Genomic DNA, 57,671 nt, shown 5'->3' with positions numbered 1-57,671 from the left:
GATGGCACAGGCCGCGATCAGCGCGATCGCTGCGAACACGACGATGATGCGGTTGAGGATGGCGAGACCGCGATCGATCGCCGCCGCAAGGCCTGTCCCTGCGGCAGCGTTCGCCCGGTCGTCACGATCCGGAAGCGGACCGTGGCTCATGCGCCGACGTCGGAGGCGAGCTTGAGCAGCTTGGCGGCCGTCGCGGTCTTGGCGCCGTAGTCCTTCCACGCGGTGTCGCGGGCGATGTCGCGCCATTTGCCGACGGTGGCGGCATCGAGCGCACTGACCTTGGCACCGGCCTTCTCGTAGACCTTGGCGACCTCGACGTCGTCGTCCTGCGCGCCCTTGCGGCCGAAGGCTTCGAGCTCGGTGCCGACCGCGAGCAGGACGTCCTGCTGGTTCTTCGGCAGCTTGTCGAAGATCACCTTCGACATCATCAGCGGCTCGAGCATGAACCAGTAGGAGGCGCCCGCACCCGAGGTCAGCGACTTCGCGACCTCTTCGAGCCGGAACGAGATCAGGCTGGTCGAGGAGGTGATGCCGGCATCGCAGGCGCCGGTCTGCATCGCCGCGTAGATTTCGTTCGACGGCACCGAGAGCACCGAGGCGCCGGCGGTCTGGAGCACCATGTCCATCTCGCGCGAGCCGCCGCGCACCTTCATGCCCTTGGCATCTTCAGGGGCGACGATCGGCTTGGAGCGGCTGGCGACGCCGCCGGCCTGCCACACCCAGGTGAGCAGGATGATGCCCTTGTCGGCGAGGAAGTCGGTCAGTGCCTTGCCGACCGGCTCCTTCTTCCAGCGCAGGCCCTGGTCGTAGGTGGTCACGAGGCCCGGCATCAGGCCGATATTGGTCTCCGGTAGTTCGCCACCGGCGTAGGGCATCGGATAGAGGCTGATGTCGAGCGCGCCCTTGCGCATCGCGGAGAATTGCGCGTTGGTCTTGATCAGCGAGGAGTTCGGATAGATTTCCGCGGCGATGTCGCCTTTGCTGCGCTTGGCGACTTCAGCCGCGAACATGCGGCAGAGCCGGTCGCGGAAGTCGCCCTTGTCGATGGTCCCTCCCGGGAATTGATGCGAGATCTTCAGCGTGGTCGCGGCATGCGCGGTACCAGTGCCGAAGCGAAGAATGGCGGGTGCGGCGACGGCGGTCGCGATCAGATGACGGCGCGTGAGCATGGTGTATCCCCTTGGACGGTCTTTGGCCGGTTCTTGTTCGGTGTGAGGTGGGCTGGGTCTTTGAGACCGGGGCTTAGGTCCATCCTAGCCGGTCTCTCACCCAATATTCTCTCATCTGATAGTTCGAGACCGAATGCCGGGGCAAGGGCCGGCCTTGCTGCAGTGCACACTGAGCGTCCGCGCAGCAGACCCGCAGAAATTTTGTCAGTGGGCGCGTAACAACGCCGCCGGGCAATCCGTCGAGATCAGATAGCGGCGTCCGTCGCTGACAAACACCATCTCGAAGGGAAATCACTCATGACCATTCGCACCCGCATCGTGCTCGGCGTCTCGGCTGCCGCTCTGTCGCTTGGCCTCGCGTTGTCGCCGGCCGCTTTTGCCCAGGACAAGATGGGCAAGGACGACGGCATGATGAAGAAGGACACGATGTCCAAGGACGGCATGAAGAAGGACACCATGTCCAAGGACGACGGCATGAAGAAGGACCACATGTCGAAGGACGGGATGAAGAAAGACGACGGGATGATGAAGAAGAACTGATCTTCCACCGTCGCCGCGGCGTCTGCGAAGGCAGACGCGCACGCTTCAAAGTCCGAGGGCGGTCACATCGACCGCCCCGGTGATGGTTTAGTTCAACTTGAGTTGAACGCGACTCGAGTTGAAGTGACTCGAGTTGAAAGTGACTCGAGTTGAAACTGACTTGCGAACGTTACTTCCGCTTGGCCTTTCGGGCAGCGTAGCGGGCGTCGCGCTTGGCCTTTTGCTCGGCCTCGACTTCAGCTTGCCTGGCGATCGCTTCTTCCGCTTCGCGGGCGATACGCGCGGCTTCGGCGGCTGCAGCTTCTTCCGCAATGCGCTTCTGCTCGGCCTTCTCGGCTTCGCGCGCGGTCTTTGCCTCGGCGCGCTTGGCCGCGAGTGCCTCGCGCTCAGCACGACGTGCTGCCACCGCCGGGTCATCCAACCCGGGCTGCGACTTGAATTTGTTCAAAAGATTTTTGCGCGCGTCCTGCGCCGCCTTTTGCCGGTCTGCGAAGCCGGGTTCCCTGAATCCACTCATCGACGAGCCTTGTCTTCCTCGCTTCCGATCTTACATCATTGCCTGTTGGTACGTCGGCTGGGCATAGCGGGCGCCACGCGACGCAGAAGCGTGTACATCGGCGCGCGTCGCGAAGCCACCCATAATCGCAGCCGATCAGGTAGACGAAAAATCGCCACCACCGACGATCTCTCGTAGCCCCGAAAAACTGCCGAATTGTGATGTCCTTCATAGAGGACCACACGGAGCGGCGCCTAGCGTCCGCCCGGTACGAGACGGAGCACGGGCATGATGACCTCAAGACTGAGCCCGAAGGCGCTCGCAATCGCCGTCGCGGTGGTCGCCCTGGCCGGCGTCGCACTGTTGCTCGCCCGCCCGAAGCCGATCGAAAGCGCCGTCCTCGGCGCGGATTGGGAATGCACCCAGACCGCGTTCTTGCTGACGACCTGCGCACCGCGGGCCACCCCGGCGGTAGAAACCTCGCGCAAGGATGCGATCCGGCAGACCCGGGGCTGAACGATCGACCGGGATGTGACGCGACGTCGCAGAGGTGGTAAAGCCGGCTCACCCCCTGCGATCGGCCAGTCATGTCCAAGTCCGAATCCAAGCCCGAACCGGGCAAAAAGCCCAAATCCCTCGCAAAACCTCAATCCGGCGACAACCGTCGTGGCGCGATTGCCGGATTGATCATCGCGCTCGTGATCCTGGGTGTCGGCTGGTGGCTCGCCCGCGATCTCACCGCGGCCAGCAAGATGCAGGACTGCCTGATGTCGGGGCGGACCAACTGCAATGTGATCGAGCCGGCGCGCTAGAACGGTTCCAGCCGCCCCCCTTGGGCCGAAAATTGCCGTGATCTTAATCATTTGTAACGGGACTTAGCCGACCAAAGCAGGTCAGTTATGCCCGCCGGCATCAGCCAGGCGCGAGGCGAATCGTCTATCGCGCTAGGCACCACGGCAATCGCGAGAGTAGGGGGTCAAGCACGCATGAGTGCGTCCAGCCGCATGAAGATCATTATTCCCTTGGTTTCGGCCTTGTCCGTTGTCGCGCTTTCGGCGCAGGCACAGGAGTCATTGCCGCCAAGACCCCAGGCCCAGACGCCGGCGGGGCCTGGCGCCGGCGCGCCGCCCCAGAACAATCAGAACATGCGCAAGGGCCCCCCGCCACAGCAGGCGGCCCGGCCCGCGCAACAGCCCGGCGGCCAGCCCCACGCCGGCGGCCCCGGTCCCGGCCCGCACGGAGCAGGCGGCCCGCCGCCCGGACGCAATTACGCCAGGGGCCCCGCACCGGAGCGCGACTGGGGCGGACACGCCTATCGCGGCAATCGCGCCTGGGACGGCGGGCGCTGGCGCCATGAGGTCCGCAACGGCCGCTCCGGCTGGTGGTGGGACGTCGGCGGCGTCTGGTACTATTATCCGCAGCGGATGGCCGGCCCGCCGGCCTACATCTCCGAGGATTACTTCGACGACATGCCGGTGGCCTATGCCCCGGCGCCGCCTCCCGTCGCCTACGAACCACCACCGCCCCCGCCGCCGGCTGATCCCGGCGCGAGCGCGCTTGGCGGCGCCATCGTCGGCGGCGTGCTGGGCGGCCTGATCTCGGGCAACGCCTCGGGCGCGGCCGCGGGTGCCGTGATCGGCGGCGCCACCGGCGCGATCGCCGGCGCCACGGCTGCCTCGCGGCCCGGCTATTATTTCGCCCAGGGCAATTGCTACTACCGCTATCCGAGCGGTCAGTATGTGCAGGCCGATCCTCGCGCCTGTTACTGAGGCTCCAGGCAAGGTCTGAAACAAGGAGGCGGGCGCAGGCCCGCCTCTTTTTGTCTGGCCAACGTATTGTTTGCTGAAGCGATACTGATCGCTTCGCGCGTCACACCAGCCAGTTGAAGAACGCGATCGCGGCCCAGACCAGGCCTGCGATCCAGGCCAACATCACGATACCGATGGTGGCAAGAAACGTGGCGCCGAACAGGTCGGGCCTTGCGCGTCGCGTCGGGACGTGAGCCTCGGCTGCTGCTTCCTGTGTCATGACAGACCACCCATGCCCTCTCGCGGCGGTGCGAGCGGTTGAAGCGATGTTTAGCCGAGACGTCGCGGACAGGCTGTGACGCAGTTCACAGATGCGTCTTGGGGGGCCGGGCGACGAGAAAACCACCCCGCATTCATACGGACGAAATTGCCATCGGTCCGTCCATATCGGTCGGTTAGATTCGCCCTCATGTGTCCCAAGTACGACCCACAGCACGAAGCCGAGGCGGCGATGAAGCGGGCCGCGGCGTCCGCCGACGGCGCCGACCGGCAGAGGCTGATCCAACTGGCTCTGGCCTGGCATCAGCTCGCCCGCGATCGGCGCGACGAGCAGACGGACTAATCGCATCCCCGGCGCGATCTCGCGTCAATGGTCGGCCGAGGTCGGGACGCTGGTTGGCCTGCATGAGAAAGCCCCGTGCTCGGGGGGACAAGCACGGGGCCCTTCAAAGCCGACCGGGGCTGGCGGGTCGGCACCACTCCATTTCGTTGCAGCCAACGTGCTGGTCGTGATCTCGTTCCGCGGCGCTGCGCATTTCGTCGCGCCGCGGTGCGCTGCGACCGACGCTGCGCGGCTGGGAACATCCGCTCCCCGCCAACGTTGGCCGGTTATGACCGACCCCGAATTGCGCGCACAGTCTTTCGAGATCGCATGGAAATATCTCGACCAATCCGGCCTGCTCACCGGTGAGCGCCAGGATTCAGCCCGCTTCATCCTGAACAGGATCGATCGCCTGATGCTGCGCGGCGAGCGGCGCAGGCTGCTGCTGTCGAACGCCGCGATCGACGCGTACCGGTTGCGGCCGGTTCTCGTGACCCTGGATGCATGAACGAACCGGGCGAGTGAAACGCGGCATTAATGAATGCACGCGGCTGATTTTTGCGATGACGATTCGTGCTTTTGGAACGAAGCGGAGTCGGATCATGAACAAAAGAAATGCCGCTTAGGCGTCGGCTGATTTGGTGCTGCGCCTGACTCAATCGATCGCCAGGCAGTGCTCCAAATGTGGCTCCGAGTCCGCCTTCTGGCGGCTTGGACGCGCCCAGGCCTGAATAGCGAAGGCGAGTTGATGCTGACTGGCCGCCGCGTCCGCAATGGAAGCCCGCGCCACCTCGATGCGCCGTGTGATCACGCTGGAGTTCACGACGCCTGCGTCGATTGCCAAATACGACATCGCGATCACGGCAACCGCAGATGCGATAGCCATTCTCGTCCACTCGGTTGGCAGCATCAAATTCCCTATCGGGCGCACGTCGCCCGGCGCATACATAGGGTTCGTCCGTCCGGTTCAAAGACCGGGGCGAGGGTACCCACGTATTCGTGAAGTAAGAGGATTGGTAACTGTGCGTTCGTCACGTCGATCAAGCGGCGCCGAAATTCCGGCAGCGGGAGTCGAAATCGTTCTCGGGATCGACGAGAACGGTGAGGCTCCTGAAGACGTCTCCGCTGGGCGGGGGGGGGGCCGATACCGCAAACGGCTCTAGCGATCCAGTGATGAATGGCGATCCCAGCAGAACCGACACACCGACCTCGATCAATCGCTTAGGCTGGCTCACCAGCCTAAAGAGAGCAATTGCAATCTAAGTGGAATATCCGACACTGGCTCACCAATCAGTCGATGCCAGGAGATCAACATCTACTTGGTCCCGGTGAACCGTCACGGCCGCTACCGAGCCGAACTAGCTGATGGCAGTGTGCTCTGCCTACGCAGGCAACCCTTCTTAGACGCGGCGCGGACGCTGATCTTGGCTGGCTTCACCCCCGATTCGGTGCTGACAGGCTGGCGAAGGGGCGCCACCACGTGGGCCCTTAGAGCCAGGCTTGGAGAAGCCGCCAAGCTGACGGTGGACGAGACCAAGGCCTGCTTCGCTCGTTGGAAGGCCTTTTCTTCGTCGGCGGTCTGCCCACCGGTGCGTTTTTCCGGGGGGGCCGCTGCATACCTAGCCGCGGATGCTGCAAACTCTCCTGTGGGACCGCCGAGCGATGCGGACCGGCCAAACATAAGACGACGCCCCCCCACGGATAATGCGAGGGCGCTTTCGGTAACTGAGAGAGCAGCTGCGGGTTTTAATAGTGCCGGAACTCTTTCGACTAAAAGTCGCGAGGAGGAGCCTGCCTGCCTGGCCGAAGAAAGGGGCCCCAAGCGCTGATGGATCCTGCGTTCATCGGTGACAGGCGCTGGCCGTTTGCCTGAAGTGCACGAAGGCAGCTTCTCGAAAACTGATGACCGCGGGATTGCGATAGCAACCCCCGTCCGTCGGGACATGGTCCGCGAGGCTGCAAAGGGCCTGTTGCGGGACACCATGCGCAAACTAAGCGCGACGTGAAGGACGTCACGCAGGAGCAGGCTCCGGTTCGCACCGACCTGCAGGATAGCTGCCAGCTGACGGATCGGTTGTGCAGCGTTCCCGCGCCAACAAGCAGGCGTAAAGGCTGACAGCATGACCCCAGCCTCCCTCTATTGAGGTTGCCTTGATCCGTCTATGTCTCGAGAAGACTCGTCCGAAAGTTTACCGAAACGCATAGCTTCGCTCGCTAGGCGAAGCTATGCCCACTCCAAGAACTGAACCGAAGTTTACGGAGCTAAGATCGCATTGATCGCTGCCAGCCTAGCATTCCTACCTTCGCCAGAAGCGGCGACTTCCAAGAGCGATGACATCATACAGATTTTCGCGTTCCGCACGCGGCCATCCTATGCGGCCACAGCGCGAGGCCCAAAATCGGGTGGGCGCAAACGACGTGACCGTTGCCGGTCTCGCGCCAACGGGTTGGCAATTGAGGGGAGGAGCCATCGTTTTCCCCAATGTGGCGTGATCAGACTTTCAAGATGCGTCTTGGAGGACGGTCGTTCAAACTACAATCGATAGCGACGAACTCCATGAATCAATTTTGTGACCTTTTGCGCTCTGAGGTAAATGCTTCGATGTCGTGCAGGTATCGGTCAATCATTTCGTTGAACCGTTCTGGATCTTCACGTTCGAAGCGCTCTATGGCGTCTGCGGAGCGCCTAAACAGGCTGTCAAATGCCGTTCGAACCAAATCGAGAGGCGGCTGCTTTCCGCGAAGGCTTATCTCCGCAATAAAATCCGTTTCTCTGAGGTATCGGGCGTGATCAGACGGCCTTTGCGTCCACCAGACGAAAGCAATAACCCATGCTTTCTCAAGTTCCGTGTCATTCATGGCCTCGAATTTGCGGCCGCGGCTCGCGTAGTCGGCGATGCTGTCGGCGTGCTGGCTTAGCATGAAAGACTCGAGGTTCTTGTCGAACGCATCTTTAGGATCGTTCATTTGCGCTCCAGACATTCACCGCAATACTGCATATATTGGTGATAAGTATTGAGAGGGTTAGAAACATTGTGCCGGCCTTAGCTAATCAAAAACACGAATTGCTTGCTAGAGCGCTTGCTGCAGGCAGGAGCCAGGCGGACGCGTATCGAGAAGCTGGGTATGTCTACAAAGCCGCGAACGCGAGTAGACTTTGCAGGCGCGCCGACATTTCAGCGCGCGTGCAAGAGCTAATTGCTGACCGCGTGGCTAGGGAGGGACAAGCGCGACAGATCGGAATCCAACGCGCGGGCCTTTCTGAGGAATGGATAATCGCTCGCTTGATGCACGTGGTCGATCTCTCCATCCGCGGCTTACCAAAATACGACTCGAACGGTGTTCCCACCGGTTTGTACAAGCCAGATTTGAAAGCGGCTATTAGCGGCATCAAGCTCGCTGCCCACATTGGCGGCCTCTTGGCTCAGAAATTTGAGGTAGGCCGACCAGACGTAATTGGACAAATGACTGATACGGAATTGGAAGTTGCGTTGCTTGGCGAATGCAGAGCCCTAGGTCTGTCGGAAAGATCCTTGGCAGAAATTCGGAAAGCGATAGAACGCGATTGATACGATGTGGCGATGGTGCCCAGCGACAGCTGGAGGTCGAACGCCTTTGTTTAATTTTCGTCGATGAAAGCCTGCAGCCCCGACGAGACATCGATGTCCGTGTCGATGGCGTTGAGGGATGGCATCGGCGACATCGAAGGTCGCAGCCCCTGGACCAGCGCTTAATGGCATTAAACGCGACGAAATGCCGCTGCAGGACCGCCAACCGCTTGAGGATCTGAGGATGCACCGCTCGCGCATAGCGATCGACCTGAAGGCCCGGACCGGCTTCGATTGCCGGTCCTCGATCGCTCAGATCGAGCAGGACATTGCGGGCCGTTGAAGATGCGTTGGCCCGGCCGTCCTCACGGCCGCCAGGCGAGCGGTCCGCCCGGGCTCGAGGGCACAGGAGGCCTCCGGCCGGGTCACGCGGCCCGCGTGAATAGCGCTGGGGCCGTAGTCGGACCATGTCGTGCCGCCTCTCAGGCGCGGTTCTGGAGAGGGCGACGAGGCCGGCGAGCCCTCTGAGCACCTGCGCAATGCCCGCGTGATCGATCGCATGAACGAGGCCCGGAAGTCGGCCTGGCGGCCGCGGTAGATTAGGGTGCGGACTCATAAAGTCGGTTGCTGCGAGTCGGCCACCTGATGTCTGCTTCTCCCCCGACAGCGGCGCGGGAGCGGACATCGCGGCACTCCGCCCTCGGGCCCAAGAGCGGCCGGTCCTCGATTTCTTGCGAACAGGTCAAATCGATCGGCTGCGTAGCCACCCCGAGGAAGCTTCCACGATCGCGACCTGCGTCGTTGCCGGGAACTGCAACCTGTGATACACAAGCCAATTCATTTTGTCCTTACTTGCAAGTGATTGTGCGGGCGGAGGGAGCATCCGCCGGAGTGCTCACAATGCCGAAAGGGCTTAGCCGTAAGACGCTCGGGATTGCCGCCGCATTCGTCGCCACCGCCGTGGCCGGCTTTTTTGCCATACGCTGGTTGAGCAGCGCGCCCACGGAGTTTCAGCACCGCAAGGATATCGAGGTCGCGTGGGGCGATGCGATCGGGCAGTTCAAGATCGAGCCCGTGTTCCCCCCGGAGGAGGACGTCGCGGTCGGCGACGTACTGGCTTACGTCGTCGACGACAAGATTCGTGATCCCAAATCGATTGATAAGCGGACGCCCTCCGTCAAACGATCGGTGAAGATCGCGCATGTCGATGTCAAAGAAGAACTAGAAAAGACCTATGCCGAGTTGGCCGCGTTCCCTGCGGCGCCGCTCAGGCCTCCGGTTAACGAAAGACCGGGAGCTATTCAGGACCAATCGCCGCGATCCGTGGGCCGTTTGTTTGCGAAAGGCCTGGTGCTGGAAAGCGATCTGCCCCGTGCGGCCTTCGCCCGGCTCAAGGGTTCATTCAGCGCCACTGCCGGGGGTGCGCTCATGGCCAACGGTCAGGCGCAAGCGAGCTACGGCGGCAGCAGTCAGGGCACCGAAGAGTTCAAGCTGAGCGAAGTCAGCACCTACGGAATGCCCAGTTCTCGTGCACTGAGGAAGCTTCACGAGTATTGCAAAAAGGATGGCATGAAGGACGACTGCAGCGAGGCGACCTACCGCCAATATCTTTGGCCGATTTTGGGCGATCGCATTTATGTCAAAAACCTCGACCAGAGCGGAAAAGACGTTTATGCCGTCGATATTCGGCTGGTGATCGTGAACCGCGTGTATTTAGCGCGCTCCATCGTGCATCGCAGGCTGATCGGCGGCTCGGAAATAGGCGGCTTTTTCGCTGGCTTGTTGTCAGGTGGAAAAGGGAGATCGGATCCAGCGCCTCAGGAGCAGCTACCGCCGCAGAACGCATCCACAGCACCAACAGACGAAACGCTACGAAAGCGAATCGAGAGCCTAGAGAAGCAAGTGTCAGGCATGCAATACGGTGGCGGGCTTTCGGCGCAACGGTCTGGGAGCGACGAGTCGGAATTCGATACAGGACCACTGGACCGGCCGGTCGCTTTTGGGTTCCGGTACGTCATGTACGATCCATCCAAATGATAACAATCGGACATCGGTGAATCCATGACGATCATCATTGGCCGCATCTGCTTGCTTTTGCTGCTCCTTGCGCCGAGTCTGCTGTCCGCGCAGACACGGCAATCCGGCGAGTTCGTAGTATTTATTCACGCCGGCGGCGGCAGTATCAACGATCAGGACCTGAGAGAGATCGGAGCGCTGCTAGTCAAAAAGGGCTATGTGGTTCGTGCGCCGGACCGCGAGCGTACCGTAAAAGGGGGACCCGGAGTGGACTATTTTTCCAGTTTCGCCCGCGAGGCCGCGCAGGACGTCGCGGATACCGTCAACGAGCATCTGCTGGCCATGAGACTGCTGCCGGATGAGAAGCAGAGACTAAGGCCGCGCCTGCAACTGCGCCCAAACAATCTGCCAGTTTATCTCGAGGTGTGGCTGCCCTGATACTTAACAGTAGGGGGCGCGCGTCTACGAAAATCCGGCAGGCGTGAAGCGCGGCTGATGACTGAGGATCTTTTCGACTTCACTGATCTCCTCAGCGATTGCGCCTTCAGTAACAACCGATTCCAAGATCACTGGTACTCGTGCTAGAGGAGCTGCAAAGAGTTCGTAGGCGCGTTTTGCAGCGTACGACATGGCAAAATGTTTGCCCCTGCTATTGAGTTCGCTCAAATGAGCTTGCGCCAAGCGGTCCCCAAATTCGGTAAGAATATCCGCGGCAACAGTCATCGTGGAGTCCACCTGTCTCGCGTGTGCAATGTCCAAGCACAGCCGAGCTTCCGGCAGCTCAACAAAGAACTTGCGCAGCTCCTGAGCAGTACGCCCAGTTGGCCTACGGGAATCCAAGTTTTCTATGCAGAGACGCTTGCCTAGCCTTTGCCATAGAGACAGTTCCCGCATGGTGTCGGGGTGAACTATCACGTTCAGGCCTCGATCCGCTACCGTCGCTAGCTTTGCTACTGTGCTGCGCTCATCAGTAAAATTGGTTGGTGCGTGAAAGCTCACGTACCGATACCGGGTGTTCAGGCGCTGCATTAGGAGCGGTATTGCTTCAAGCAATTTGGGTAGCTCGACGTCGCGGAGCGCAGATAGTTCAACAGCATCTGCACGCGTCGGCTCTAGCAATTCTAACCCGCGCGCGAAGTCGCCAAGCGCTAAAGCCCCAGTTGAGAAGCCTACGATCATCAGAAAATTCCGTACTTCTTCACGGTTTCAGTAATGTCGACGTTGGACTCAAAGAGCAGCTTTAACAGACCGCGATCGAACGTATGCGCCACTTCTCGGGCGTCAAGAAACACCCGGTTCTCGTACGCTTGGTCCGGAGTCAGCTCTTCAAGCACTTCTCTCTTTTCCTTGTCGTTGAGCAACGATAGAAACTGATCGTAAGTACCAAAGATGTCATCGCTGAGCGAAGGTGCGTAGCGTTCAACGGCTATCGCAAGTGATTCAAGTGGCTGCCGCTCTGTCCAGTCCCGCAGATGGCTGACAAGTTTCTGGACGGTCAGCTCCTGTTCCCCTGATTCGGGCGTTTCCAATGCCCACGAGACGCACATTAAAAACCCCGATACAAACAATAGCTTCCGAGACATCCGCAGCTTGATGTTTCGCAGGGCCCATTTCTCTCCTGCTCGCACCCTAAATTTGTTGGCGTAGTCAACCGCCATAGTTCGCCAGAAGCGAACAACGTCATTCAGTAGGAAACGAGGAATTTTCTTCCCTTGTACGTTTGCCGCAACGAAATTTGCATCCTCTTCGACATATCTGGCCAGGACGCCCTTGATGATCCGGTCGCGAACTTGTGCGCTCTCGGGCGAGCCAATCGCCTGGGACTCGAGTAGGAGCAGCAAGCGACGCGTCATATTCTTGTTAGTGTCCTCGTCACCACCGATCGCGTGGATCAGCTCGTGACTGAAGACTAGGCCCCCGAATACTCCAGTTGGTCCCGGATCTTTAAACTCAGCCTTTTTCAACCTTGACCTTAGCTCGTGGACTAAGTTCAAGTGGCGCGAATCAGCACGAGCGTCGATCATAATAGCCCAATCTAGATCGCTCTCGACCGTGAACTCGCCTCTGGCTAGTGAGCCGAAGACAGTGAGACTGCCTTCGTCTGTTGGTAACAGATCGCCTACTATCGTTGCGAGGTCGAGGGCTCTTTCATTGCTAAACTTTTGAGCGGCCGCGATGTTAGACCAGCGCCCTCCGTCACTACCCCTGAGGCGATTAAGAGCAGAGCTTAGCTTCTGAGACGTTGTTGTTGTCGTGGTAGACTCGTTCATCCAGGTGGCTTTCGAGCATTTTGAAGTGTAGTCGGAGTAGAACAGACGAAGCTGCAAGAGAAGTGAATTCGGGACCGCCCACTAGCATCCCAGTAACCGGTTTGTCGGCGTTGTGCCTGCTCGGGGTCACAGAGGCTGCATCGTGTACCCGGAGAGTTTGGGGCCTCAACGCCGGGGTGACCGACAGCTGAGCCCAAACGCCGCCTGAAGGCCAGAGCAGCTGATCGCACATTCAAGGATTCGTCTTGCTGGCCGGAGTTCTGGCTGTGGCATTGACCAGCGCGTGGCATTGCTTTAGGAATGCCACACGAGAGGGGCCGATGCCGGTATATGGATATTGTCGCGTTTCCACAACGGAGCAGGCAAACGGGGGCTTATCTCTCGATACTCAACGTCAGCAGATCACCGGCTACGCAATGATGAAGGGCTGGTCCGTCGGGGAATTCTTCGTTGAAAGTGGCGTGTCAGGATCAGTGCCTCTCGCGGAGCGAGCAGCAGGCCGGCAGCTTCTCGAACGCCTTCAGCCGGGAGACGTCGTGATTGCGGCGAAGCTTGATAGAGCTTTTAGATCTGCTGCGGACGCGCTTGGCACGCTCGAACAGCTGAAAGATGAAAAGATTTCGCTACATATGATCGATCTTGGTGGAGATGTCACCGGGAACGGCATCAGCAAACTCGTCTTCACTATTTTGTCGGCCGTAGCTGAAAACGAGCGGGACCGTATTCGCGAGCGGGTTCGCGACGTTAAACGACACAGGGCGTCTCAGTACCTCTTCAATGGAGGTAAAAGGCCATTCGGCTTCGCGATCGAAGGTGAGGGTAGGTACCGGCGCTTGGTTCCTGATCCGAACGAGCAGGCCGCGCTCGCTCGTGGAAGAACACTCAAAGCGCAGGGGAAAAGCTTACGCGAGATCGCCCAGGTCTGGGTTGCTGAATATGGTCTGCCGGCACTCGATGCCAAAAGCGTAAAACGAATCATCGAGCGCGCGGCGTGAATCAGTTGTCTCGCTATCTGCGGTCGACCGAATGGCGCAGGGCGACGGCAGCCGATCAAAAGCTCTTCCACGCCCGTTTCGCGCCAGCATTGCCCTCGAACTTCCGCGCGTTACTCCTGATCGGATGTCGGTCTTGCCGAGACCGCCGAAGCCGGCTTGATTTTGCGGCCGTGTCGTGGTCGCCGCACCCGCGTCCATGCCCGATGCAGTGGCAGGAGCTTGCGCAGAAGTTCGGCCTCGATCTGTAGAACGCAATCCTAGTCATCTTTCGACCCTTGCGTTTTCACACAGCCGAGACTCTGTACCGACATCTCTTTCTGCCGTTTATGCCCCGGTGCTGCCCCGTTAGGCGTTCGCTACTTTGATCTAGATCAATGCGCCCCTTTTTTGTTTTGTAACTTGCGCAGGTTGTGAAGTCGTTCGGCGTGGGCATAAAGTAGCGTCGAAAGCCCGGACCTTCGCATCAAGAGCACGCGGCAGCTTAATAGGGAGTGCGGCTGATGACCGATTTCCACAGGGTGGGCGAAGACATCGGTGATTTCCTGCGGGGCCTTCTGCAGACCAAGGAAGTCGATACCCAGGCGCCGCGGAGCGCGAAAAAATATCTCTTAGTAGACGCTACCGAGCTTTCCGAAGGCACGAGCGTAAGCCTCGATCTTCAGCTTGACAGCGCGGAGTTCGCGGACGTTGTTTCTCGGGATGTCGTGTTGGAGGGCCTTGTCCAGTTTAAGTCAGGAAACTCGGTTGCTCTACACCAGACTATTGCGCAAAACTACGCACGCGCGCTAGCCTTGATTGCGGTGCCGGAGAAGCCAGAGACCTTTCACATCGCTGCTAACGGTGAGATCCAGCCGAGCACTACAGCGCCCTACGAAGTCGTGCTTTACGAGAGAAAAGCAGCCGACGGCTCCATCGTTCGACTTACGGGTCAGATATCTAACATCGGCCTCAAAGACGCGTTGGGGAACGCGCTCAAAGGCCCTAATGGGGAAGACGTCAAGACGTCTGTCAACTTTGCTATAACTCACGATCCCATCGACTTGGCCGTGATCGGTTTGGTGGGCGGCCTTGCCGCGTTGATATGTGGCGGGATAGTTCTCATTGATGCAATCCTCAATGATTGCCTCAAAGAAGCGAAGGGGCAGTGTGGAAAAAGGGGCGTCAAAAAGATCACAATCAAACGGTCATACGGCTTCTCTTGGAAAAAGGGGCCGGAGGTAGGTTGTGGGCAACACTGCGAGATTGAGTGCAATCGGTAGAAACCGGCGGCAATGCTCAAGCGTCATTTGATCTTCAATTCGCGTAGTCGCTCTCTAACAATCGCGTGCGCGACGAAAAGGCAAATGAAGATCGAAATGGCAAACCAATAGGACGGCAAAATGCGACTGGCGGAATAAGCTCCAGGCAAGTTCACCATGGCTGGCGACAATACGCGAGGTGCGAGAGGCGCGTTTGCCGGTCCACGGTGGGCTCGCCTGCCCATCGGAAATGCCGAAGTGTCCATGTGGGATCGCTCCGATCTCGGATGAGCTGGTTCTGGAATATGTAATCCGGGACTTGCTGCTCACGGAGATGATCGAGATTGAGTGTTCGTCGAGAAGTCGGAATGTCGCTTCTCGTTGTTTGATGCACTCTGACTACCTACGCCCGACGGCAAGGCCGGCCACGACGTTTTCGCGGTGATCCGCGAGCTGAATAAGGTTAGGGTCGGTCGCTCGCCTCAACAAGCGGTGTGATTTCTGCGCCTGAGAGCTAAGTTTCGGCAAGGGCAGCACCAAATCGATGCGCGCGCTCCTGGCAACGCGCGTAGAACAGCGGGAGGTCCTGGCGTACGCGCCGCTCCAGAGCACGGCAGATGCGGCGGTTGCGCTTGGTCCCACCGGCCAGGTGGGTGTAGCCGGCGGCCTCAGCCGTGCCGGAGTTGTAGGCCTCCTCGATGCAATCAAAGATGTAGTGAATCTCGACGTCGGCGAAGGCTGAGCCCGGCCGTTGGGCGTGGTACTCCACGCAGGCGGACAGGAGGTACTGTTCCAGGAGGATCATGTGTCCGCTCTTGTCGCCCAGGCGCGCCATGCCGGCGCTGTACCGGGCGTCGGTCGCCAACCTAAGCGCCTCGGCCGCATAGTGCTGGATGAAGTCCGTGTGCGCCCCTCCGAAGACTCCGCAGCACGCGCCCCGCCAATCGGCCCGGGCCTTGCGATACCACGCCCATTCCACAGGCAGCGGCTCTGGCTCCACCGCCGCCTCCAACACGTCGGGCCGATAGCAGGTCGCCGAGAGCGAGGGGATCGGCTCCGGGTGCTGTGCGAACACCGGGGCGGTGTCGAGCGCTGGCGCGAGCGGCGTCCAGAGGAAGACGTCAGCGTCGATGTGCACGAAAGGCGCTTTCTGGCTCCGGTACGCCTCCAGCTTGCCTAGCGCCCACCAGTCGGGATCGGCGTCGAGGTCGTTGAGTGCCGTGGAGACCTCGACGAACGGCAGCTCCAGGGCGTCCACCAGCACGCGGGCGCCGGCGTCATCGGTCACCAGCACCGTCTCCGGATAGTGTTGGCGCGCGGCGTGGACCGATAGGCCCCAGGCCAGCCAGTGGTACCAGTCGTCCGCCCAGCTCGCCTCGCGGCTGGCGCGATAGGGCTTGGTCCAAAACGACCAGACGGAGCGCAAGACCATGGCACTCAGCTCGGCCGCGACGGACGCCGCGGGGGCCGCCGCCGCACGGGGGTGGGCGTCGGCGTCGGCGTCTCGGCGACGCGCAGCTGCGGATTGCTCAGCGCGCCCACGCCGGTGCCTAGGCTGACGTCGGCGAAGCAGTCGCCGGCCGGCTCGAACTCGCAACGGCAGGATTCCACCGTGGCGTTGTCGCCCAGCCGCAGGAAGCCCAGGGGCGCATAGTGGTGCTCGATCCCGCGCGGCGGTTCGAACAGCGGCTTGCCGGTAGCGTCCGCGGGCCACTCCACGCCGCCGGTGGCGACGCGGGCGGGGATTAGCCAGTGGTCGCCGGTGCGGTAGGCGCCGCTGGCGGCAAAGGCGATCTGGACTCCGTCCTCCAGGTCGATCCACAGCGGCGTAGCCGCCGTGCCCTCCTTGACGGTGATGACCCCGTTGGTGAGCTGGGTGCGCGCGTTCCGCCTCTCGTCCCATTGGCGGACTTTGGGATTGACGAGGTCCGTGGTCCAGACCGGCGCCGGCGTCGTTCCCAAGCTCGCGGGATCGTAGGTCAAGACGCCCGGCTCCGCTTTGGCGAGTTGCAGCATTGCGCCGGGCAGGCCCTGCAGGTCGAGGACGTCGTTCGTCAGTTCGACCCAGGCGCCGGCAGCGAAGCCGCGGGAGTCGGAGACCAAGAGCTCGTTGCCGCCACCGTCGCCGGTCCAAGCGGCCAGTCGGCTACCATTGTCCCGCGACCACTTGAAGGTGGCGGTCCCGGTTGCGCCGCCCTGGTGTATCTCCACCCGGTAGAGCTGATTCTCGACGCCGCGATAGCCGGCCGTCGGCGGCAGGATGCAGGGATCGTCGACGATCTGGCCGGGATCGACCCGGGCGGCCAGCCAGGCCGGGCTGAGGCCCGGCAGTCCAGCCAGCGGCGCGGCGCAGGCCGAGACGCGGCCGTAGATCCGCTGGTTGAGTCCGTTGGAGCGGGCGTCCGCCGGCAGGCCGCGGACCTGCCAGACGACCTTGGACCGGGCCGCGGTGTCCGGCCCGCCCAGCGCCACCTCGCGGATCGACGGGTCCTCGACGGCGGTGATCAGCCGCTCCCAGACGTCGAGGTAGATCCAGAAGAAGCCCTGCTTCCGGCTCTTGATCTCGGCCGCCAGGAGGTCGTCCGCCGGAATCGGCCAGTTAGGCTGGTCGAAGTAGCCGCAGTTGATTGGGTTTTCCACCAGGATGCCGTCGACCCAGTAGCGGCCGGCGCTGATGATGAAGCCGCCATCCCCGCCGGGCATCAGCTTGAAACCTCCACCGTCCCGAGGGGTGGCGAAGGGGCCGATCAGATCCCGCGCCAGGAGCCGGATCGTCCTAAGCAGGATGGCGGTCTGTTCGTTGACGTCGGCGTCCAGGGTGACGCGGCCCTGCTGCATCAGGACCCGACTGAATTGCTTCGCCGCGTTGAAGCTGTCGCGTGTGAAGTCGCCCTTCATGGTCACTTCCCTTCTCGATGTCGCCGCGTTCGTTCTTGTTCAGGTCGCGTGGATCAAGCCAACGTCTGCGCCGGCAGGGATGAAGCCTTGCAGCCGAGCGCGCAGGTTGGCTTCGCGAAGCGGCTGGAAGAGGTCGTGGAGGACGCCCATCTCGGAGCGGTCGTCGGCACCGCGGACGATCTCCGGCGCGCAGGCGTCGGCGAGTTGGGCGTAGCGCGGGTCGCCGTAGCGCATCGAACCGAAGACCGGCCGCAGGCGGATCTTCTCTGCAGCGGTCCGCGCGACCTGTTCGGCCGGATCGGTGGTTTCGTCCTTGATCTTGTCGACGACAAGGTCCGGCTGGCAGGCGGTGCGCCTGGGCGTGCGGCAGCCCTGCGGCACGTAGCAGTAGCGCATGCAGCCGATCTGTCGTCGGCCAACGTGAACGCAGTCATAGAAGATCGAATTCTCCGCCAGCGGCGAGGAATGCACCTCGACCACGCCGAAGACGGTGCAGCGCAGGATGGTGACCGCGGCGTGGGCGGGTCGGGCTTCCGGCCCGCTGATCGCCATGCCTCCGGGCTCGGCGGCGTCGATTATGCTGTCGGTGATGCAAACGGGAATCGGGTCCTGGCGGACTTCGTCCTCAGTAATCTCGATCGAGCCCAGGATGGAGTGCTCGATGACTACCCGGCAGCGAACCTGGAAGAGCTCCAGCGAGGGTTCAGTTGGCCGGTCGGGCTTGCAGTCGCAGTTCATCCCCCAGCCCGGCACCAGGGTGCAGTGCCGGATGACCAGGATCGAGTCGCAGTAGGGCTGGGAGCCGGCAGGCGGGGTCGAGGGCTCCTCGGGCCCGCTCACCTGCACGCTGCGGCCGGTGACCATCAGCCCGTCCATGACGAAGCGGGTGCCTGCGCCCATGGTGACGGTGAGTGAATCCGGCACGTCGGCCCGCCAGTCCAGGAGGCGGATCACCGGCCGCGCGCCCTGCGCGGCGCGCAGTTCCAGGGTGTGGTGGTCGGGCACGTCGATCTGGAGCGGCTCAACGAAGACCGCGCTTTCGGCCAGTTCGATCACCCCGTCCCAACGCAGGTCCTTCTTCCACGCGTCAAGCGCATCGGCGATCCGCTGGTAGGCCTCGGCCTTGCCCACGCGGTAGACGACGGGAGTCGTCTCGACCAGCTTGAACTGTCCCTCGTGATCGGGGTCGGGCACACGGACCTGCCGGGCGACGGGTTTGGCGATCTGCCGCTTGTATTCGCCTCCGCCGATGTCAGCGCTGAAGCCATAGCGATACGAGACCCGCACGCCCTTTCGCGGCGGCTGAGACGCAGGGAAGGCGATGCGGCCCAGCACCGGATCGATGGCAATATGCTTGGCCGGCGGGACGTAGGTCCAGCCGCTGAGGTCAGCGGGAATGACGTTGGCCAGCGGGATCGGCGCTGCGCTGTCAAAGCCGGCCCAATCCTCGGCCCAGACGGCGAAGCTGCGGTCCGCGCCATAATAGAGCTCTGGGCGGGCGTCGAAGGCGACCCGGCGGATTTCGCCGGGATAGGCGATTGCCCCGGCGCCGTCGCCGGTCGCGGCCGGCCCGCGGCCAGGGGCGATGAATAGGGGCGCGTCCTGGCCCAGGATGCTGAAGTTGAAGCAATGCGGGCCAGCGGCCTCCTCGCCCGCCGCGGGGGTCATCGTCACCGAATATGACCCGAGGCGCCAGACGAAGATGCCGACACTCGGGATATTGGTCCGCCCACAGGTGTCCGCCGAGTTGATGCGGCGGACGTCGACGCAGTGGGCGATGCGATCGAATGGCCCGTCCAAGAGGTCTAGCTTCTGCATCTGGCGGATATCGACCACATGCGCCCGATCCAAATGCGGGTGGTTGATGTTCTGGTTCCAACCTAGTAGGCGATAGAACTCTACCGCGCGCGCCGGCCACCCGGTCACGTCGCGCCCCAAGTCCCCCAGCAGCGCCAGCGCCCCCTTGCGGCGGCGATAGTGGACGGTGTTGGCCACCTCCCGCCTGGGCGTGATCCAGCGGTCGCGAAGTTGCTCCTCGAGGCCGCGGCCAGGTGAGGCCAGTTCTGCGGGCGAGGGGACGTAGCCGACAAGCTCGGCGATGTAGGGGACTGCCCACTCGGCGGCGGTCTCGATGAACCAGTTCTCGTACTGCTGAGCGATGGAGTCCTCGACCAGGTTCACCTGCTCGGCAATTACACGAAGCAGCGCCTGCAGGGGGTAGCCCTGGCCCGCGTCGCGCATGCGGTAGATCGCCGGCAGCAGCCGATAGAGGCGGTCGATGCGCGGATCTATGGCAGCCTGGCTCATCAGCTTCCTCCTTGGCTCATGGGATCTGATTCAAAACCAACGTCTCGGGCAGATCGGCCGAGAGCATGGCGATCTGGGCGGGGTGCACGCCTCCCTTCTCGACGCCGGCGGCGTTTATACGCACCGCCTGGGCGACCCCGCGTGCGTGGAGAAGCTGGCTGGAGATGACGTGTGGGCCGCCGCCAGCGACCGGCAGCTGAAAGCCCAGCGACTGCGACTGCGGATTGACGATCAGCTGCACCGCCTCGGATATCTCCTCAAGGGTCAGCAGGCGCCGGGTACCGTCCGAGGCGGCGACCCGCTCGGGTACCCCACCGAAGGCGTCCACGTCCACAAATACGACGCCCGGCACCGCCTGCATGGCCGCGATGATCGGCCCGAGCGCCACCGATTCCGCGAGGTTGCGGCGGCTAAAGCCCAGAAGGTCGTTCAGCGTGTCCCGCACCGCCTCGACCACCACCTCCCACTTGCGGTCGGCGGCGATACGCAGCTTGGCGCTCAGCACCAGCATCACCGCTTCGCGCACGTCGACACGCACCGGTAGCGAGGGATCGCCGTAGGCTTTCAGCGCGGTGAGCAGGTTCTGATAGAGGTCCGAATTTGTATCGATCGGGACGTCGTCGACACCGGCGATGGTGAGTTGCACCAGGTCGCGCTGCCGGTCGCTGATCCGCACCGCCAGCGCCTTGCCGATCCCGGCGAAGGTGCGGGCGAAGTCGCCATAGTCCGGCAGCGAGACCAACCGGTCGAGTGCACCGATGGCCAGCGGCGCGTTGGCGCGCACAGCGTCGCGGTCCTCGCGGTCGGCGCCGCCCGAGGCGCGCAACGGGTTGACGACGCTCCGCACGCCCAGCGGCCGGGCCAGCAGCAGGTTAACCTGGCCGGCCTTGGCGTTGCCGCCTGCCCCGATGCCCTGCCGGTAGACGGCTTTGACGTTTTCCACGCCGGTGGACGGTCTGGCCCCGGTGATCCCGTCACCGAACGTGATGCTGGTGGTCCCGTCGTCGTCGATGCGCGTGGTGAAGATCCGCGCCTTCGGCGCTTGGCCGGCGAGGCTGTCGGCGCCAGTCCAATAGACGTCGTTGACCGAGACCTTCAGCGTACTGGCCACTCCCGACGGGGTCGCCGCCGAAACGTAGGTCAGGGGCGGCATGCGCAGGTTGAAGCTCTGGAACGCCTGCGTTCCGTCGCCGGCGCCGAGCGTCTCCTTCCGTGTCTCGCCGTGGGTCGCCCTGACCACGTTGGCCAGGATCTGGAGCTTGTCGCGCCTGTAGGAATAGGCCATCGGCGTCGCCAGGATCAGGGTGGTGTGAATGTCGTCACCCGGCAGGTCCGGATCGTAGCCGTGGCGCAGGCCCGAGACCATCATCAACTCGGCAACCTGGACGCCAGCGACGCCCGGGATGTCAGCCCGCTCGCCCGAGAGCACGATCCAGCGCCCGGACTTCAGCTCGGTATAGAGGCCAGCGAGCGCGATCTCCTGACCGGAGACGATGTCAGTGATCGGTTCCTGCGCCAAGGTCAGCGCCTCGCTTTGGGCGTAGGCCAGGGTGGACCTTAGCGTCGACATGTTGTCACCGCCGTCACCGCCCGGGTTCCACCAGTCGGATTCGACCGCCAGCACCGTCGACTTGCCATTCAGGCCGTAGGCCGCGCGGGCAACGGTGTGGACGTCGGTTACCCGGCGGACCCGGCGGTGCGGCATCTCGACTCCTCCGCCGCCCACCTGGATGAGCGCCCAGCCGCCGGCGAGGATGCTGTCGTAGGCCTGGTCGAGATAGAGCAGGCGCGCGCCCTCATCGCTTGCCAGCGACCACTCGCTCCAGTTCGGAGGCGGCTCTAGCACCCCATCATTGTAGGTGGGCTCGCGGCCGGCGAACGCGCCGAAGGCCGGCGCGCTCATGCGCAGCACCGCCAGCGAACGTAGCGGCTGTTCTTTAGCGTTCACTGTGGCGCCGGCCCAGGCCGTGTAGAAGCTGTCCTTCAGCTGCGGCGAAAAGGAAAGCAGCATCCGCGGGGCGGTGTCGCGGCCTGCGACGAACTGTTCGGCCAGGTTGCGGCTGAGCTTCAGCGAATTGGGCGCCTGCGGCTGGCGCGACTTCAGAAGCTTGTCCACGAACTGCGAGGGGCTGGTGACGGCGATCCCGGCCCCTCCCGTGCTCACGGGGCCGGCCTGCAGCTTCTCCTGCAGCTTATCATACAGGTCGCGGATTGCCGCGGGCTGCACGCCGCCGATGGCGCGGATCAGGTTCGTCCCGACCTCGCTCTGGGCGTACCCGAGATAGGTCTCATCCAGTCGCGCCTGCACCAGCTCGACAAGCCGCTGCGCGGTGGCGTTGGGGGTGCTCACCAGGACGGCATTCGCGTCGGTGATGAAGCTCGCCAGCGCCGCGACGCGCCACAGCACCACGGCGCTCACCGACTGCAGGTTAACGATAGTCTGTTTGACGTCGTCCTGAGTCTGCGTGCCGGCGACGGCGCGCACGGCAAACGGACCTTTTTCGTCCTCACCGAACGAGAGCAACACGAGCTCGCCGGCCCTCAGCACCACGGCGCCGGCGAGGTAGAGCCTATCCACCGTCAGCGCGTCTTCGAAGACGATCACCTGCGGTCGCTGGCGACGGACCGGAAGGTTGTTCCAGACGGCCTTGGCGTCCAATGCCTCTACCGTTTCGAACGTCTGCGGCGTTTCGCCGGGGCCGGGCGTGCTCTGGGCGGCGCTGCCGATGGGGATGTCGGCGGCTTCAGCCTGGGTGGGGTCGATGTCGTAAGAGAGGAAGACGGTCGCAGCCACGCCGGGCCGGGGCTCATAGCCCACCAGGCGGGCCAGCTCTACCACCGAGCGTCGCTCGGTGGCGGTGCGCAGATAGCCCTCGTTGGTGATTCGTTCCTGGTAGAAGGTCAGGATGTCCCCCACTGAGGCCCAGCCGTCGAGCAGGGCAATCGAGAAGTCGGACGGGTCCCGCGTCGTCAGACCTTGCAGCGGCCGGAAGGTCTGCATCGTCTGGCCGTCGGCGCCGAGCGCATCGACGCTGATGCTGGAAAGCCGGGTCTTCATGCTGGTGATGAACTGGCCGTGAGTCCCAACGCGGTCGACCAGCTTGGGTAGGCCCGGCGCGTTCCAGGTCACGACCGGCGTGGCGGGATCGCCGCCATCGCAGCAGCCGCATGTACAGGGGGCGGGACCGCAGCCGCAAAGGGTGGCGCGCATTTCTAGCACCCCTCTCTCAGATGAAGCTCGAAGCGTCCGCGCTCGGAATGATCGGGGTCGTTGTCGAGCTGGGCAATCTCCCAAGGCTTCAGCGGCAGGACGCCGTTGTCGATCTCGTGGTTGGGCGGAACAAAGCGGCGATGCAGGCGCGTGACCCAAGCTTGGGAGACGCCGGGAACAGCCTGGGCGGCGGCGACGAGCTGACTCAGGTAGACGCCATCGCCGAAGCTCAGCCGATCCGGATAGAAAAAGCCGGGCGTGCCGTCGCGCCGCAGGCGATTGCTGAAGACGTCCAAGAGACCCGAGCCCACGTCGGCGGCGCGGTGGCCGGGGGCGACGCAGATCTCGAGCCGGATGTCGAGCGGCACATACTTCGCCGGTCGAACGTGCAGGTCGTGGCCGATGCGGCGGTAGTGCTCCAGTTCGCTCTGCACGGCGACGATCAGTGCGGGCGGAGCGGTCTCAGCGCCCAGCGGGTCAAGCGCTACATCTGCCTCGTACCAGCTCCCGGTCCAGATCAGGCTCGCGGCCGCGCGTTGCAAGTGCGGGTCGCGGGCGGCGATCGTCGCATAGTCGTCGGCGATGACGGCGCGCTCCAGCCCGGCATGCACCGCGCGTGGCGCGAGCAGCCGCGCCTGCTGCACCGGCTCCGGCTCGATCCCGCCGCCGGCCGGCAAGGGATTGCGCACCGTGATTCCAACGCCGTCCAGCGTCGCATCGCGCAGCACCAGGCGCGAGATTGCTTCGGCGCCGACGTTGCCGCGGATCCCGTTGCCGATGCGGTAGGTCCCGGTGAAGCACATGCCGGGCTCAAGGCTGCCGCCTAGATCGCCGTCGCCGAAGCGCAGCCAGGCGATGCCGTCGTTGTCGATCTCCACCACGAAGGCCGGATCCGTGGGGCCGGCTTCGATCAGGTCTGCCAGGGCGCCCCAGGTCTTGGGCGGCGTGCTTTGCAGCGCCACCGCAGGGGCGGCGGCGCGCGGGTCCTGCTCCTGGAGGGTGGCGGCGGGCGTCGCTGGGTCCAGGGGCTGGCGCCAGGTGAGTGGAGTCTCGCCTAGGGACGGGCGGAATTTGCCGGGGACTTCTTCCACCAAGCCCGGCAGGTCGGCGCAGACGCAGCAGGCCTCGCTGGTCACGGTGGGCACGCAGCCCAGGTCCTCCGGCGGCTGGGTGCAGCCGTGGTCCACCACCACGACGTTGCCGCGCACGATGGTGATGTCGGTCAGGTAACGGCAGTCGGGCGCCGCCCCAATCGCCGACAGGCAGAAGTCGAAGGGCAGCGCGTCGGCGATGTCCCATTCGATCCAGACGTAGCGTGTCGGCTGGTCGTCGCCGGTGAGCACCACCGGGTCTTCTTTCGCGGTCACGTCAGTCAGCCGCACGGCGTGGCGTTTGGTCGGGTCGGCGTCGAAAGGCAGGCCGGTGTATGGGCCCTTTACCTCTTCGAAGATCACGATGTCGCCGATCACGAGGTGAAGTCCCGCATCGACCAGTGCTGCTGCGGTCGAGCCTTTCTCGAGGCAGCAGGAGGTGCGGCCGAAGGTGTAGATGCGGATCTCGCTATGGGCCGCGCGAAGCTGGATCGGCGCGCCTTGGGCCATCGGCTCGAACACCTCGTAGGCGTCGGCAGAGGTGGCGCGGAGGTCGCTCCAAGAGAGCACCGTGCGGTCTTGCGAAAGGCCGTCGTTCAGCCCGGTGACGAAACTGGTCTTGGCCGGGTCGAGGGCGACATCGGTGTCGACCTGACAGCAGACCAAGGCGCGGGCGTTGCAGCCCTCGTGCAGCCGATAGTCGATCAGCCGCAGGTGCCGGCGCACCGAGATCCGCTGGCGCGCGGTCTCGAGATAGGCCTCGGTGCCGACCGCATCTTGGTGATAGCTCAGGTAGTCGCCGACGTAGGCCAGGAGCTCGACCAGGGCGACGCCGAGGTCCGGCGCATGGCGCTCGCGCCAGTCGGGGACCAGGAGCGCCATCCGGTCCATCAGGAGCTGGCGGAAGCCGCCGTAGTCTTTGGCCAAGTAGTCCAGCTCCGGCCCCTCGGCGGCCTCGGGCCCGCAGTCGCACGCGGGCGCGCAGTCGATGCCGGCAGGGCAGTCCAGCCGGAAGTGGAACTCGGCCGAAGCGTAGAAGGGATCGACATTGACCACGTCGACCAGCCGCAGGATGTAGGCCGAGAAGTCGCCGATTTCGCTCAGTCTGATCAGGAGCTGGTCGTCGTGCTCCGGATTGGGGTCGCTGATCACCTCGACGTCGGTGATCGCGATGCCACTGATGCGGTCGCCGCCGTCCAGCGCGAGGTGGGCGGCGGGGACGGCGCCCTCGACGGTGAACTCGGGCGGCAGTTTACCCAGGAAGAAGGCGCGCAGCGACTGGCCGTCGGCGGCCAGCTCCACATAGTCCAGGCCGTTCCAGCCCTCGCGCCGGCGCACCGCATCGCGGCGGTCGTCTTGCTGGCAGATCTGGTTCATCGTGGCCACTCCCTTGGGTCAGACGGAACGGCTGAAGACGGTGGTCTGCGCCTGGCCGGTGGGCAGGATCACGTAGGCAATGGAGACGGTGAGGGTGGAGTCTTCGGCATTAGCCTGGAGGTCGCGGACTTGGATGATGTCGCCCAGCCAGTGCTGCAGCGCCGCTTGCAACGTGAACTGCAACGCCGCCGCCAGCTCCGGGCTGTTCGGTGAGAAGACGAGCTGCATGAGGCCGGTGCCGAGGTCCGGCCGGTTCACCCGCTCTCCGGGACTCGTGAAGATCAGCTCCTCGATCAGGTCACGGACGTGATCGGCGTAGGCCAGCGACGCCGAAGCGGTGCGCCCGCGGCTGTCGAAGTGGTAGGGGAAGGCTACGTCCATCTCAGCGGGTCTCCATGAAGGGGTCACATCGCGATCACGCGCGCCTGCACCGGGCCCACGGTGGGCGGTCCGGCGGGGATTTGTTCGACGCTTAGGCAGATGGCGGGGCCCGGGCCGGGGGCCGGGATCAGCATCGCCGCCTGACCCAAGATCTTCACCCTGGCCGAGGGCATGTTCCACTTCACGGTCACGCAAGGCTGTGGCTTGGTCCCGCTGGGCGCGGGGACCTGGAACGGGCAGCCGGCGACGGCGATCTGGCTGGACATTTGCGCCACGGCTTGGCCACTCACGAGCACGCGCGGCTGCGAGGGCGCGATGGTGGCAGTGCCCAGGTGGGTGCATTTGCAGCCCGCGCCCACGTGCATCAGAAAGCCGGGCATCGGCGGCCTCCGTCAGGTGTTGGATTGTGGATCGGACGGCTCATGTGATGGTCATCGCCCCCGTGTTGAAGTCGATGGCCTTGCCGATCAGGGTGATGATCGCGCCCTTACCGTTGTTGATGTAGATTCCGCTGTCGTTGACGACGATCATCGCGCCCGTAGCGCTTTTCAGGACGATGCCGCCGGTGGCCGGCGTGGGCGGCATGTCACTGACCATCAGGCTGTGCTGCAGCAACGACTGGATGACGATGTTGGGGTCCGCCGGATTGCCCAGCTTGGCGGTCGGCGGAATGTCGGCGGTCGAGCCCCAGCGGCAGCCCAGCCATATTGGCTTGTCCGGGTCACCCTGCTCGAACTGCACCCAGACGCCGGCACCCACGGGCGGCACCATGAAGACCCCCATAGGCGGTCCGGTTGGGCCGGAGAGCAGGGTGCAGGGCTCGGCCCAGGTGCTCGGCACGAAGGCAAGCACGTCGGGGACGTTCAGCAACAGTCGGCCGCAGAAGGTCGGGTCGGCGTTGAAGGTCACCGTCCCTTGGTAGACGCCATAGTACTTGCCGCTATCGCCGCTGGTTTCGCTCATATCGGCACCTTGGGGGTGATCGAGATCAGGCCGTCGCGGCTGAGCTGGAAGCTTTGCTTGTATTCACCGCGCTTCAGGTTGTGGGTGACGCTGTCCACGTAATAGAGGCCGTCGTACGCGATCCCTGCGCCGCGCACGCCGACCAGCATCTTCGAACGCAGAACATGGCCGTAGCGGACGACGTCCAGCGTCCCGGAAACAGTGATGGCGTTGTTCGAGCCCTTGAACAGTCGCCCCAGCACCCGGTTCAACACGCCCGGCGCCTCCTCGCTGGCCAGGTCGCTGGGGAACGTAACCTTCGCCGGCGCGGTAGGCCGCGCGCCGAGCGGCGGCTGGAACAGGCTGAAGTTGGGGATCGGGATGGTGATTGGGATCCTGTGAGTGATGGGGTCATACACAGTGACTACCATCACCTCCTTCGCCAGCCCGTCGAGGGAGAAAGACAGGGACTCCACATTGGTGTGGGCGTCCATGTTGATACTCAGCGCCGGTTGCGGCACCGGGATGCGGATGTTCGGTCCCATGTAGGCGATGGACTGGCCGGGCAGAGGGCCGGGCTCGACGTAGAAGACGTAGCCGTTGCGTTTGGCGAGCATCTTCAGGTGCTGCAGGTCGGTCTTCACCTGCGACATGATCTTTTTCACCGGCACCTGCGTGTCCGGGAAGACCGGCGGCAACACCACGGGCGTGACCCCGAAAGCGGCGTAGGGTGCTAGGATCAGGTAGCTCTGGGCCGTCCCGTCCATCGCCGGGAACGGGCGCTTGATCTCGACGATGTCCATTAGGACGCTGAGGTCCTCGCCGGTGATGGTCAGCGTCGATTGGCCGGGATCGCTGGAGGGGGTCAGTTCCTGGCGGGTGACGATGCCGTCCATGATCACGTTGGGGAAGCCGCCCAGAGTGACGATCATGATCACACGCGTGGTGATCGGATCGAAGTAACCGGACGGCAGCATGGTGGTCAGGAGGGGGGAGTCCTTGCTGACGCCGAGGGTGAGCTGGAAGCCGGCCTTGTCCTTGCCGCTGGTGACCTGGGCATGCAGCAGCGCGTCGACCACCACCTTGGGCGCTGGTGCGGGGACCGCCGGGCCGATCATCAGAGAGAGGTGGACGCCTTTCAGCATGGGCTGTCACCTCAGCGTCGCCGGGCCCGGCACGCCTTTCGGCAGGCCGATGCGCAAGGTGCGACCTGGGACGGCGGTCAGGTCGTCGGGACGCATGGCGTCGTTGGCATCGCAGATGCGCCAGAAGGCCCCAGGGTCACCCAGCTCGCGGGCGGCGATCAGGTCCATCCGCTCGCCTTCGACGGCCGTATGGGTACGCAGGAGCGTGAACACGTCCGCTGGCGGCACGAAGCGCCGGGCGAGATAGGCGATCGCGTGGTCAGAACTCGCGTTCAGCTTGAGCACCATCAGACCGTAGTAGCGGCTGGTGGGCGGGATGTTGTAGTTGGCCATCGGGCGGTCTCCTCTTTTTTCTTTCTTTTCGGGTCAGCTTGGCAGGGCGCTGATGCCGAGGGTGGCGAAGGAGCCGGAGGCGACCTGCCGGGCAAGCTGCTCCTTGGCGCGCAGGTAGGCCATGAAGATCCCGCCACCGGCCACGCCAAAACCCAGGTCGTCGACGCTCAGCACCCGCATCCCCAGGCTGACCTTGGCGCGGATCGGGTTGAGGTTAGGATCGAAGGCCTCCTCGGTGATGCTGAGTTCGGTGATCCGCACCGGGACGATTCGCTTCTGGCCGAAGACGAACAGCGGCAAGGGCGTCTGGGCCGGCGCGATCTCCAGCGAACCGGCGCCCGCCTCGGAATTGGCGTCCGCGAGGTGGCTGCTGGTCGGGTAGACCATGGTCTCGATGGCGGCGAGCTGCGGGTGCAGGCCGCCATCCACCGTTTGGCTGTCGTTCGCCTCGAGCTGGTCGGTGGCGTCGAGCTCAGCCTCCAGCTTGATGGTCTCGACCGGCGGGCCGGTCAGGCGTAGCGCCTCGACATGGTCGCCGGCTTCGCCGTTGACGCCCTTGATCTGCAGGCTGCGGGTGAGTGTGTCGGGGTTGTACTGCAGTGCGATGATCCGCAGCACCGCGGCAGTCTCGGGATCGATGAGCACCAGCCCGCCACGCAGCAGCCTGGGCGATCCGGGAAAGGCGCTCATGCCGTGGCTCCTTTCATTTCGACTCCTTCTTCTTTTTCTTGTCCGAACCGAGCTCAAGCAGGTTCGGGGACATGAAGACGTGAGCGCCGACGTCCTGGTTGGACCGGTCGATCGCGCTCGGGTCGTTGCGCTGCCAGTAGGCCTCGATGTTGCTCTGCAGCTCTTTGTTGGCCAAGGCCGTCGCGCCGATGTCGTAGTCGAAGAGGCCGAACAGGCTCAGCACGCGGTGGTCGGGGATGCCCCAGCCGAAGCGGTACCTCCGGTAGGCGTCGTCGTACTGGTCCAGCACATTGCCGGTTTCGCCGACGGCGTGGCCGCGCATGCCCGCCGCAGCCCCGAAGCCAGCGAGGTCTATGTTATCGTGCGGGACCGGCTGGGCCGCCGGCACTTGCGGCAGCGAGGTGCCGGTAGGCGCGATGACTGGCGGAGGCGGCAGACCGACGTCTAACAGGTCCCGGTAGGACACCTTCGGCGGGTCGACCAGGTGCAGTCGCTCGCGCCAGCTGGGCAGCCGGCCGGGAAAGTCCACGTGCAGCTGGGCGCCCCGGTCCACCGGGCCGATCAGCGACAGGCCCACCCGGCGGTTCTTGTTGGCCGCGCCGAAGTGCTGGGTCTTGCCATGAGCGAAGATGGTGACCTTGGAACCTTCGGGCAGCAGCTCCAGCAGTCGGCGGCGGATCACTGCCCCGCGTTGCGCTGAGAGGTTCAGGTTGTAGTCGGCCGGGCCCTCTTCGCTCGCATAGCCGTGGACGAAGACACTGACCGCCTGCTTCTGCCTGGCGGCGAAGGCCTGGACCTCGTCGTCGGCGTCGAGGCTGGCCTGGTCCTGGCCGAAGAGGACGTGCTGCTCCTCCGAACCCCAGTTGTTCTCATCGGTGATGAAGTCGTCGTCGGGTGGCGAAGCGCCGGGGCCGGCCTTCTGGCCCTTCGGCTCGAATTGCAGGGCGGGGCCGGGCTGGGCGGCCTGTTGGGCGACGTGCGCAATCTCGTGCGCGAGAGTGGCTGTGCCGTCCGGCCCGCCGCCGGCTGCGCCCGCGTTCATGAAGATGTCCTGGCCATAGGTGAAAGCCTTGGCGCCGTAGTCCTCCGCCAAGCTTTGGGCTTCCGCGTCGGCGTGGACACGCACGCCGGCCAGGTTCGCATGCGCGGTTGCCGGCCAGGCCTTGGGCGCGGCGCCGCCCGCCGCCTGCGCTTGCCCCTCCTGGGCAGCGGTGGGTGTCCAGCGCGCCGCCGGCGCGCGTGAGGGTGCCAGGAGATCGTGCCAGCTCATGGGCCTTTCTCCTTGTCGGGAGGTAGCTGTAGCTCGACGTTGTGCAGCGTCGCCTTGCTCAGCGTGCCCCTGAGATGCTTCGGAAGCGGCAGCATGTTCTGCGTCACATGCCCGTCTTCGTCGGTGTAGGTGTCGCCGACGCCCTTGTCGTCGAAGGACAGCTCCAGGTCCCTGCCGCCGTTGATCGAGATGCCGCCTACCTTCAGGACCGTGCCCGCGGTGTCGAGCTTGAGATCCAGGTTGGATACGTTGGCGATGAGCTTGGTGATCTGCGTCGTGAGCGTCGGCAGCTTGCCGCTGGTCACGTCGATCACGAAGCCCGGACCCTCGCCGCCCAGGGTCAGCGACCCGGCGTTGCCGAGCTTGATCTCGCCGCTATCGGGTAGCGCCAAATGGATGTCGACGTCGCCGAAATCGAGTCCCGCCAGCAGGGAGCCGCTCGCCTTCTGCTCGCTCGGATTGCCGGTCGGGGCCTGCGGCGAATGCTTGATGAAGGTGGAGATCTTGACAATGTCGGTCGCCGCGAGCGTCGCCTCGGCATCATCCAGATTCCACCAGACCACGTCGCCCTTGCCGAGGATGCTGATCCTCAGGCTCGCCGGCTTGAAGCCGGGCGGGTTGGAATCCAGGTCGAGGTAACCGGGCTTGTAGTCGATGCCCAGCGCGGCGTCGGCGAGAAGCCCGGTGCTCTTGTCCTCGACTTCTTCGAAGTTGATCTGGCCGTCGTTGATGTCGACGTGGATCGCGTAGGGACCGGCCCTGTCCGAGAGCCAGCCGCCGAGCGACTGTTTCCAATTGACCCCGCGGCGGAGCTTTGGATCCACGGTGAAGTTGACGTGACCACTCAGCAGGTCGACGGTGTCAAGTCTGGGCGCATAGGTAAGTTTACTCGGGGCGCCTGTGCCCGCCGCAACCGCGGCTCGGGAGCCGCCCAGCTTCATGACGTCGTAGACGTCGATGTAGGCGTCCTCCACCTCGGCGAGCGGCACGATCAGCTTGTTCTCGGGCGTGTACTTCAGCGCCGGGACGCCGTCCTTGCCGGCGGGCAGAGTCGCCTTGCTTACGTCGATCTTCAGCGTGCGGTCGGGGTCCTCGTAAACCAGACCTGAGATGTCCAGCTCATCGAGAGTCATGCCGTTCTTCTTGCTGTACTGCAGCTTGTGGGCGTGGATGCTGGGCGCATAGGTCCAACGGCTCGTGTCTACGTGGAAGCCTGCCCGCGTCAGCCTTGCGAAGATGTTGTCCGAGACGTGGTCGGGATTGGGGTCGTCCTTGTCGGCGTAGGTGTCCCCGCCACCGCTCTTGATCCCGCCGTTGAGTTGGCTGACCTCGAGGTCCTCGATAGCGAAGATGGTGTCCTCCGTGCCGATGAACTCGAGGCTGAGCTTGCTGCCCTTCGCATCCATGGAGCTGATGACCGCCGAGCGGAGATCAGCGCGGAGGCCTTCAATGTTCGCCTCGTCGAGCGCCACCTCGCCAAACAGGTTCCAGTTGTCGTTTGGCTTGATTATGAATCCGTCCTCCTCGCCGCGCGGGCCGACCATCAGCTCCCTGAGAACGGCCTTGTGGCCGCGCGGCAGGGTCACCGCCAAGTCGCCCTTCTGCGCGTCCCGCAGCACGAATGTCAGGGCCTGCGCGCTAATGAAAGGGACGTACAGGCTGTGGACGACGATGCGGCTGAACGCCGACTCGTCCTTGCCGCGCTTCTCGGGCGGCGTGGGGTTGGCCTCGGCGGTGACGTCGAGGAAGACCGGGCCCATCGTCACCGGCTGCCCCACGGGCACGTCGATCAGCATCTTGCCGTCGTCGTAGTGCAGGCGAGTCAGGCTCATCTCCTGGACGTAGATCTCGGGCGCCTCGACCGAGCCGTCGGGCTTGCGGGTCACCTGGAGGCTGTCGAAGTTCGTCACCTTGCCGCCGAACTTCGTGGCGCTTGCCCCGGTGCGCGGGTTGTCGATGCCCTTGGAGCCTGTCACCTCGGCGTCCAGACCGCCCAGGCGGAAGCGCTGGGTAGAGTCCTTGTAGCTCTTGGCGCCGGGCAGGAGCTCCAGGTGGAGGGACCGGGCTTTCGCGTTGATCGTCGCGTCCAGGTCCTTCTGGGTGACGTGAGCGTTGGCGATGATCGCGTGCAAGTCGGCAGTGACGTGCCCGTCCTCGGCGAAGCTGGCGTCGAGGGAGGCGGTGTTGAGGGTCGAGGCGACCGCCAGACCGCCCGCGGTGGTCGTCACCGTGCGCAGGTTGTCGATCGCGGCGAAACCCGCGGTCCCGCCGCGCACCAGCAGCGCGTCGCCGGCCTCCGCGGCGAAATCGACCAGCGCTTTCTCCGCGTGTACGCCCAGGATGGAGCCGTCGTCGATCACCAGTCGCAGGCCTGAGCCGGCGTTGCGGTACTCCATGTCGTGGCCGGCGATGCTGCCGATGAAGATGCTGTTGAGGTGCAGCTTGGAGAGGCGCCGATCGCCATCCGGGTCCTTCTTGTCGATCAGGTCGAAGTCGGCCTCGGCGTCGATCGTGACAGTATCGATCTTCGTCCCGCCCTTGCCGCTGATGATGGTGTCGCCGCCGGCGTAGAACAGCCCCTGGGTTTCGACCGAGGCGATGCCGAGCTCGAGACTGATGTGGTCCTCGGCAAAGGAGATCTTGCCGAGGATCGGGCCGGTCTCCAGCTTTTCCACCGAGGCGCGGCTGCCGGCGGTGACGATGGAGCCGGCGTCCGTGTCCTTGACGTGGCCCGCGCTCAACCGCGCCCCGGCGCCTTCGATGGTGATCCCGCTGACGATCTGCCTGTTGGGCCCGCGGCCGGTGACGGTGATCCCGCCCTTGAGCGCCTGGCCCAGGCTGTCGCCTTCGCCCAGCACGTCGCCCAGACCAGTGACGTCAATGTTGAGGTCCCTGACCGTCAGCTTCTTCAGCTCGACGCTCTTCTGCCAGTAATTGAGCATCTGCTCGGCGTCGGCCTTCTGCGCCGTGTAGTGCGCCTTATCCGCGTCGCTGACCTTCGGATCGGCGAGATGAGCGTTCGCCTCGTCCAACTGGTCCTGCGCCTCCTTGAGGGACTCGAGCAGGACGTCGATGTCCTTCAGCTGCGCCTTCTCCGCGCCGGTGCGGTCCTTCTCCGGCTTAGTCAGCAGCTTGTCGCGGCGGTACGCCAGCACACGCGCGCTCACTGCATAGTTGAGGCCGACGAGCTCGATGGCGCCGGCGGCCAGCTCGGCGCTGGTCCCCGAGGTCGCGAACGCCGCGTGCGCGCCGAGCTTCGTGAAGTTCAGTTGATCGACGGCGAGCCCGGAGGACTTGTTCTCGACGCCGCTGAACCGCAGGGAGCCCGCGCCGACCGAGGCGCTCGCTAGCGGACGATTGCCGTTGACGAGGTCGAGCAGGTTGATGCCTGCGCCGATCCGGACGTCGGCTCCGATCACGTCCTTGACCGTGAAGCCGCCCGCCGTCACGCCGTGTACGCCGAGCGTGCGCGCGTCCAGGCCCAGCGTGGCGCCGTTCCGGTCGAGGCCGCCCCCCAGGCTCGCGCCGGTGGCGGAGAAGTTCTCGAAACTGAAAGCCTTGTCCTGCAGCAGCGCGTTGCGGGCCGCGTTGAAGGCGTCGCGCTCGTCCGTACCGAGTTTCGGGGCGCGCAGCAGGGTCCAGTAAGTGTCGGCGTTGCGCCAGCGCGTGTGCAGCCGCTCCGCCTCGTCCGCGAGCCAGGGGTCGTAGGGTTTGGCCTTACGCTTGGCCTCGGCGTCCTTGAAGTCCTTCTCGGTCTGTTCGGCGGTGGGGATGGCGCTCTGCACCGAGAAGGCGCTGAGCTCCACGTCGCCCAGCTTGAGGAGGGCGTTCGGATCACCCCCCTCCAGCTCCTTCCCCGCCAGCGTCCCACGGTAGTCCGGCCCGCGCAGCATGCGCGCGACGGTCGGTCCGCCGAGCACGCCCAGCAGCGGGCCCGGCGCATTGCCATAGGCATGGAGGTCGTCGAGGCTGGCGTCGCCCATGGTTACCCGGCCGGCGATGCCACGGGCCTCGGCATGCCCAACGTCGAGGGCGAAGCCGCCGCGTTCCGCACCGTCGAGGAAAGCCCTGTCACGGTCCAGCCGCTGCTGGTCAGCGCGACTGAGCTGCCCGCCCGCCACCTGCGCTTCCAGCGCGGCGACCTCGGCCTGGGCGTCGTCCAGCGCCTTGATCTCCTGCTCCACCGAGCGCAGCTCGCGCAGCAACGACGGGACGGTGTCAAACTCGACGTAGTGGCGCGGCCGCGGCCCCTCGGGCTTGGGCGCCTCGCGCAGCGCAACTATGCGGTCGTTCACCCGGTCGCGCTCGGCGGCCAGTCGCTCGCGATAGCGGCGCTGGCCGTGGCGGTTGCGGCTGCGGAGCGCGATGTCGGCGACGGCGATCCGGTCCACGTACTGGCCGCCGCTGGTGGTCAGCCCCTTCAGGCTCACCGAGCCCACCGTCAGCGTGACCTCCATCGTCGACTCGGGCTCGAACAGGCCCTTGGTCAGCGCATCGACGGAGTCGCTGATCTTCAGCACGTTGTAGAGCGGGCTGAGCAGGATGGCTCCTACCGCATAGCTCTCGTCGGGCGCGGCCGTCGTGGTCTGGGCGCTGTCCGGCATGAGGTCGACGTGTACCTCGCCGACCGCAAGCTGCTCGACCCCCACCATCGAGGACGGCGAGATCATCATGAAGTCGGAGATGTCGATCCGGTCGATGCGCAGCCGCATCGAGGTTGCGTTGCGCACCCCGTTCTGCGGATACTCCATGTGCAGGTCGAGGCCGTGAATGTTGATCGGCCCCGTCTGAATCTTCCTGTTGGGGAGGGGGTAATTGACCGCCCGGATCGCCAGCAGCGCGGCGCGCATCTCCAGGATCCCGTGATCCAGGTCGAGGCGCACCGAATTGTCGGTCATCTCGCTGGTGTCGGCGTTCTTGACCTCCGAGGCCTTGGCGAACTCGACGCCGATGAAGGAGCCGCCCAGAATCGGCTCGATCTCGCGCAGGTCGAGCCCTTCGCCGCCGATCGACTCCTTCCATATCTGCAGCCGACCGGTGTGGCTGAACAGGAAGCCGAGGCCGCGGATGATCTTCTGGTAGACGAAGTTGTTCGTGCCGAAGGCGGTGCCTTCGAGCTTCTCCGGCACGTATTCGATGCGGCCCTTGGCGTCGACCGTTCCGTTGGGGCGCACGAAGCCCGGCGGCACATAGAGCTCGAAAGCCTGCACGACCCGATCGAAGAAGTCGGGGTCGGCGTAGGCCTCCTTCAGGCCGCCACCTTCCACTCGGGTTTTTGACTGTTCGAAGACCCACAGGCCCTCGTCGGCGGCGCGGGCCATCTGGATCAACTGGCGCAGTTTGCTGATCTGCGCCGGCGTCCAGACCGCGTCGTCCAGCAGCTGGGCCTTGATCGACTGCAGGTCCTCGCCGCCCTTGCCGCCCGTGTAGTAGTTGCTGGCCCGGCCGCGCTTGATCGACAAGCTGAGGTTGTCCTCGAGCCGGCTGGCATTCTTGCCTTCCCTCAGCAGGCCCGCGCGGACGTTCTCCGGCAAAGCTTTGATCAGCTGGAAGGCGATGAAGGCATCGTCGTCGGTGATCGCCCAGTCGAGCAGGCCGGACAGAAGCTCCTCGGCGGCCTTGGCGTTCTTCCAGGCCGGGCGGAACGACAGCACCTGCAGGAAGACAGAGCGGCGGTTGATCATGGCGCCGTCGACGGTCTTCGAGACGTCTGTATAGAGGGCGTCGGCCGGGATGTTGTCGACCCAGCGTTCCATCAGGCCCTCGCCCTCGAGGGTGTCGACGATAGCCCTGAGCTTGGGGGGCTCGTTCACGTACTTCGCCGCTTTGTCCAGCAGCGAGAGGACCTCGGAGTCGGTGATCGCCCAGTCGAGTGCGTGGTAGGTTAGCTTCTTGCGAGCCTCCTCAAGGAAGCCAGCCACATCCTCGGACTTCTGCAGTTCGGCGCCTTCGGCGAGTTGTTTGGCCCGCTCCTCTTCGGCCTTCATCGCCGTCTTGCGCGCTTCGTTGGGGTCGAAGGTGGGGGTGTTTGAGAGAATGTCCTGGACGTGCGCCGCGATCCCGGGCTTCAGGTTGCTGAACCACGCCCGGCCCTTGGCGGTCCTCTGGAAGGCCGGGATAATCCGCTGGAGTGCGTAGTGCTCCTCCAGCGAGAGGCCGGAGAAATCCATCCCGTCGAAGGGATCGTCCTGCAGCTTCGAAGGATACTTCTGCGTCACCGCGTCGTAGGCGGCGAGGATCGGGGTGCGGTAGCGCGTGAAGTGGCCGGAGCTGATGTTGTCCGCCAGCCGCGCCGGGAACGGGTCCTCCAGGCTCCCAACCAGCGCCACCTGGGTGGCATAGGGCAGTGGCTCCAGGATCCGCAGCACGTCGGAGACATCGCCGTCGGTGATCCTCCAGTCAAAGACGCCGTAGCTCAGCACGTCGCGGATCAGCGCCAGCTCCTCGGCGTAATTCTCCCGTACCAAGTTGGCGAAGGCCCTCTCGGGATCGGGCCCTTCGAAGGCGGCGGGCTCGGTTGTGGTCGGCGAGAACCGCGGCCGGCGCGTGGGCCGGCGCCGGGCGAAGGCGAGCGCCACCGTGTCAGCCTCATCCTCGACGACGGCGAGGCGTGCGGCGGTCCCCTCCCAGCGCTGGGCGACGTGGGTGGCTTCGTGCGCCAGCAGATAGCGGCCGGCCGGTGTCTCTGGGCGATAGCGGTGGGGGTGCAGTAGGATCTCGTCGCCGGATTGCAGGCCAGTCGCGCCGCGGGCCTCCAGTGTGGCGCGAGCGGGCTCGTCGACGCGAATGCGGATGCGGGTGGGATCGAGTCCCAGCAGCGGTGCGAGCTCGTCGATCAGGAGGCGGGTGACCAGGGTGCGCGCGGCGTCGGCGTCGTCGATCCGCCCGGCGACGCCCAGGGCCGGCAGGGCGGCAAAGTCGCGGCCGGTTCCGGAGTCCGGCGGGGGCGGTGCGATGTCGTTGGCCGGTGTGACTGCCGGCGCGAGCAGTCCGCGGGGCCGGACAGAACGCAGGTCATGTGCGCCCGGTAGTGCGGTGTCGCGCGGACGGACCGGCGGTTCGGCGGTGCGGGCCAGGGCGCGCCGGCTCATCGTGCGCCCTCCTTCAGGGTGTCGAACATGCTGCGGGCAACGTGGCGGGCGAGATCGCCGACCCAGTCCCCGCGGTGCGGCGGAGGCGCCGGCCGCGCCTCGGCCAGGCGTGAGAACTCGGTCAAGAGCGCGCGCTCGAAACGCGCGGCGTCGGCAGCAGCCAGTGACGGCCCATCGATCACCAGCCGATCGATGCGGACGTGATAGGCGCTGGGCACGGTGGGCCTCATCGGAACTCCGCCTCGTTCACCGGCTTGTCGAGCTTGCGCAGCTCGCTCCGCGTCGCCGACATCAGGAGCGGCATGGTCACCGGCCCGGCCCGGCGCGCGGCCAGGAACGAGGCGTTCAGCGCGATACTGTGGATGTTGCCGCCTGAGAGGCTAAAGCGCGCCAGCCGGTCGAAGTCGAGGTCGGTCTGCGGCGTCTCCTTGGGCAGCGCCTGACTCCAGATCCGCTTGCGCTCGGCCGCCCCGGGGAAGGGGAAGGTAACGATGAAGCGCAGCCGGCGCATGAAGGCGGAATCGAGCGCGCTCTTCATGTTGCTGGCCAGGATCGCCAGGCCCGAGAAAGCCTCCATTCGCTGCAAGAGGTAGTTGATCTCTATGTTGGCGTAGCGGTCGTGGCTGTCCTTGACCTCGCTGCGCTTGCCGAAAAGGGCGTCGGCCTCGTCGAACAGGAGGATCGCGCCGCCGCGTTCGGCCGCGTCGAACAGCCGGCGCAGGTTCTTCTCTGTCTCGCCGATGTACTTGCTGACCACGGCCGACAGGTCGATACGGAAGAGGTCGAGGCGCAGCTCGTTGGCCAGCACCTCTGCGGCCATGGTCTTGCCGGTGCCGCTCTCGCCGGAGAAGAGCACACTGATGCCGAGGCCACGGCTCATCTTCCTGGCGTAGCCCCAGGTCTCGTAGACGACATAACGGGCGCGTACCTGGTCGGCGATCTGGCGCAGCAGCGACTGGGCCTCGTCGGAGACCACTAGGTCGTCCCAGGTGGCCTTGGGTGTGAGCCGTTCGGCCAGCGCGTCGAGCCTGGGCCGGGTCATCGCCCGACAGGCGTCCCAGATGTGGTCGCGGATCGCCTGGGCTTGGGCCTTGGGATCGGGAGGCAGCTCGGTAGGGGGCTCGGTCAGCGGGGTACCTGTTGCAGGCGTGCTTTCCGAGGCCGACGGGCCTGCCGCCGGTAGGGCGGCTTCGGACTGCAGCTGTGGGGCAGCCGCCTGGGCGATGTCGGGCAGGTTCAGGTCAAACTGGCCCGCCAGCCAGTCGGCCGCCTGGCCGGTGGCGTCGCCGAGCCGTGAGGCGAGCGCTGTGGTCCAGGCCTCGTGCTGCTCCTGCGGTGTGGGGCGCTCCACCTCGACGCCCGCACCTAGGCCGCGCATCCCTTGCGCTTCGCGAAGGGCGACGAACAACAGGCCCAAGCCGCGGCCGACCAGCCGTTGCAGAAGTTGCACAGTGGCGACATTGGCGGGGTCAAGTTCGTCGGCGTCGATGTAAAGCGCGAGCGGCAACAACACCGCCTCGCGGCTCCACAGCGTCGCGAACTGGTCGATCTCCGCCTTGCCGCTCGTTATAGCCTCCAGGTCGATCTTGTGCAGCCGGCGGTTCAGGGCCGTGGCGACCTGGCGGGCGACGGCGGCCTTGCTGGCGCTGTCCGATCCCAAAAGGTGCACCGGCGGGATCTGCGCCGTGTCGGCTGCAGTACGGAGCAGACGGAGCACCTGATTGGCTGCGGCCTGCTGGCTTGCGGCGAGCGTTGGCGCGGCGGCATCGCGCACTGGCGCGGCGAGGTTCGCCACCCGCTCGTCCAGCACGTTCAGCCCCTTGATGTAGTTTACGATCCGCTCGTCGGCGCGGATCGGGCTGGCGGTGAGCGGCGTGGCGCCCGACTGGTTCACCTCCAACAGGCGCGCATAGCGCAGCGGCCGGTGTGGTGAAAGTGCGTCCCAACTCGGCTCGTCCAGCGTCTGCAAAGCGAGCGCGAAGGTCGGGAAGCCCAGCGCCGGGTTAACCGCCGCCCGCGCTGGGGTGCCGCCGCGCACTTGGGCAAACAGGGTCGGCATGGCGGTGTCCAGCTCGGCCGCGGCACACATCAGCAGCGTGTCGCGCTCGAAGGAGCTCAGCCCCAGGCGGCGCTCCAGCAGGATCAGGGCCGGCGGCGGGTCGAGTTTGGCGGCGGCCTGGCGCGCCGCGGCGGCTTCGGCCGCCTCCCGGTCGATGTCCGGCTTCGGCAGGGCGGCGACCGCGGGCGCAGCCCGAGTCGGCGGGGCGGGCTGCGGTTTCGGATGGCGGCGCCAGCCGAACATGCCGCCGCTGGGCGGCGGGGTGGGGGCCGACGGTGCCTCGGCGTCGGGCGGGGCGAGTAGCCGAAGCTTCGCCCGCAGCCACGCCAGCGAAGCCGTGAGATAGGCGTTGTTGCCGTCGAGCCAGGTGTCGGCGGTCATGGCGCGGCCTTTCGGGCTATGGCGCGAGCCGCCCTCATGCCACAGTCACCGTTTGCTGCGGATCGAAGTCGAGGGCAGGCGGCTGCCCGGTGATAGTGACCGGCAGGCTGTCGATCCCGTCGACCCGCAGGCGCACGACATAGGCTCCTGCCGCCACGGTGCGCTCGAAAGTAAGCGTCGTGGGCTCGGTCGTGTCCGCCGGGGTGTCGACGGTGAGCGGTGCGAGTTCCTGGTCGCCGAAGAGCAGCCGTACTCCGGGCTCCTGGATCGGCCGCAGCCGCGGTGTGCAGGTGACGGTGAGCTGTACGGTGCCGGCTGCGGCGTTCAAGGGATTCACGATGATGACAGGCGATATCGCCAGCGGCGCGCCGTTAGTAGTCCAGGCGGGCTGATTCGGACGCTCAACGCGTAGCGACGCGCTGTAGAGGCCCACGCCCCAGTCGCTCATCGCCGCGGCCGCTTCGGCCGGCTTCGGCAGATGGGCGATCAGATCGCCCGGCTTCGCGCCTGCTGTCACCGGCAGGGTCTCCTCGATCGCCAGCCGATCGCAGCTCAGCTTCAGGCCCGCGGCGCCGGAGAGGTTGGCGCCGGTGATCACCAGATCATCGCCGAGACGGGCGGCGGGCAACAGGTCCGAGAGCGCCGGGCGCACGCCGGCCAGTGTCGGAAAAGGCGCTGCGCCTGCCGTCGGGCCGCGGTCTTTGGCGCCGCGCTTTAGCACCGGCGGCGCGGACTTCACCGTTTCGATCGACTGAATCAGGACGACGGAGACCATGTAGGCCATCGACGGGCGGTAGCGAGCCTGCATCGACGTCCAGAGCTTCGAGAGGTCCTCGGAGGTCAGGTAGACCGGGCTGATCTTCAGGAGCTCAACCTGGTCGGCGAGGTCCAGCGCCGAGAGTTTGCCGAAGCGGGTGGGCAGGATGTCCCCATCCACCACCGGCGAAGGCGCGCCCAGCGCAGTGCGAAGCTGCGCACGCGATAGGATCGGATTCTCGTGTAGGAGCTGCATGGCGTAGCCCAGCAGCACCTCGGCGTTCAGGTCTTGCGAGCCGTAGGCTGTGAGCAGGTAGTGCAGATCGAGCGCCAGCGGCGGATTCGATATCCGTGTCCCGTCCGGCGCTCGCGACGGCAGGTTCATGTTGCGCCAGCCGCTGTTGGGCGTGACTTGGTAGAGGAAGACGTTGAGCTGGTTGTTTTCGGTCTCGCCGGTGGTGACGCGGTCCGGTGGCTGCGCGGTAACGCTGAAGCTGCCGATCGAGGAGAGGTCGTGGTCGAGCAGGCCATCGTCGAGAAGGTCCTTCAGCGAGGCGGTGACCGCGGCGATGGCTAGCGCGCTGCTCATCGCTCACCTCCGCGCCGGCCATCGAGATAGGCCTCCAAGCTGAGCCGCGGCCTAGCCGCGGCTTTGGCGGCGGCGCGCTTCTCGGGCGCAGGCGCGCGCACCTCCAAGCGGCCGATGCTCAACTGGACGAGAGGTGCTGCGGCGGGAGCGGGTGGGGCGGCCAGCGCCCGGGCGCGGGCGATCTGCGTCGCCGGCGTCGGACGGGCGGATGCTTGCAGCACCGCCTGCGGCCGGACCGGCGGGAGAGTAACGTGCGACGGCCGGGCTCCCTGGGGGGGAGCCTGGGGCAGTGCCGCTTTGGCATTTGTCTCGCGCGTCGTGTGGTGAACCTCGATGCGGCGCTCAACCTCGGTCCGTCGTTCCACAATCGGCGCAGGCGGCGGCGTCTGGCGGGCAGGCGGCGGTGCTTCTGCCGCGCGTGCACCGGCGGCTTGCGAGGCTGGGCGCTGAGGCGGAGCCAGCTCGGTGCGCGCCGGCACCAGCTGCGCGGCGCGGGCCGCAGCCGGAGGCGGCACGGGCATGACGCGGCGAGCCGCGGTCGCAGGCGGCGGCCGGTCGGGACCGCGCGCCTGCTCGAATCCATGCTCCGACCGTTCAATGACAGGCGTGGGGCTAGTTATGCGCGGCGCTGGCGGTGCGGCCGGCGCCGACATGGCGGCGAGCGAAGGCGCGGCCTCTGCGAATGTCTCGGCCTCGACGTTTTCGATCCGCGCAGATCCCCGCGGGCCGGTCGGCTCGAAGATGGCGCGTGGCCGGCGCTCCAACACCGGTGTGCTGAGCGTCGCGCGCTTGGCCAGGCGCTCGAACAGCCCGTTCATCGACGCACCATGTCGAGATAGATTTGCCGCCGGAGGGGGGGCATGGCCACGATGTCGCGTTCGGCCCAGCCATAAGCGCTTGCTAGCGCATGCACTTCCGCCAGCAACAGCTGCGCCCAGTCGTCCAGTTGGGCGCTGACGTGCTGGACAGGATCGAAGTCGATCTTCCAGTCGTACCCGCAGTCCTCGCAGGCGAGTGCCACGCGGATTTCGACGCCAGGGTCCTGAGCCTGCACCCCTTCGGCCAGATCCAGAAGCACGCCCTCCGGCAGGTCGGTAGCGGCCACCGGCCGCCCGTGAAGATAGGCTGTGAGGACGCAGCGATCGAGCAAGCGGTCGACGGCGTCCTTCGGATTGCGCGCGGAAGCCGCGACCAGCAGGTCGTCGCTGTTCGGCAAGCGGTAGTCCACCTCATAGCCGTGAGCGCTTAGCCGAAAGGCGGCGGGCTCAGCGGGCGGGGCGGGGGTGGGTAGGCCCACCTCCTCGGCACTGAAGCTGATTTCCAGCCGCTCACGACAGCGCGGGCAGTGGGTGACGGTGGCAAGCTCCGGTCCAAACAGGCTGTGGTGCAGGTCGAGCAACCAGGCGTCGCGCTGGCCGATCGGCACGCTCGCCCAGCCCTCGACACCGGCGCGCGGCCAAGCGGCGTCGAGCAGCGCCAACGCGCGGTGGATCGGATGCTCGCCGCAACTGGTCTCCCACACCTGCAGGAGGGTCTCCGTCTGCGGAACTGCCATCTCTTCCCCCGTAAGGCTAGTGCCTGCGGATGCGCGTTAGGAGGGATCGGTGAAGCTCGGCTCGGACGGCTCAGGCGTCTCGGGGTCGCGCTTCCAGCCTTCGTTCTCGAGCTTGATATGCTGAATGGCGACGGCGTTGGCGTTGGCGTCCAGATCGGGCAGGGCCTGGAATTCGGACACCCAGCAGCGATAGGCGTAGTAACGGATCGCGAGCTGGCCCGCCTCATTCAGCACCTCGATGATGATGTCCTTGCGGAAATCCTTTAGCGAAGACTCCGCCCCCAGGCCGGCCTGGAAGTCCCAGACCTTATTGGCCCACTGCTCGAAGTCCTTGTCGTGGGTTACGCCGCGCTCCAGCGTGATTGCTTCGAACTCGGTGCGGCCGGGGGACTTGCGGCTGCTAGAGGGATCGCCACCGTCGCGGTGTTTGACCACCTCGGTCGTGCGCTTGAACGCGCTGACCTTGCTTACGCCGGCGACGGGCATGTTGCTGCCGACGAACTTCACCAGGAACTTGAAGTTCTTGTATGGGTCGAACCGTTGCGCATTGACGGTGAATTGGGCCATAGCGGCTTCCCCTGATCCTGCAGATCTTGCGTCAGACTTCGACTTGGCCGGCGATCTGCTGGATCGTGATGATCACGAACTCAGCAGGCTTTAGCGGCGCAAAACCAACCACCACGTTGACGATGCCGAGATTGATGTCGTTCGGGGTCGTCGTTTCATCGTCGCACTTGATGAAGTAGGCGACACGGGGCGAGGCTCCTTGGAAGGCGCCCTTGCGGAACAGGTCGTGCATGAAAGCCCCGACGTTCAGGCGAATCTGCGCCCATAACGGCTCGTCGTTGGGCTCGAATACTACCCACTTCAAGCCGCGGTAGAGGCTCTCCTCGATGTAGAGGGCGGTGCGGCGCACGGGAATGTATTTGTATTCGTCTGCCAATTGATCGGCGCCTCGCAGCGTGCGCGCCCCCCAGACGACCCGTCCGCCCACTGGGAAGGCCCGTAAGCAGTTGACGCCCAGCGGGTTGAGCTCGCCGTTCTCCGGATCGGTGAGCGGTACGCTGAGCTGCGAGACACCGGTGAGCGTGGCGTCCAGCCCCGCGGGCGCCTTCCAGATTCCGCGGGCGGTGTCGGTCCGGGCGAAAACGCCGGCGATGGCGCCAACGGCCGAGGATATCTCGATCTGGTTGCCGCGCAGCGGGTTGGCCAGCTTCAAACGCGGGAAGAACAGAGCGGCATTGGCGCTTCGGGTGCCTACATAGTCCTGATCGGCGTCGGTGAATTGGGTGCGCGCCGTGTCCTTATTAATCCAGGGTTTCGGTGCGTCCAGCAACAGCATTGCCCGGCGCTGCTCACAGTAGGTCGCGGCCGCCGCCACCAGGTTCGGGTCGACGTCGATGGTGTCTACCGGTAAGTGGTAGGGCGGGATGCAGAGCAGGTTGAAGAGGTCTGCTTTCTCCAAGGCATAGAGGCCCTTTTTGTTGGCCAGGCCCTTGGTCGGCAGGAAGTCGGCCACGGTCAGCGCGAGGCCATCAGAGACCGCGGACAGTGCCGCCTTCAGGGCGTCGTCGCGAAGCTTCCTGGCGTCGGTCACCGCCTTCTTCTCGTTCGTGACGTCCCCGGACGGATCCGCGATCTGCTTGTCGTTGAGTGCCTTCACGGCGGCGGCAATAGCGTCCTCCAGCTTGCCGAGCGGGTCGGTGCCGACGGCGATCTTCGTCGCCGGATCGAGCTTACCGTCATAAGCGACGAGCTGTGATTCCGCGCTCAGGACCAGATCAACCCGACGCGGGCTGTCCTTGACGGTCAGATTGAGGTGCTTCTCCGACTGGCCGGTGCTGGTGTCGGTGACCGTCAGGTTGAACACATCGGCCTTGGTTACGCCCAGCAGGGTCGCGACCTCGTCGGTGACGCCGTCAACGTCGACCCTCGTCCGAAGTCTCACGCCCCAGATGCCCGGGCTTGAGGCGACGAATTTCAGCTCACCCACAGGCAGGGGCGCTGCAGCGGCGGGCGCCGGCACCGCCGGATTCGCATTTGGATCGCCGGGGTCGGCGTGGTAAAGCCGGACCACCAGGGCCTGGGCGCCGCCGTTCAGAAAGAAGTCACGTACCGAGAAGCCCAGCGTGCTGTTCAGCCACAGGCCGCCGAAGGTCGTTTCGAAATCGCCGAAGCTGTTGATCACGACCGGAATGTCCGTCGGCCCGCGCGCCGCGCTACCGACGAAGGCGGTGATGGAGGTCGCCACTCCCGTGATAGTGCGAACACCGCTGGGAAGCTCCTGCACATAGACGCCGGGATAAGTCGGAACCACGGGCATGTTGGGACCTCCGGTCAAGTTTCACATTGACTGGGGACGCACTGACGGGCTCGCCGAAGCTAGATCCTCATCGGCCGACCCGGCATCGCAATGCATCCCGAGCGCCTTATTTCGGTGACGTTGAGCCGGCCGCGTGTTGATCTAGATCAAGACAACCACAAGGCAATCAGTTCTTCAGGTTGAGATCCAGCGTGCGGATAATCAACATTCAGCCACTGAGGACATCTCACATTTGGCTGCTGCAATGGCGAAGGGAGATTTTTGACCTGCATCGAAGCGCGGGTCGGTTTGTCCACTTGTCGGAATGAGCCGCGACTCGCGGACCAGCGTTGTAAAGGCGCCGTCAGACCGCTGACCAGCGATTTGACTGGGCGTGATCTTGACCGGCCAGCCATCGGCTTGCGTTAGCATGCCGCATCGGAGAGGGCGAGGTACACCGCATAAAAGGCGTCGTAGGGACGGCGCATTATCAACCTTGGGCCTCGTAATGCGCGCGAGCTACTGCGCGTCGCGGGTGTGTCGCGGAGCTTAGAGCTTTCTGAGGTAATTGGATGATCTCGGCTTCTAATTTGTCGCGACCCGGTTGTCGCTCAAGATAGCCGTCGCTCGGATTGATGATCGAATGCGCATTCCCTCGTGAGTGAGGCGAGTAATCACCGGATATGTGACGTCACGACCGCGGATCGATTGGAAAACGATCCATTTTCGCTTTGCATTGCTCGTAATTATCTTGCCTATGTCCACGCCGGGGCGGCTTGCAGCTCTTTGCTGCGCTGCCAGTATCTTTTGTCCCACTTCGGCTTCGATTACCGCTGCTGAGCGGCTCGTTCCGCTGTTCGAAGTGATTGATACCTCGTCAAACATGGCAGAGTCGGTCGGAAGGACCTTCCGAGATTGATCGAGCGCCGCAAAGTTTTCTTGGACAAGCGGCGTTGCTTAGGCGTGCTACCGCGTAGGGCGCCAGCCTGCTCCTCACGGCGCCAACTATCGAACCGAGATCCCAATCGCAAGCTGGGTGATTTGCCAATACGGCACTTAAGCAAGCGCTTCGCTCAGTTTGGTTCACTTTGGGTCCGCCCCAATCAAACCGGACTTTTGATGGTTCAGTAATTGTGTTTGACGACTCAAAATGAACTAATGTCATATGAACCATCCTAACTGAACTATGGGGGTTCACGGTGTTCGTCAGGGCCTATCTCCGAGCATCCACCGACGATCAGGACGCCAACCGCGCCCGTGATCAGCTCAAGGCTTTCGCCGTCGAGCGCGGTCTTAAGGTCGCGGCGTGGTACGTCGAGAACGAGAGCGGCGCCAAGCTCGCGCGACCGGAGCTATTCCGTTTGCTCACCGATGCGCAGCCGGGTGATGTGCTTCTCGTCGAGCAGGTGGATCGGCTATCCCGACTTACACAAGGCGACTGGCAGCGGCTTAGAAACGAAATGGCGGCCCGTTCTGTTCGTGTCGTCGCTCTCGACCTGCCGACGTCGTGGATGATGGCGACGAGTAACACCGACGAGTTTACCTCGCGGATGTTTGAGGCGATCAACGGCATGATGCTCGACATGCTCGCCGCTATTGCCCGCAAGGACTACGATGATCGGCGACGTCGGCAGGCGCACGGACAGGCGAAGGCGAAGGCCGAGGGCAAGTACAAGGGCAGGAAGGAAGACACCGACCGCAATGCTGGCATCGCCGACATGCTCGCGAAGAACATGTCTTGGACCACAATCCAGAACGCTACCGGATGCAGCCGAGCGACGATCTTGAAGATCAAGAAGCGCGGGGAGAGCGCGGCGGCGTCATAGCGTCCCCCGGGGGGCCCCGGGGGGGAGCCGTACTTCCCCCGGCCACCTCAGTTCCCGGCGACGGCTTGAAATAAATCTAACCTCTGCCCGCGATGTCCTTGCATTCCATTTTCCAAAAAGTTTTCTGCGGAATTTTTCCAGGACTTCGAGAGGCAGTGAGATCATAACCCGAGGTAGCCGTGGCAGAAAACACTGAGCCCAAGCAGATCCTGGCGCACTTCACCGTTCAAGGAACGGACCATGCCGGCGCGCTCAACCTCGACGGCCCAAACACCAAGCTTGATATCTTTTCGGACGAGTTCCTTCACCTGCAGGACGATGAGATGAACTGCGTGCGAGGCGTGTCGAAGGAAGGGGTCAGCATCTCCGCCATCTATTGCGTGCCGCTCACCATATCAGGGAGTGCAAGCTATCACGGGAAGCACAAGCGCTACATGACGCTGCAGCCCAACTACGTGGTGCTGGGCGCGCATTATCTCGAACCCGAAGCCTGCGTGATTACATCGATCTCGTTTACGTTTACCGAGGCTAACCATCTCTTCTACGAGCTTGGCACCTTCGGCCACATCATTGGCGAGCACCGGCTCTCCTTTGGCCAGCTGCGCGAGATCCTGCGGGGGGTAAAACGCGCGCCTAAGCATCGGCGCCGGGGTGGCCACCTTGAGCTCTATTATCAGTGGGATCGCGGACCGATCATCGAAGCGTCTTGCAACGTCGGGACTATCACCATTTGGAACGCGACGAGCGAACGCTTCCCATCGTCGGATGGCCTTGAGCTTCGAAATCGCGCCAGGGTCACCTGTAGCTTCACTACACCTCTCAATCTTGAGGCTGCCCTGCGCCTGGTCTGGCAAATCATGTCGCTCTTCGAACTCGTGACGCAATCCTGTCAGAACGTCGAAGACGTCACACTCGAACACAAGGACGCGGAGGAACACACCCAACTGCGGTTACACCTTATTCACCGCGAGCCCGAGAAAGTACAGAGCGTCATCCCAACAGACGCTCTCGTGAACGGCGGGCTGCATGAGGACGAATTCAAGAAGGTCCTAACGCAATGGATGGATACGGCCGAGCCGCGCCGTGCCGCGCGCCAGCGTTTCATCGAGGGCTTTCGCAGCAACCACCGCTACAGGACAGAGCGCCTTATCGGCGCGGCTAACGCATTCGATCTACTGCCCGCCTCGGACTTTACAAAACAAGGCGCGCTTCCCGAGGAGGTCGAGGGGTTGCTGACGAGCTTCGAAAGCCAGGTGAAAGCGGCCTCGAAGACAAGCGGGACCGTGAACGAATATCGGGAGCGGATTCTGAATAATCTTGGCCTCGTTCGCGGCCTCAATCTACGCAACAAGGTGCTGCAGCGCTGGGCCACGGTCCCGTCCTGTATCGCAACCCGTCTTCCCGCGATGCCGGAAGCCATCGCGCACAGCATTCGCGCGCGAAACTTCTTCGTTCACGGGAGTCCACTTCCCATGGCGACTGAGTCAGTCTACGAGCTTTCGTCCTCTTTCACCGACACGCTCGAATTTATCTTTGGGGTTTCCGAGCTGTCGGAATGCGGCTGGGATACGGATCGCTGGAATAAAGAACACTACTCGCTCAGCCGGTACAAATGGTATATCAGCAACTTTCCAGAATATATGAAGCGGGTTGACACCGCCGTCGCGAAGAGCAAAACGACGGCCGCATCCTAACGGCGAGGGGTGACGTGCGGGTCGGCATTCGCGCTAGAATGGCTGGAACCGATTCGCGACGGCGCTGCAAATGCCATTGGATCATTACGTTTCTCAAGTCCACTTACGAAATCTCTACTCACCGGTCCTCCAGAACCGGATGCATACGATTCGGAAATCGGATCTCAATATTTGGTGTCCGCAGCTTGCATTGCGAGCGGCCTTTGTCTGCAGGGATGAGGGCTCACCGAACCGCCTGCAATTTGAGCGATGACGCGAGAATGACTGCGACATACCGGTGGCGAGTCGTGAGCTTGCTCGCACCCTGGTTTCCTCTCGGCCAGCAGAACGCGCTTGCGCTACCCGCGATACGCCAACGGGCGCTTGCTGGGATACGCTGAATGGCGCAATTCATCAGCCATGGCCCCGACATTCCCGAGCGATTGCTGCAGGTGCATGAGGATGGACGCGTTGTTTTCTTTTGCGGCGCAGGAATCTCTTACCCGGCTCGCCTGCCTGGTTTGGGCGGCTTGGTGGACAGGCTCTATTCGGCTTTGGCTATTAAACCCAGCGCGGTCCAGCAATCCGCTATCAAGACCGGGCAGTTCGACACCGCTATCGGCCTGCTTGAGGCCGAAATTGTTGGTGGCCGCGAAACCGTGCGTCGCGCACTGGCCGGCATTCTGAAGCCCAACCTCAGCGCTCCAAATGCGACGGCGACCCACGAGGCCTTGCTGACCTTGGGCAAAAGCCGCAAGGGCCTTACACGGATCATCACCACCAACTTCGATCGCCTTTTCGAGGAGGTGCTTGCCGCGAAGTCTCTATCGATCGAGCGTTTCCAGGCTCCACTACTTCCGGTGCCGAAGAACCGCTGGGATGGCTTGGTCTACCTGCATGGACTCCTCACCGGCGCACCGACAGCAGGTGAGCTGGATCGTCTCGTTGTCTCAAGCGGTGACTTTGGCCTAGCCTACCTTACCGAACGTTGGGCTGCACGTTTTGTCAGCGAATTGTTTCGCAACTATACCGTATGTTTCATCGGTTACAGCATCAATGACCCGGTGCTGCGCTACATGATGGACGCGTTGGCCGCTGACCGTCTGCTCGGCGAGTCGTGGCCGGAAATGTTCGCGTTCGGCAGCTACGCCAAAGGCAAGGAGGACGAGCGCGCTAACGAATGGCGGGCGAAGAACGTTACGCCAGTCCTCTACCGCGAACACAACCGTCACGCCTATCTGCACAAGACCCTTCGCGCCTGGGCTGACACCTATCGCGACGGTGTGCGCGGCAAGGAGCGGATCGTCGTCGAGTCCGCTATGGCGCGCCCCTTGGCGAGCACTCAGCAAGACGACTTCGTCGGCCGTTTGCTGTGGGCGTTGAGCGATCCAGGCGGCCTGCCTGCCATGCGCTTTGCCGATTTAGATCCGGTGCCATCGCTTGATTGGCTGGAGCCCTTGAGCGAAGACCGCTATCACCACGCGGACCTAGGCCGCTTCGGGGTCCCGCCGATGGCGTCGGTAGACAGAAATCTCGCATTCAGTCTGATCCACAGGCCATCGCCGTATCCACTGGCACCCTCCATGGCGATCGTCGATGCAGGCTCCCGCGCCAGTCGTTGGGACGAAGTGATGCGGCACTTGGCGCGCTGGTTGATTCGTCATCTCAACGACCCGAAACTTTTGTTGTGGCTAGTCAAACGCGGGGGGCAGCTGCACGATGGTCTGGCTAGCCAGATTGACCGCCGACTGAGCGAGCTGGCCAAACTCGAACTCGATGGCAGCACGACCGAGCTGACGCGCATCCGTGAAAGCGCGCCCAACGCGATCCCTGGTCCGCTGATGCGCACGCTGTGGTCGTTATTGCTCTCTAGGCGTGTCAAATCATGGGTGCGCGCCATCGACCTTTATCGCTGCATCGAGCGTTTCAAACGCGATGGGCTGACCGCTACCTTTAGGCTGGAGATACGAGAGGCGCTGACGCCACACGTATCTCTGCGCGAACCGTTCCGTTGGCCAGCCGAAGATGGTGAGAGCCACGAGCCGGAGCGCATCGACGAGTTGGTTGGATGGGAGATCGTACTGGTGACGGATCACGTGCATTCCATGCTGCGCGATCTGTCCAAGAATGGGCGCTGGGTGGCCGCACTACCGGAGCTGCTTTCCGATTTCAGTACTTTGTTGCGCGATGCGCTCGATCTCATGCGAGAGCTCGGCGGCGCGGAGGACAGGAGCGATCGCTCCTACATTAGTCAACCTTCGATCAGTGAGCACCCGCAGAACCGAGACTCCACCGATTGGACCGCATTGATCGATCTAACGCGGGACGCCTGGCTGGCGACGGCAGCTCAATCGCCAGAGCGGGCATCGCTGATGGCAGAGTCCTGGTGGCATTTACCTTATCCGCTGTTCCGTCGCCTCGCGTTCTTCGCAGCCGCGCAGGGTACCGTGCTAGATCATCGCCGCGCGCTCGACTGGCTATTGTCGGATGAGCAATGGTGGCTGTGGTCGGTGGAAACCCAACGGGAAGCCATTCGCTTACTGGCTGCACTGGCACCGCAACTCGATAAGGCGATGCAGGTAGAGCTTGAGCGAGCCATCCTCGCCGGACCTCCTCGAGCCATGTTTAAGGACGACATTGAGCCAGAGCGCTGGGCCCGGATTGTGGATCGGGAGATTTGGCGGCGACTGGCAAATGTCGCTGAGACTGGCGCGGTCTTGGGTGTGAAAAGTCAGGAACGGTTGGCCGCCCTTGTTGCACAGTATCCAGAGTGGGAGCTAGCGGCGGATCACCGCGATGATTTTCCATTCTGGACGGGCGATGGCGACGAGCTGCGCAAGTTCGTCGCCACACCGCGTCGTCGCCGTGATCTGATCGAATGGCTAAGGCAGCAACCGGGCACGGATCACTGGCAGGAAGACGACTGGCGGCAGCGCTGCAGCGACGACTTCGCTACCACCGCTTGTGCCTTGTGCGCGTTGGCTAAGGAAGGGGTGTGGCCGGCTGATCGATGGCGCGAAGCCCTGCAGGCGTGGTCAGAGGAAAAGCTTCTCAAGCGCTCTTGGCGCTATATGGCGCCGGTCTTAGCTGAGGCACCCAACCAGGTACTGCAAGACCTCGTCCACAGTGTCAGTTGGTGGTTGCAAACTATCGCCAAGACCTTCGAAGGTCAGGAAGCACGCTTTTTCAGCCTCGCGGACCGCATCCTTGCGCTCGATTATCAGGACGACGTCAATAGCGGCGAGCCTGTCACGCGCGCCATCAATCACCCGGTGGGGCTTGTAACGGAAGCGCTACTGCGCTGGTGGTATCGACGCTCGCTGAAGGATGGGCAAGGCTTGTCTGAAGAAATCAAGCCCATCTTTACTGGACTTTGCGACGTGCGGGTGGATAGGTTTCGGCATGGTCGGGTCGTGCTGGCAGCTCATGTCATCGCACTATTCCGCGTGGACAGGCAGTGGGCGACGCAATGCCTCTTGCCGCTTTTCGACTGGCAACGCTCTGAGGCTGAAGCGCGCGCGGTCTGGGAGGGCTTTCTGTGGTCCCCGCGTCTGTACCGCCCTTTGATGGAAGTGCTTAAGCCTGCCTTCCTCGATACTGCGCACCATTATGCGACGTTGGGCGAGCACCGCAGTCAATACGCATCGCTGCTGACATTCGCCGCCCTCGACCGTGGGGACACGTTCACCGTCGCAGAACTGGCTGGCGCCACCCATGCGCTGCCACCGGATGGCCTGCATGAGACAGCACAGACGCTGGCGAGAGCGCTGGAGGGGGCGGGCGAACAGCGTGCTGACTATTGGACCAACCGGATTACCCCGTATCTCCACGCCATCTGGCCCAAGACCCGAGACAACGGTTCGCCTGCCATTGCCGAGAGCCTTGGCCGCTTGTGTGTTGCAGCACAGGATAGGTTTCCAGATGCATTAGCGCTGCTCGGCGCGTGGCTGCAATCGGTGGCTCACCCTGATTTCTTGGTGCATCTCCTTCATCAAGCCGATCTGTGCGGCAAGTTTCCGGATCAGGCGCTCGAATTTTTGCACCGGGTGATTGGCGACGAAGTGTTGTGGTCTCCCAGTGAGCTTGGTGCATGTTTGAAGACGATTGAAACAGCGTCCCCGGAGTTAACTGCAGATCCACGCTTCCAACGGTTGTCGCCGATCGCGCGTCGGCGGTAACGGCGCCTTGTGGCATCGGTAGCGGATTTTTAAGCGCGCTTGATGCCCTGTCGATCAACGACTGATTGCCCCGGTAAACGCTCACCGCCACGCTCTTCGCTCGCTGGGAGCGCTTCGCGGAACTCAATAATGCATGGATCATGAGCTTGGTTGGTCTCGATCCCCGGGGACTTTGACGTACTGCTTGAATGCCTCCCGGGCTCGACCGTGCCAGACGAGCTGGCAGCGCAGGGATAGATCGGCGAGGGTCAGCGTATCCTTCCGCATGCCATGACCGAGGCCGTGATCACCGAAGGCTCGACCGAGCCGATTCTAGTTACTTTCGCCGGCATTGTCCGGACTCTACGGGATTCGTTCTTAATCGAATTGACCCGAGCTGACTCCAGAACGCAATTACATAACGGAACTTCAACCAAGTGTTTGATTTTAAAGAACATTTTCAATTAATTGACATTAGCCGAATCAGACCAATTACATAAGAAACTAGGCGTACCAAGGGACGTATTTCGCGTTACGGTTTGCCTGATCTTCGGTAAGCGGCCGTATCAAGCCTTGATCAATCGTGTCCCGAATTACGATGGAAGCCTGCGGGTACTGCTTATCCCTCAACCCGAGGCGCAATCTAAAGCTTGCATTCGTCATGTAGTCATTCGACTCGTAGCGCAGGCAAGCGTGCTGGTAGCAAGCCCTTATGCGCGCTTCTTGGTCCATCTCGGCAAAACTTCCCGGACGAAACACGGCAACGACGGTCGATCCCTCGACTTCGCGAAACAACGGAGCCGGAAGTGCTTCGCGCTCAATAGCTTCTAGTGCCCGGTCAATTCCGCTTCCGCGCTGTTCGCAGAGCCCAATGCGTCGCATAATTCCGGAAAGCTTCTCGTTGCGAGACTTCGAGGGCGCGTCAATGAAGCGCATCGTGTCGATCAATGGGATACCAGGGTTGGTGATCTGAATTTTGTCCTTGAACACCTCAACGACGGGCGCCCCTGGCTGCGTGAAGTCCTGGTGTATGAGCGCGTTTGCGATCAACTCTCGGGCAGCAATATCGGGGATTGGAAATCTGTTTTGCCTCACGCCGTCGACCATCACCTCTTCATGCGGCATCCGGGTCATGACGTGCTGCAACAAACGAGAGAAGCCGATCGCGTATCCAAGTTGCCCAGTGACATCGCCGACCGCGTCAACCTTCTTAGTTCGCTTATATTCGATAACACGTGGCGCTTTCGTTGCTACGCTCGGGATTTTCGACAGATTCTTTGCTGCTAACAGCGCGAACAGATTAGTGACGTCGAAGCGACCCTGCATGTTGTCGCGAATGAGCCCAAGCTTTGCTAGCTGTTCAATCATCGCCACGGGCTTGAGCGCCCGGCTTCCGAGGAGGGATAGAAGCTCTCCGACAGCGAGATATTCAAAAATCTCTTCCGGCGTTGCATGATGAATGGCTATGCCATCTTCAAATGAGGCACTCGCAGTCGCCAACCAAAGTAGCCGTTCTCGTTCAGGGTAGTCAGTGAGCGGCTTGAGCACTGAGTCAATTCTGATGAAAGCTTCCTTCTTGAAGCGCACCGGGCGTTGAAACGCTGGATCGATTGCGATCAACTCTACACGCTTCCCGTCGCAATCAATGGTCACAAACTCCAGATTCAGATGCGGGTCCAACGATCTCGTGAGCCAATGCTCAAAGACCTCGTTACCAATTTTTTTTGCTTTGAGATCGACCGACGTGCCAACGATTTCGTGAGTGTCATCGGCGACGCCGTACACCAGATAAGCTCGCCGTTCTGCTGCTAAAATCGCGGAGTTGGAAAGGCCAGAAACGTAGCGGGCCACATCTTCTTCGTCAAAGCGATTGAGCTTAAACTCCACCCACGGCGTCTCGCGCGGCAGTCCGCAGAGTGATCGCAGGAGTCGGCGTGCATCGTTTATTTTCACTGTTCAGACCAAAAGCTCGAACGACACCACCCCGGGGCGCATCGACCGCCTTGGTCCAGGATGTGGCTTCGCGAAGTCTCGAATCCACCCACTCAATTTCTATGGTTCCAATCGGAGTGGCAACCGGCTTGGATGACTTTTGGGCGGTCTCCCAGTGCGGCTCCAGCTACCCGGAAACCGAGGCCCGTCTCTCGGATATCGCGCTCGGATGGATGGCCCAACGCACCGAATACCCTGCCGCACGGGACGACCTCGGACGGATACGTGATCAAGGTCGACGAGCGCTATCTGAAGCTCAATCAGGGTCCACTCGGCCCCAGCACGACGAGCGCGAGCCTGGATGGCTCGGCGGTCGGTTCAAATGGGCTGAAGGCTAACGGGAGATCCAGCCCGAGGCGATCTTGCATTCCAGCGTCCTCGGTTCGCAGCGGAAGCTGGCGTGCAGCACTACTACGAGGTCTGGCAATACCGGCCCAGGAACCTCAGCGGGCACCTCATGCTGACGGCCTATTACACCGCGTTGGCTCCGTCAGGGGAGCCCCATTAACGGCGCGTGATCCCGCTACGCAGCCGCCGCCGATAGACGCCGGCTTCCTCCTGATAATCTTCAAGGCTCGGACCCCACCTGCGTTGCCTCTTGCTGATCGGTCGACAACAATCGGGAAGATGGCCGACAACGTGCAGCCGCCGGTCAGCTCGTGCGCACCGTTACCGAGAACAGCCGCACCCTCAAGTTCGACAGCCATGGCTTTGAGAAGGAATAAGGGCTTCATGCGGAGAGGTGACAATGCCTGCCCGACAGGTCGCGATCACTAGCCGAACTCGTCATGCAGCGAGATCAACGATCGGGCCGGCTGAGACACGGCTTTAGCTTGGATCGTACACCGTCCTTGCTTTTTGAGAGAAAACCAACAATATTGACGCTATAGGCCATCCCACTGGGTCTTAGAGCCATCGGGGCTCGCGTAACGAGCGGGTATGCAATGCCCGCGCTGATCGCCGCAGATCTGCGGCACGCGAGCGATGGAGTCTGAGGTGCCGAGTAACTGCAAGTGGAGGCTGGCCTAATGTCCCGCGGCCCCCACAGAGTCCGAAAAAGCGATATTACGAAGGTGGTTGAGGCCACCGTCGCCGCCGGCGTTCGGGTGCGATCTGTTGAGATCGAGCCCGATGGGAAGATTGTTGTAATCGCTGACAACGCCGACGGGAGACCTTCAGTTCAAAATGAATGGGATCTCGTGAAATGAAGTGGAAGCTGCCGCCCAACGTGCATGGCTATGAGACTCAGCACGGCAAGTCGGTGTTCTACTATCGGCGTCCCGGACAGAAGAAGATCAGGCTGAAGGGGATGCCCGGCTCTGAGCAGTTCATGAACGACTACGAGGCCGCCAAATCGGGCGAGCCCACCATGATTCAGATTGGTGTAGGGCGGACGATACCTGGTACCGTGAACGCTGCGGTCGTTGGCTACTATCAGTCGGATGCATTCAAGGCGCTGGCGCCGACCACACGCAGCAACCGCCGAGCCATATTGGAGCGCTTCCGGGAAGATCATGGAAGCAAGCGCATCTGCTTGCTGCACTCGACCGCACTTCAGAATATCATTTCCGGCAAGACACCGTCGGCGCAGCTTAATTGGCGCAAAGCACTCCGCGGATTTCTCGATTACTGTCTCGCCAGCAGGCTGATCAAGGCGGATCCGTTGTCCGCGGTGAAGCTGCTGAAGGGTAAGTCGAGGGGCCATCACACGTGGGAAGTCGACGAGTGCGCTCAGTTTGAGCAGCACCATGCGCTCGGTACGCGGGCAAGGCTGGCCTATGAGCTATTGCTTCAGGCTGGCCAATCCCGATGCGACGTCGTTCGCATGGGGCGACAACATATCCGCAACGGTATGATGTCGATGCGGAGGCAAAAGACGGATGTCCCCTTCGATGTCACCGTGAGCCCGCGCCTCCAGGAGGCGATCGACGCCATGTCGGCGGACAAAAAGAACCTGACCTTTCTCGTGACGCACGTTGGCAAGCCCTTTACGGCCGCGGGATTCGGGAATTGGTTCCGCGAAATGTGCCGTGATGCCAAATTGCCGGACCGGTGCACTTCGCATGGTCTTCGAAAGGCGGCCGCGACCTATCTGGCGGAGCTCGGAGCGACGGACCACCAATTGATGTCTTGGTTTGGGTGGACATCGATTTCCCAGGCGCAGGTCTACACCAAGGCGGCAAACCGCAAGCGGATGGCTCATCAAGCGGGACAGCTCATACCGCGAACGGGCATTGGCTCACCCGTTAACCCGGTGAGCCAAAATGATGGCCAAGTCTTTGAAAAGACAGGAGCGAGAGAATGACGTGGCGATCCCAGCAGGACTCGAACCTGCAACCCGCGGAGTAGAAATCCGCTACTCTATCCAGTTGAGCTATGGGACCGTCTTGAGACCAGCCTTGCGCCGGCCTCGGCTACCGCCTGCCGGTCTTCTATCACGCCAAATATGAAAAATCCTCGCTCCCGCCAAGTCTGAACCGAACCGTTTTCCTCAACGCCGCGACCAAGCGGAACGGTGGGGTGTCAGGGTGCCGGGTTGAGCGGTAGCGGACTGGACGATGGATTACATCGCCGGGACCGCTGGCCAGCTTCCGGGACACGGCCGCCGGTCGACGGGTCAGGTATGGCTGCGCCATCAGGACGGCGTGCGCGGCGATATCTCGATCGGTCTCCTCAGGGCTTGCCTTGTCATGGCGAATGCGACGATTTGCACCTTTGGTTCCATCGCCTTGAGTCCGTCACCTTTCCGCGCATTTCATGCTCACGCGGCGTGCGCCGCGATTTCCGGGAGTCCATTATGATCGGTCTTGTTCGCGCCGTCACACTCTGCGCCACGCTGGCGCTCGGCCTTAGCGCAGCGCTGGCCGCCGACAAGGCGTTCAAGCGCGACGACCTCGCCGATTCCGCGATCAAGCTGGAGGCCCAGATCAAGAGCGAAGCGGGGCCGGTCGCCAAGACCAGCGCGACGCTGCGCACCGACGCCGACGCCGCCTTCCGGCGCAATGATTACCGCACCGGGCTGTC

General features: G+C 63.5%; 46 protein-coding genes and 1 tRNA gene (2 of these 47 running past the window's edge). 17 read left to right on the top strand and 30 right to left on the bottom strand.

The window, feature by feature from the left end; genetic code table 11:
• Window positions 1-150 carry the 5' end (the start) of a TRAP transporter small permease gene (locus tag OWC48_RS07135; protein WP_282519332.1) on the bottom strand. The gene continues 405 nt to the left of window position 1, outside the view, so 150 of the gene's 555 nt are visible here — the first part of the coding sequence; it begins with the start codon at window positions 148-150; its stop codon lies beyond the left edge, outside the window.
• The gene (gene dctP, locus OWC48_RS07130; RefSeq protein WP_282519331.1) at window positions 147-1,169 is read right to left on the bottom strand and encodes a TRAP transporter substrate-binding protein DctP; all 1,023 of its coding nucleotides are present in this window, start codon (window positions 1,167-1,169) and stop codon (window positions 147-149) included. The genes OWC48_RS07135 and dctP overlap by 4 nt, the downstream gene beginning before the upstream one ends.
• 297 nt (window positions 1,170-1,466) lie before the next feature.
• Between dctP and OWC48_RS07125 the strand changes: the two genes are divergently transcribed.
• A complete protein-coding gene (locus tag OWC48_RS07125) occupies window positions 1,467-1,709 on the top strand; it encodes a pentapeptide MXKDX repeat protein (RefSeq protein ID WP_028150975.1) in 243 nt (80 codons plus the stop codon).
• Window positions 1,710-1,878: 169 nt separating this feature from the next.
• Here OWC48_RS07125 and OWC48_RS07120 read toward each other — a convergent pair whose 3' ends face one another.
• Window positions 1,879-2,226 carry a DUF6481 family protein gene (locus OWC48_RS07120; RefSeq protein WP_282519330.1) on the bottom strand — a complete coding sequence of 116 codons (348 nt, stop codon included), beginning with the start codon at window positions 2,224-2,226 and terminating at the stop codon, window positions 1,879-1,881.
• Window positions 2,227-2,493: 267 nt separating this feature from the next.
• Here OWC48_RS07120 and OWC48_RS07115 point away from each other — a divergent pair, with 267 nt between their 5' ends.
• From OWC48_RS07115 to OWC48_RS07105, 3 genes are all read left to right on the top strand, one after another.
• On the top strand, window positions 2,494-2,721 hold the full coding sequence (locus tag OWC48_RS07115; protein WP_282519329.1) for a hypothetical protein: 228 nt from the start codon (window positions 2,494-2,496) through the stop codon (window positions 2,719-2,721).
• Between the two features lie 71 nt (window positions 2,722-2,792).
• A complete protein-coding gene (locus tag OWC48_RS07110; RefSeq protein ID WP_166096504.1) occupies window positions 2,793-3,017 on the top strand; it encodes a hypothetical protein in 225 nt (74 codons plus the stop codon).
• A gap of 174 nt (window positions 3,018-3,191) precedes the next feature.
• Window positions 3,192-3,974, top strand: coding sequence for a hypothetical protein (locus OWC48_RS07105; RefSeq protein ID WP_282519328.1), 783 nt, complete (start codon window positions 3,192-3,194; stop codon window positions 3,972-3,974).
• 100 nt (window positions 3,975-4,074) lie between these two features.
• Here OWC48_RS07105 and OWC48_RS07100 read toward each other — a convergent pair whose 3' ends face one another.
• Entirely contained in the window at window positions 4,075-4,233 is a 159-nt protein-coding gene (locus OWC48_RS07100) for a hypothetical protein (protein ID WP_028161343.1), read from the bottom strand.
• 499 nt (window positions 4,234-4,732) lie between these two features.
• Between OWC48_RS07100 and OWC48_RS07095 the strand changes: the two genes are divergently transcribed.
• Entirely contained in the window at window positions 4,733-5,062 is a 330-nt protein-coding gene (locus OWC48_RS07095; RefSeq protein WP_282519327.1) for a hypothetical protein, read from the top strand.
• Window positions 5,063-5,209: 147 nt separating this feature from the next.
• Here OWC48_RS07095 and OWC48_RS07090 read toward each other — a convergent pair whose 3' ends face one another.
• A complete protein-coding gene (locus OWC48_RS07090) occupies window positions 5,210-5,440 on the bottom strand; it encodes a hypothetical protein (RefSeq protein ID WP_282519326.1) in 231 nt (76 codons plus the stop codon).
• A 1,676-nt stretch (window positions 5,441-7,116) separates the two neighbouring features.
• Window positions 7,117-7,521, bottom strand: a complete 405-nt coding sequence (locus OWC48_RS07085) for a hypothetical protein (protein WP_282519325.1) — start codon at window positions 7,519-7,521, stop codon at window positions 7,117-7,119.
• 317 nt (window positions 7,522-7,838) lie between these two features.
• Here OWC48_RS07085 and OWC48_RS07080 point away from each other — a divergent pair, with 317 nt between their 5' ends.
• From OWC48_RS07080 to OWC48_RS07065, 4 genes are all read left to right on the top strand, one after another.
• Window positions 7,839-8,123 (top strand): hypothetical protein, encoded by a 285-nt coding sequence (locus tag OWC48_RS07080; RefSeq protein ID WP_282519324.1) that lies wholly within the window; start codon window positions 7,839-7,841, stop codon window positions 8,121-8,123.
• A 118-nt stretch (window positions 8,124-8,241) separates the two neighbouring features.
• Window positions 8,242-8,445: a hypothetical protein gene (locus OWC48_RS07075; RefSeq protein ID WP_282519601.1), complete on the top strand. Its 204-nt coding sequence runs from the start codon at window positions 8,242-8,244 to the stop codon at window positions 8,443-8,445.
• A gap of 557 nt (window positions 8,446-9,002) precedes the next feature.
• Window positions 9,003-10,139, top strand: coding sequence for a hypothetical protein (locus OWC48_RS07070; protein ID WP_282519323.1), 1,137 nt, complete (start codon window positions 9,003-9,005; stop codon window positions 10,137-10,139).
• A gap of 24 nt (window positions 10,140-10,163) precedes the next feature.
• Window positions 10,164-10,556, top strand: a complete 393-nt coding sequence (locus OWC48_RS07065) for a hypothetical protein (protein WP_282519322.1) — start codon at window positions 10,164-10,166, stop codon at window positions 10,554-10,556.
• Window positions 10,557-10,580: 24 nt separating this feature from the next.
• Here OWC48_RS07065 and OWC48_RS07060 read toward each other — a convergent pair whose 3' ends face one another.
• Complete coding sequence (locus OWC48_RS07060; RefSeq protein WP_282519321.1) at window positions 10,581-11,297, bottom strand: hypothetical protein; 717 nt, start codon at window positions 11,295-11,297, stop codon at window positions 10,581-10,583.
• The gene (locus OWC48_RS07055) at window positions 11,297-12,388 is read right to left on the bottom strand and encodes a nucleotidyltransferase domain-containing protein (protein ID WP_282519320.1); all 1,092 of its coding nucleotides are present in this window, start codon (window positions 12,386-12,388) and stop codon (window positions 11,297-11,299) included. The genes OWC48_RS07060 and OWC48_RS07055 overlap by 1 nt, the downstream gene beginning before the upstream one ends.
• A 320-nt stretch (window positions 12,389-12,708) precedes the next feature.
• On the opposite strand from OWC48_RS07055, the gene OWC48_RS07050 reads away from it, so the two are divergent.
• The gene (locus tag OWC48_RS07050; protein ID WP_282519319.1) at window positions 12,709-13,383 is read left to right on the top strand and encodes a recombinase family protein; all 675 of its coding nucleotides are present in this window, start codon (window positions 12,709-12,711) and stop codon (window positions 13,381-13,383) included.
• A gap of 500 nt (window positions 13,384-13,883) precedes the next feature.
• Window positions 13,884-14,642 carry a hypothetical protein gene (locus OWC48_RS07045; protein WP_282519318.1) on the top strand — a complete coding sequence of 253 codons (759 nt, stop codon included), beginning with the start codon at window positions 13,884-13,886 and terminating at the stop codon, window positions 14,640-14,642.
• A 493-nt stretch (window positions 14,643-15,135) separates the two neighbouring features.
• On the opposite strand, the gene OWC48_RS07040 is transcribed toward OWC48_RS07045, so the two are convergent.
• Genes OWC48_RS07040 through OWC48_RS06945 form a run of 20 tightly spaced genes read right to left on the bottom strand, consistent with a single transcriptional unit; the run spans window position 15,136 to window position 45,020 of the window.
• Entirely contained in the window at window positions 15,136-16,053 is a 918-nt protein-coding gene (locus tag OWC48_RS07040) for a DUF6734 family protein (RefSeq protein ID WP_282519317.1), read from the bottom strand.
• Between the two features lie 5 nt (window positions 16,054-16,058).
• Window positions 16,059-17,519 carry a DUF6519 domain-containing protein gene (locus OWC48_RS07035; RefSeq protein ID WP_282519316.1) on the bottom strand — a complete coding sequence of 487 codons (1,461 nt, stop codon included), beginning with the start codon at window positions 17,517-17,519 and terminating at the stop codon, window positions 16,059-16,061.
• Between the two features lie 39 nt (window positions 17,520-17,558).
• Window positions 17,559-19,826 (bottom strand): hypothetical protein, encoded by a 2,268-nt coding sequence (locus OWC48_RS07030; RefSeq protein ID WP_282519315.1) that lies wholly within the window; start codon window positions 19,824-19,826, stop codon window positions 17,559-17,561.
• A 16-nt stretch (window positions 19,827-19,842) separates the two neighbouring features.
• Complete coding sequence (locus tag OWC48_RS07025) at window positions 19,843-23,037, bottom strand: putative baseplate assembly protein (RefSeq protein WP_282519314.1); 3,195 nt, start codon at window positions 23,035-23,037, stop codon at window positions 19,843-19,845.
• 2 nt (window positions 23,038-23,039) lie between these two features.
• Window positions 23,040-25,505, bottom strand: a complete 2,466-nt coding sequence (locus OWC48_RS07020) for a putative baseplate assembly protein (protein ID WP_282519313.1) — start codon at window positions 25,503-25,505, stop codon at window positions 23,040-23,042.
• An 18-nt stretch (window positions 25,506-25,523) separates the two neighbouring features.
• Window positions 25,524-25,886 carry a GPW/gp25 family protein gene (locus tag OWC48_RS07015; RefSeq protein ID WP_282519312.1) on the bottom strand — a complete coding sequence of 121 codons (363 nt, stop codon included), beginning with the start codon at window positions 25,884-25,886 and terminating at the stop codon, window positions 25,524-25,526.
• A 23-nt stretch (window positions 25,887-25,909) separates the two neighbouring features.
• The gene (locus OWC48_RS07010; RefSeq protein WP_282519311.1) at window positions 25,910-26,266 is read right to left on the bottom strand and encodes a hypothetical protein; all 357 of its coding nucleotides are present in this window, start codon (window positions 26,264-26,266) and stop codon (window positions 25,910-25,912) included.
• A 40-nt stretch (window positions 26,267-26,306) separates the two neighbouring features.
• Window positions 26,307-26,849 carry a phage baseplate assembly protein V gene (locus OWC48_RS07005; RefSeq protein WP_282519310.1) on the bottom strand — a complete coding sequence of 181 codons (543 nt, stop codon included), beginning with the start codon at window positions 26,847-26,849 and terminating at the stop codon, window positions 26,307-26,309.
• Complete coding sequence (locus tag OWC48_RS07000) at window positions 26,846-27,973, bottom strand: hypothetical protein (protein ID WP_282519309.1); 1,128 nt, start codon at window positions 27,971-27,973, stop codon at window positions 26,846-26,848. The genes OWC48_RS07005 and OWC48_RS07000 overlap by 4 nt, the downstream gene beginning before the upstream one ends.
• Before the next feature lie 6 nt (window positions 27,974-27,979).
• Window positions 27,980-28,306, bottom strand: a complete 327-nt coding sequence (locus OWC48_RS06995) for a LysM domain-containing protein (RefSeq protein ID WP_282519308.1) — start codon at window positions 28,304-28,306, stop codon at window positions 27,980-27,982.
• Between the two features lie 33 nt (window positions 28,307-28,339).
• Window positions 28,340-28,996, bottom strand: coding sequence for a hypothetical protein (locus tag OWC48_RS06990; protein ID WP_282519307.1), 657 nt, complete (start codon window positions 28,994-28,996; stop codon window positions 28,340-28,342).
• Window positions 28,997-29,009: 13 nt separating this feature from the next.
• Window positions 29,010-30,266 (bottom strand): DUF4157 domain-containing protein, encoded by a 1,257-nt coding sequence (locus OWC48_RS06985; RefSeq protein ID WP_282519306.1) that lies wholly within the window; start codon window positions 30,264-30,266, stop codon window positions 29,010-29,012.
• Window positions 30,263-37,357, bottom strand: coding sequence for a DUF4157 domain-containing protein (locus OWC48_RS06980; protein WP_282519305.1), 7,095 nt, complete (start codon window positions 37,355-37,357; stop codon window positions 30,263-30,265). Before OWC48_RS06980 ends, OWC48_RS06985 begins: the two co-directional genes overlap by 4 nt.
• A complete protein-coding gene (locus OWC48_RS06975; protein ID WP_282519304.1) occupies window positions 37,354-37,587 on the bottom strand; it encodes a hypothetical protein in 234 nt (77 codons plus the stop codon). Before OWC48_RS06975 ends, OWC48_RS06980 begins: the two co-directional genes overlap by 4 nt.
• Window positions 37,584-39,797, bottom strand: coding sequence for an ATP-binding protein (locus OWC48_RS06970; protein ID WP_282519303.1), 2,214 nt, complete (start codon window positions 39,795-39,797; stop codon window positions 37,584-37,586). Before OWC48_RS06970 ends, OWC48_RS06975 begins: the two co-directional genes overlap by 4 nt.
• Window positions 39,798-39,831: 34 nt before the next feature.
• A complete protein-coding gene (locus OWC48_RS06965) occupies window positions 39,832-41,142 on the bottom strand; it encodes a DUF4255 domain-containing protein (RefSeq protein ID WP_282519302.1) in 1,311 nt (436 codons plus the stop codon).
• Window positions 41,139-41,960, bottom strand: coding sequence for a hypothetical protein (locus OWC48_RS06960; protein WP_282519301.1), 822 nt, complete (start codon window positions 41,958-41,960; stop codon window positions 41,139-41,141). The genes OWC48_RS06965 and OWC48_RS06960 overlap by 4 nt, the downstream gene beginning before the upstream one ends.
• Window positions 41,957-42,697, bottom strand: coding sequence for a hypothetical protein (locus OWC48_RS06955; protein WP_282519300.1), 741 nt, complete (start codon window positions 42,695-42,697; stop codon window positions 41,957-41,959). The genes OWC48_RS06960 and OWC48_RS06955 overlap by 4 nt, the downstream gene beginning before the upstream one ends.
• Window positions 42,698-42,733: 36 nt before the next feature.
• The gene (locus tag OWC48_RS06950) at window positions 42,734-43,264 is read right to left on the bottom strand and encodes a phage tail protein (RefSeq protein WP_282519299.1); all 531 of its coding nucleotides are present in this window, start codon (window positions 43,262-43,264) and stop codon (window positions 42,734-42,736) included.
• Between the two features lie 31 nt (window positions 43,265-43,295).
• Window positions 43,296-45,020: a phage tail sheath C-terminal domain-containing protein gene (locus tag OWC48_RS06945; protein ID WP_282519298.1), complete on the bottom strand. Its 1,725-nt coding sequence runs from the start codon at window positions 45,018-45,020 to the stop codon at window positions 43,296-43,298.
• Window positions 45,021-46,198: 1,178 nt separating this feature from the next.
• Between OWC48_RS06945 and OWC48_RS06940 the strand changes: the two genes are divergently transcribed.
• The 3 genes from OWC48_RS06940 to dsr1 all read left to right on the top strand — a co-directional run bounded on the left by OWC48_RS06940 (window position 46,199) and on the right by dsr1 (window position 52,676).
• Window positions 46,199-46,825, top strand: a complete 627-nt coding sequence (locus OWC48_RS06940) for a recombinase family protein (RefSeq protein ID WP_282519297.1) — start codon at window positions 46,199-46,201, stop codon at window positions 46,823-46,825.
• A 179-nt stretch (window positions 46,826-47,004) separates the two neighbouring features.
• Window positions 47,005-48,519: a hypothetical protein gene (locus OWC48_RS06935; protein WP_282519296.1), complete on the top strand. Its 1,515-nt coding sequence runs from the start codon at window positions 47,005-47,007 to the stop codon at window positions 48,517-48,519.
• 380 nt (window positions 48,520-48,899) lie between these two features.
• Complete coding sequence (gene dsr1 / locus OWC48_RS06930) at window positions 48,900-52,676, top strand: anti-phage defense-associated sirtuin Dsr1 (protein WP_282519295.1); 3,777 nt, start codon at window positions 48,900-48,902, stop codon at window positions 52,674-52,676.
• Window positions 52,677-53,159: 483 nt separating this feature from the next.
• Here dsr1 and OWC48_RS06925 read toward each other — a convergent pair whose 3' ends face one another.
• A complete protein-coding gene (locus tag OWC48_RS06925) occupies window positions 53,160-54,542 on the bottom strand; it encodes an ATP-binding protein (RefSeq protein WP_282519294.1) in 1,383 nt (460 codons plus the stop codon).
• 1,309 nt (window positions 54,543-55,851) lie between these two features.
• Here OWC48_RS06925 and OWC48_RS06920 point away from each other — a divergent pair.
• Window positions 55,852-56,952, top strand: a complete 1,101-nt coding sequence (locus OWC48_RS06920; RefSeq protein WP_282519293.1) for a tyrosine-type recombinase/integrase — start codon at window positions 55,852-55,854, stop codon at window positions 56,950-56,952.
• Between the two features lie 2 nt (window positions 56,953-56,954).
• On the opposite strand, the gene OWC48_RS06915 is transcribed toward OWC48_RS06920, so the two are convergent.
• Window positions 56,955-57,031, bottom strand: a tRNA-Arg gene (locus tag OWC48_RS06915).
• 174 nt (window positions 57,032-57,205) lie between these two features.
• On the opposite strand from OWC48_RS06915, the gene OWC48_RS06910 reads away from it, so the two are divergent.
• Together OWC48_RS06910 and OWC48_RS06905 are read left to right on the top strand one after the other, a co-directional pair.
• Window positions 57,206-57,448, top strand: a complete 243-nt coding sequence (locus OWC48_RS06910; RefSeq protein ID WP_282519292.1) for a hypothetical protein — start codon at window positions 57,206-57,208, stop codon at window positions 57,446-57,448.
• Window positions 57,445-57,671, top strand: the start of a protein-coding gene (locus OWC48_RS06905; protein ID WP_282519291.1) for an alpha-2-macroglobulin. The gene runs 4,978 nt beyond the window's last position; only the first 227 of its 5,205 coding nucleotides appear in the window; its start codon is at window positions 57,445-57,447; its stop codon lies beyond the right edge, outside the window. The genes OWC48_RS06910 and OWC48_RS06905 overlap by 4 nt, the downstream gene beginning before the upstream one ends.

Source organism: Bradyrhizobium sp. Arg816, from assembly GCF_029989365.1.
Lineage (GTDB): Bacteria > Pseudomonadota > Alphaproteobacteria > Rhizobiales > Xanthobacteraceae > Bradyrhizobium.
This window is presented reverse-complemented; position numbering and strand designations above follow the sequence as displayed.

What these genes read in the sequence shown, in the direction of transcription:
- OWC48_RS07015 (WP_282519312.1), bottom strand. Translation starts at nt 25,886, where the DNA reads ATGGACGTAGCCTTCCCCTACCACTTCGACAGCCGCGGGCGCACCGCT.
- OWC48_RS06985 (WP_282519306.1), bottom strand. Translation starts at nt 30,266, where the DNA reads ATGAGCTGGCACGATCTCCTGGCACCCTCACGCGCGCCGGCGGCGCGC.
- OWC48_RS07070 (WP_282519323.1), top strand. Translation starts at nt 9,003, where the DNA reads ATGCCGAAAGGGCTTAGCCGTAAGACGCTCGGGATTGCCGCCGCATTC.
- OWC48_RS06920 (WP_282519293.1), top strand. Translation starts at nt 55,852, where the DNA reads ATGAAGTGGAAGCTGCCGCCCAACGTGCATGGCTATGAGACTCAGCAC.
- OWC48_RS07035 (WP_282519316.1), bottom strand. Translation starts at nt 17,519, where the DNA reads ATGAAGGGCGACTTCACACGCGACAGCTTCAACGCGGCGAAGCAATTC.
- OWC48_RS06990 (WP_282519307.1), bottom strand. Translation starts at nt 28,996, where the DNA reads ATGAGCGCCTTTCCCGGATCGCCCAGGCTGCTGCGTGGCGGGCTGGTG.
- OWC48_RS06980 (WP_282519305.1), bottom strand. Translation starts at nt 37,357, where the DNA reads ATGAGCCGGCGCGCCCTGGCCCGCACCGCCGAACCGCCGGTCCGTCCG.
- OWC48_RS06945 (WP_282519298.1), bottom strand. Translation starts at nt 45,020, where the DNA reads ATGCCCGTGGTTCCGACTTATCCCGGCGTCTATGTGCAGGAGCTTCCC.
- OWC48_RS07055 (WP_282519320.1), bottom strand. Translation starts at nt 12,388, where the DNA reads ATGAACGAGTCTACCACGACAACAACAACGTCTCAGAAGCTAAGCTCT.
- OWC48_RS06975 (WP_282519304.1), bottom strand. Translation starts at nt 37,587, where the DNA reads ATGAGGCCCACCGTGCCCAGCGCCTATCACGTCCGCATCGATCGGCTG.
- OWC48_RS07060 (WP_282519321.1), bottom strand. Translation starts at nt 11,297, where the DNA reads ATGATCGTAGGCTTCTCAACTGGGGCTTTAGCGCTTGGCGACTTCGCG.
- OWC48_RS06970 (WP_282519303.1), bottom strand. Translation starts at nt 39,797, where the DNA reads ATGACCGCCGACACCTGGCTCGACGGCAACAACGCCTATCTCACGGCT.
- OWC48_RS07125 (WP_028150975.1), top strand. Translation starts at nt 1,467, where the DNA reads ATGACCATTCGCACCCGCATCGTGCTCGGCGTCTCGGCTGCCGCTCTG.
- OWC48_RS07030 (WP_282519315.1), bottom strand. Translation starts at nt 19,826, where the DNA reads ATGAGCCAGGCTGCCATAGATCCGCGCATCGACCGCCTCTATCGGCTG.
- OWC48_RS07110 (WP_166096504.1), top strand. Translation starts at nt 2,793, where the DNA reads ATGTCCAAGTCCGAATCCAAGCCCGAACCGGGCAAAAAGCCCAAATCC.
- OWC48_RS07040 (WP_282519317.1), bottom strand. Translation starts at nt 16,053, where the DNA reads ATGGTCTTGCGCTCCGTCTGGTCGTTTTGGACCAAGCCCTATCGCGCC.
- OWC48_RS06965 (WP_282519302.1), bottom strand. Translation starts at nt 41,142, where the DNA reads ATGAGCAGCGCGCTAGCCATCGCCGCGGTCACCGCCTCGCTGAAGGAC.
- OWC48_RS07005 (WP_282519310.1), bottom strand. Translation starts at nt 26,849, where the DNA reads ATGAGCGAAACCAGCGGCGATAGCGGCAAGTACTATGGCGTCTACCAA.
- OWC48_RS06955 (WP_282519300.1), bottom strand. Translation starts at nt 42,697, where the DNA reads ATGGCAGTTCCGCAGACGGAGACCCTCCTGCAGGTGTGGGAGACCAGT.
- OWC48_RS07050 (WP_282519319.1), top strand. Translation starts at nt 12,709, where the DNA reads ATGCCGGTATATGGATATTGTCGCGTTTCCACAACGGAGCAGGCAAAC.
- dctP (WP_282519331.1), bottom strand. Translation starts at nt 1,169, where the DNA reads ATGCTCACGCGCCGTCATCTGATCGCGACCGCCGTCGCCGCACCCGCC.
- OWC48_RS07010 (WP_282519311.1), bottom strand. Translation starts at nt 26,266, where the DNA reads ATGCCCGGCTTTCTGATGCACGTGGGCGCGGGCTGCAAATGCACCCAC.
- OWC48_RS07045 (WP_282519318.1), top strand. Translation starts at nt 13,884, where the DNA reads ATGACCGATTTCCACAGGGTGGGCGAAGACATCGGTGATTTCCTGCGG.
- OWC48_RS07090 (WP_282519326.1), bottom strand. Translation starts at nt 5,440, where the DNA reads ATGGCTATCGCATCTGCGGTTGCCGTGATCGCGATGTCGTATTTGGCA.
- OWC48_RS07100 (WP_028161343.1), bottom strand. Translation starts at nt 4,233, where the DNA reads ATGACACAGGAAGCAGCAGCCGAGGCTCACGTCCCGACGCGACGCGCA.
- OWC48_RS06910 (WP_282519292.1), top strand. Translation starts at nt 57,206, where the DNA reads ATGGATTACATCGCCGGGACCGCTGGCCAGCTTCCGGGACACGGCCGC.
- OWC48_RS07085 (WP_282519325.1), bottom strand. Translation starts at nt 7,521, where the DNA reads ATGAACGATCCTAAAGATGCGTTCGACAAGAACCTCGAGTCTTTCATG.
- OWC48_RS07025 (WP_282519314.1), bottom strand. Translation starts at nt 23,037, where the DNA reads ATGCGCGCCACCCTTTGCGGCTGCGGTCCCGCCCCCTGTACATGCGGC.
- OWC48_RS07120 (WP_282519330.1), bottom strand. Translation starts at nt 2,226, where the DNA reads ATGAGTGGATTCAGGGAACCCGGCTTCGCAGACCGGCAAAAGGCGGCG.
- OWC48_RS06995 (WP_282519308.1), bottom strand. Translation starts at nt 28,306, where the DNA reads ATGGCCAACTACAACATCCCGCCCACCAGCCGCTACTACGGTCTGATG.
- OWC48_RS07105 (WP_282519328.1), top strand. Translation starts at nt 3,192, where the DNA reads ATGAGTGCGTCCAGCCGCATGAAGATCATTATTCCCTTGGTTTCGGCC.
- OWC48_RS07020 (WP_282519313.1), bottom strand. Translation starts at nt 25,505, where the DNA reads ATGAACCAGATCTGCCAGCAAGACGACCGCCGCGATGCGGTGCGCCGG.
- OWC48_RS06950 (WP_282519299.1), bottom strand. Translation starts at nt 43,264, where the DNA reads ATGGCCCAATTCACCGTCAATGCGCAACGGTTCGACCCATACAAGAAC.
- OWC48_RS07075 (WP_282519601.1), top strand. Translation starts at nt 8,242, where the DNA reads ATGGCATCGGCGACATCGAAGGTCGCAGCCCCTGGACCAGCGCTTAAT.
- OWC48_RS06960 (WP_282519301.1), bottom strand. Translation starts at nt 41,960, where the DNA reads ATGAACGGGCTGTTCGAGCGCCTGGCCAAGCGCGCGACGCTCAGCACA.
- dsr1 (WP_282519295.1), top strand. Translation starts at nt 48,900, where the DNA reads ATGGCGCAATTCATCAGCCATGGCCCCGACATTCCCGAGCGATTGCTG.
- OWC48_RS07000 (WP_282519309.1), bottom strand. Translation starts at nt 27,973, where the DNA reads ATGCTGAAAGGCGTCCACCTCTCTCTGATGATCGGCCCGGCGGTCCCC.
- OWC48_RS07115 (WP_282519329.1), top strand. Translation starts at nt 2,494, where the DNA reads ATGATGACCTCAAGACTGAGCCCGAAGGCGCTCGCAATCGCCGTCGCG.
- OWC48_RS07065 (WP_282519322.1), top strand. Translation starts at nt 10,164, where the DNA reads ATGACGATCATCATTGGCCGCATCTGCTTGCTTTTGCTGCTCCTTGCG.